The sequence below is a fragment of the Acinetobacter sp. 766875 genome (assembly GCF_000582055.1).
GTDB lineage: Bacteria > Pseudomonadota > Gammaproteobacteria > Pseudomonadales > Moraxellaceae > Acinetobacter > Acinetobacter nosocomialis.
Window position 1 is genome coordinate 1 of sequence record NZ_JEXX01000020.1, and the last position, 57,063, is coordinate 57,063.

61 protein-coding genes and 5 tRNA genes (1 of these 66 only partly in view) are annotated in these 57,063 nt (G+C 38.7%); 31 read left to right on the forward strand and 35 right to left on the reverse strand.

What is annotated here, in order from left to right:
- From J576_RS14895 to J576_RS14905, 4 genes are all read right to left on the reverse strand, one after another.
- Positions 1 to 308 (reverse strand): cation efflux protein, CzcI-like (locus J576_RS14895; RefSeq protein WP_068967805.1); only part of this gene is annotated, 308 nt, incomplete at its 3' end.
- A 197-nt stretch (positions 309 to 505) separates the two neighbouring features.
- A complete protein-coding gene (locus J576_RS19880) occupies positions 506 to 679 on the reverse strand; it encodes a hypothetical protein (protein WP_002050594.1) in 174 nt (57 codons plus the stop codon).
- A 137-nt stretch (positions 680 to 816) separates the two neighbouring features.
- Complete coding sequence (locus J576_RS14900; RefSeq protein WP_025467861.1) at positions 817 to 1,434, reverse strand: methyltransferase family protein; 618 nt, start codon at positions 1,432 to 1,434, stop codon at positions 817 to 819.
- A gap of 231 nt (positions 1,435 to 1,665) precedes the next feature.
- Entirely contained in the window at positions 1,666 to 2,061 is a 396-nt protein-coding gene (locus J576_RS14905) for a cation efflux protein, CzcI-like (RefSeq protein WP_002050593.1), read from the reverse strand.
- A gap of 152 nt (positions 2,062 to 2,213) precedes the next feature.
- Between J576_RS14905 and J576_RS14910 the strand changes: the two genes are divergently transcribed.
- Positions 2,214 to 2,906, forward strand: coding sequence for a YidX family protein (locus J576_RS14910; protein WP_002052218.1), 693 nt, complete (start codon positions 2,214 to 2,216; stop codon positions 2,904 to 2,906).
- 329 nt (positions 2,907 to 3,235) lie between these two features.
- Entirely contained in the window at positions 3,236 to 3,616 is a 381-nt protein-coding gene (locus J576_RS14915; protein ID WP_004711619.1) for a tetratricopeptide repeat protein, read from the forward strand.
- 43 nt (positions 3,617 to 3,659) lie between these two features.
- Here the strand turns inward: J576_RS14915 and ettA are convergent, their stop codons facing one another.
- Entirely contained in the window at positions 3,660 to 5,321 is a 1,662-nt protein-coding gene (ettA, locus tag J576_RS14920; RefSeq protein WP_002052196.1) for an energy-dependent translational throttle protein EttA, read from the reverse strand.
- Positions 5,322 to 5,541: 220 nt separating this feature from the next.
- Positions 5,542 to 7,263 carry a thiamine pyrophosphate-dependent enzyme gene (locus J576_RS14925; protein WP_002052193.1) on the reverse strand — a complete coding sequence of 574 codons (1,722 nt, stop codon included), beginning with the start codon at positions 7,261 to 7,263 and terminating at the stop codon, positions 5,542 to 5,544.
- 254 nt (positions 7,264 to 7,517) lie between these two features.
- On the opposite strand from J576_RS14925, the gene J576_RS14930 reads away from it, so the two are divergent.
- Complete coding sequence (locus J576_RS14930; RefSeq protein WP_002052213.1) at positions 7,518 to 8,801, forward strand: O-acetylhomoserine aminocarboxypropyltransferase/cysteine synthase family protein; 1,284 nt, start codon at positions 7,518 to 7,520, stop codon at positions 8,799 to 8,801.
- Positions 8,802 to 9,075: 274 nt separating this feature from the next.
- Positions 9,076 to 9,966: an SDR family NAD(P)-dependent oxidoreductase gene (locus J576_RS14935; protein WP_002052247.1), complete on the forward strand. Its 891-nt coding sequence runs from the start codon at positions 9,076 to 9,078 to the stop codon at positions 9,964 to 9,966.
- A 68-nt stretch (positions 9,967 to 10,034) separates the two neighbouring features.
- On the opposite strand, the gene J576_RS14940 is transcribed toward J576_RS14935, so the two are convergent.
- Entirely contained in the window at positions 10,035 to 12,224 is a 2,190-nt protein-coding gene (locus tag J576_RS14940; RefSeq protein WP_025467948.1) for a bifunctional SulP family inorganic anion transporter/carbonic anhydrase, read from the reverse strand.
- Between the two features lie 300 nt (positions 12,225 to 12,524).
- Entirely contained in the window at positions 12,525 to 14,876 is a 2,352-nt protein-coding gene (locus J576_RS14945) for a Tex family protein (RefSeq protein WP_002052244.1), read from the reverse strand.
- A 655-nt stretch (positions 14,877 to 15,531) separates the two neighbouring features.
- On the opposite strand from J576_RS14945, the gene ompR reads away from it, so the two are divergent.
- The 5 genes from ompR to J576_RS14965 all read left to right on the forward strand — a co-directional run bounded on the left by ompR (position 15,532) and on the right by J576_RS14965 (position 20,039).
- Entirely contained in the window at positions 15,532 to 16,296 is a 765-nt protein-coding gene (ompR, locus tag J576_RS14950; RefSeq protein ID WP_000060753.1) for an osmolarity response regulator transcription factor OmpR, read from the forward strand.
- Between the two features lie 17 nt (positions 16,297 to 16,313).
- Positions 16,314 to 17,771 carry an ATP-binding protein gene (locus tag J576_RS14955; RefSeq protein WP_002052250.1) on the forward strand — a complete coding sequence of 486 codons (1,458 nt, stop codon included), beginning with the start codon at positions 16,314 to 16,316 and terminating at the stop codon, positions 17,769 to 17,771.
- A gap of 51 nt (positions 17,772 to 17,822) precedes the next feature.
- Complete coding sequence (locus J576_RS19890) at positions 17,823 to 17,927, forward strand: hypothetical protein (protein WP_081400996.1); 105 nt, start codon at positions 17,823 to 17,825, stop codon at positions 17,925 to 17,927.
- A 35-nt stretch (positions 17,928 to 17,962) separates the two neighbouring features.
- Positions 17,963 to 19,477, forward strand: coding sequence for a succinyl-CoA:acetate CoA-transferase ScpC (gene scpC, locus J576_RS14960; protein ID WP_002052227.1), 1,515 nt, complete (start codon positions 17,963 to 17,965; stop codon positions 19,475 to 19,477).
- 130 nt (positions 19,478 to 19,607) lie between these two features.
- A complete protein-coding gene (locus tag J576_RS14965; protein WP_002052234.1) occupies positions 19,608 to 20,039 on the forward strand; it encodes a GNAT family acetyltransferase in 432 nt (143 codons plus the stop codon).
- A gap of 170 nt (positions 20,040 to 20,209) precedes the next feature.
- On the opposite strand, the gene J576_RS14970 is transcribed toward J576_RS14965, so the two are convergent.
- From J576_RS14970 to J576_RS14985, 4 genes are all read right to left on the reverse strand, one after another.
- Positions 20,210 to 20,285: transfer RNA gene (locus J576_RS14970), tRNA-Phe, on the reverse strand.
- Positions 20,286 to 20,411: 126 nt separating this feature from the next.
- A tRNA-Phe gene (locus J576_RS14975) sits at positions 20,412 to 20,487 on the reverse strand.
- A gap of 126 nt (positions 20,488 to 20,613) precedes the next feature.
- Positions 20,614 to 20,689, reverse strand: a tRNA-Phe gene (locus J576_RS14980).
- Positions 20,690 to 20,794: 105 nt separating this feature from the next.
- On the reverse strand, positions 20,795 to 21,178 hold the full coding sequence (locus tag J576_RS14985) for a GNAT family N-acetyltransferase (protein ID WP_002052206.1): 384 nt from the start codon (positions 21,176 to 21,178) through the stop codon (positions 20,795 to 20,797).
- Between the two features lie 102 nt (positions 21,179 to 21,280).
- Between J576_RS14985 and hisB the strand changes: the two genes are divergently transcribed.
- The 5 genes from hisB (at position 21,281) to hisA (ending at position 24,744) form a co-directional block, all read left to right on the forward strand.
- Positions 21,281 to 21,874 (forward strand): imidazoleglycerol-phosphate dehydratase HisB, encoded by a 594-nt coding sequence (gene hisB, locus J576_RS14990; RefSeq protein ID WP_000194096.1) that lies wholly within the window; start codon positions 21,281 to 21,283, stop codon positions 21,872 to 21,874.
- Complete coding sequence (gene hisH, locus J576_RS14995) at positions 21,874 to 22,491, forward strand: imidazole glycerol phosphate synthase subunit HisH (protein ID WP_002052198.1); 618 nt, start codon at positions 21,874 to 21,876, stop codon at positions 22,489 to 22,491. Before hisB ends, hisH begins: the two co-directional genes overlap by 1 nt.
- A 152-nt stretch (positions 22,492 to 22,643) precedes the next feature.
- Positions 22,644 to 23,192 (forward strand): DUF805 domain-containing protein, encoded by a 549-nt coding sequence (locus J576_RS15000; protein ID WP_002052254.1) that lies wholly within the window; start codon positions 22,644 to 22,646, stop codon positions 23,190 to 23,192.
- Between the two features lie 84 nt (positions 23,193 to 23,276).
- A complete protein-coding gene (locus tag J576_RS15005) occupies positions 23,277 to 23,918 on the forward strand; it encodes a 3'-5' exonuclease (protein ID WP_002052171.1) in 642 nt (213 codons plus the stop codon).
- 94 nt (positions 23,919 to 24,012) lie between these two features.
- Positions 24,013 to 24,744, forward strand: a complete 732-nt coding sequence (hisA, locus tag J576_RS15010) for a 1-(5-phosphoribosyl)-5-[(5-phosphoribosylamino)methylideneamino]imidazole-4-carboxamide isomerase (RefSeq protein ID WP_002052186.1) — start codon at positions 24,013 to 24,015, stop codon at positions 24,742 to 24,744.
- A gap of 48 nt (positions 24,745 to 24,792) precedes the next feature.
- Here the strand turns inward: hisA and J576_RS15015 are convergent, their stop codons facing one another.
- Both J576_RS15015 and J576_RS15020 read right to left on the reverse strand, forming a co-directional pair.
- Complete coding sequence (locus tag J576_RS15015; RefSeq protein ID WP_002052240.1) at positions 24,793 to 26,484, reverse strand: ATP-binding cassette domain-containing protein; 1,692 nt, start codon at positions 26,482 to 26,484, stop codon at positions 24,793 to 24,795.
- A 182-nt stretch (positions 26,485 to 26,666) separates the two neighbouring features.
- Entirely contained in the window at positions 26,667 to 27,218 is a 552-nt protein-coding gene (locus J576_RS15020; protein ID WP_002052151.1) for a helix-turn-helix domain-containing protein, read from the reverse strand.
- Positions 27,219 to 27,317: 99 nt separating this feature from the next.
- Here J576_RS15020 and J576_RS15025 point away from each other — a divergent pair, with 99 nt between their 5' ends.
- Positions 27,318 to 28,220 carry a DMT family transporter gene (locus J576_RS15025; protein WP_025467947.1) on the forward strand — a complete coding sequence of 301 codons (903 nt, stop codon included), beginning with the start codon at positions 27,318 to 27,320 and terminating at the stop codon, positions 28,218 to 28,220.
- Between the two features lie 32 nt (positions 28,221 to 28,252).
- Here the strand turns inward: J576_RS15025 and J576_RS15030 are convergent, their stop codons facing one another.
- The 3 genes from J576_RS15030 to J576_RS15040 are packed head-to-tail and all read right to left on the reverse strand — an operon-like array spanning position 28,253 to position 30,276.
- Positions 28,253 to 28,648: a DUF4870 family protein gene (locus J576_RS15030; protein ID WP_001088855.1), complete on the reverse strand. Its 396-nt coding sequence runs from the start codon at positions 28,646 to 28,648 to the stop codon at positions 28,253 to 28,255.
- A gap of 36 nt (positions 28,649 to 28,684) precedes the next feature.
- The gene (locus tag J576_RS15035; RefSeq protein WP_002052224.1) at positions 28,685 to 29,314 is read right to left on the reverse strand and encodes a DUF1294 domain-containing protein; all 630 of its coding nucleotides are present in this window, start codon (positions 29,312 to 29,314) and stop codon (positions 28,685 to 28,687) included.
- 11 nt (positions 29,315 to 29,325) lie between these two features.
- On the reverse strand, positions 29,326 to 30,276 hold the full coding sequence (locus J576_RS15040; protein ID WP_002052256.1) for a homoserine kinase: 951 nt from the start codon (positions 30,274 to 30,276) through the stop codon (positions 29,326 to 29,328).
- 112 nt (positions 30,277 to 30,388) lie between these two features.
- Between J576_RS15040 and hisF the strand changes: the two genes are divergently transcribed.
- The gene (hisF, locus tag J576_RS15045) at positions 30,389 to 31,147 is read left to right on the forward strand and encodes an imidazole glycerol phosphate synthase subunit HisF (protein ID WP_000880078.1); all 759 of its coding nucleotides are present in this window, start codon (positions 30,389 to 30,391) and stop codon (positions 31,145 to 31,147) included.
- Positions 31,148 to 31,188: 41 nt separating this feature from the next.
- Here hisF and J576_RS15050 read toward each other — a convergent pair whose 3' ends face one another.
- On the reverse strand, positions 31,189 to 31,827 hold the full coding sequence (locus tag J576_RS15050) for a hypothetical protein (RefSeq protein WP_002052252.1): 639 nt from the start codon (positions 31,825 to 31,827) through the stop codon (positions 31,189 to 31,191).
- Positions 31,828 to 31,936: 109 nt separating this feature from the next.
- On the opposite strand from J576_RS15050, the gene J576_RS15055 reads away from it, so the two are divergent.
- Entirely contained in the window at positions 31,937 to 32,941 is a 1,005-nt protein-coding gene (locus tag J576_RS15055) for an AraC family transcriptional regulator (RefSeq protein WP_002052245.1), read from the forward strand.
- Between the two features lie 132 nt (positions 32,942 to 33,073).
- Entirely contained in the window at positions 33,074 to 33,763 is a 690-nt protein-coding gene (gene aqpZ / locus J576_RS15060; protein WP_002052229.1) for an aquaporin Z, read from the forward strand.
- Positions 33,764 to 33,986: 223 nt separating this feature from the next.
- On the opposite strand, the gene J576_RS15065 is transcribed toward aqpZ, so the two are convergent.
- The 3 genes from J576_RS15065 to J576_RS15075 form a co-directional block, all read right to left on the reverse strand.
- Complete coding sequence (locus J576_RS15065; RefSeq protein ID WP_000476056.1) at positions 33,987 to 34,229, reverse strand: hypothetical protein; 243 nt, start codon at positions 34,227 to 34,229, stop codon at positions 33,987 to 33,989.
- A gap of 45 nt (positions 34,230 to 34,274) precedes the next feature.
- A complete protein-coding gene (locus tag J576_RS15070; protein WP_002052159.1) occupies positions 34,275 to 34,874 on the reverse strand; it encodes a LysE family translocator in 600 nt (199 codons plus the stop codon).
- 96 nt (positions 34,875 to 34,970) lie between these two features.
- Entirely contained in the window at positions 34,971 to 36,050 is a 1,080-nt protein-coding gene (locus J576_RS15075; protein WP_025467946.1) for a DNA/RNA non-specific endonuclease, read from the reverse strand.
- A gap of 255 nt (positions 36,051 to 36,305) precedes the next feature.
- Between J576_RS15075 and J576_RS15080 the strand changes: the two genes are divergently transcribed.
- The gene (locus tag J576_RS15080) at positions 36,306 to 36,725 is read left to right on the forward strand and encodes a hypothetical protein (protein WP_002052211.1); all 420 of its coding nucleotides are present in this window, start codon (positions 36,306 to 36,308) and stop codon (positions 36,723 to 36,725) included.
- A gap of 54 nt (positions 36,726 to 36,779) precedes the next feature.
- Here the strand turns inward: J576_RS15080 and J576_RS15085 are convergent, their stop codons facing one another.
- Positions 36,780 to 38,657 carry a potassium transporter Kup gene (locus J576_RS15085; RefSeq protein WP_002052156.1) on the reverse strand — a complete coding sequence of 626 codons (1,878 nt, stop codon included), beginning with the start codon at positions 38,655 to 38,657 and terminating at the stop codon, positions 36,780 to 36,782.
- Between the two features lie 118 nt (positions 38,658 to 38,775).
- On the opposite strand from J576_RS15085, the gene J576_RS15090 reads away from it, so the two are divergent.
- From J576_RS15090 to elbB, 3 genes are all read left to right on the forward strand, one after another.
- Positions 38,776 to 38,865: transfer RNA gene (locus J576_RS15090), tRNA-Ser, on the forward strand.
- A gap of 134 nt (positions 38,866 to 38,999) precedes the next feature.
- Positions 39,000 to 39,812, forward strand: a complete 813-nt coding sequence (locus tag J576_RS15095) for a helix-turn-helix transcriptional regulator (RefSeq protein WP_002052251.1) — start codon at positions 39,000 to 39,002, stop codon at positions 39,810 to 39,812.
- An 89-nt stretch (positions 39,813 to 39,901) separates the two neighbouring features.
- A complete protein-coding gene (gene elbB, locus J576_RS15100) occupies positions 39,902 to 40,564 on the forward strand; it encodes an isoprenoid biosynthesis glyoxalase ElbB (RefSeq protein WP_002052225.1) in 663 nt (220 codons plus the stop codon).
- Positions 40,565 to 40,624: 60 nt separating this feature from the next.
- On the opposite strand, the gene J576_RS15105 is transcribed toward elbB, so the two are convergent.
- From J576_RS15105 to J576_RS15115, 3 genes are all read right to left on the reverse strand, one after another.
- On the reverse strand, positions 40,625 to 40,966 hold the full coding sequence (locus tag J576_RS15105; RefSeq protein ID WP_001017478.1) for a DHCW motif cupin fold protein: 342 nt from the start codon (positions 40,964 to 40,966) through the stop codon (positions 40,625 to 40,627).
- Positions 40,967 to 41,099: 133 nt separating this feature from the next.
- Complete coding sequence (locus tag J576_RS15110; RefSeq protein WP_002052174.1) at positions 41,100 to 41,879, reverse strand: hypothetical protein; 780 nt, start codon at positions 41,877 to 41,879, stop codon at positions 41,100 to 41,102.
- A gap of 145 nt (positions 41,880 to 42,024) precedes the next feature.
- A complete protein-coding gene (locus J576_RS15115; RefSeq protein WP_002052217.1) occupies positions 42,025 to 42,582 on the reverse strand; it encodes an NAD(P)H-dependent oxidoreductase in 558 nt (185 codons plus the stop codon).
- 116 nt (positions 42,583 to 42,698) lie between these two features.
- Here J576_RS15115 and J576_RS15120 point away from each other — a divergent pair, with 116 nt between their 5' ends.
- Both J576_RS15120 and J576_RS15125 read left to right on the forward strand, forming a co-directional pair.
- Entirely contained in the window at positions 42,699 to 43,034 is a 336-nt protein-coding gene (locus tag J576_RS15120; protein ID WP_002052222.1) for a winged helix-turn-helix transcriptional regulator, read from the forward strand.
- A 27-nt stretch (positions 43,035 to 43,061) separates the two neighbouring features.
- A complete protein-coding gene (locus J576_RS15125; protein WP_002052187.1) occupies positions 43,062 to 43,280 on the forward strand; it encodes a DUF6500 family protein in 219 nt (72 codons plus the stop codon).
- A 67-nt stretch (positions 43,281 to 43,347) separates the two neighbouring features.
- Here J576_RS15125 and J576_RS15130 read toward each other — a convergent pair whose 3' ends face one another.
- From J576_RS15130 to J576_RS15140, 3 genes are read right to left on the reverse strand one after another with little or no spacing between them, the layout of a single operon-like run.
- Complete coding sequence (locus J576_RS15130) at positions 43,348 to 44,229, reverse strand: hypothetical protein (protein ID WP_025467945.1); 882 nt, start codon at positions 44,227 to 44,229, stop codon at positions 43,348 to 43,350.
- Positions 44,213 to 45,364 (reverse strand): DUF2515 family protein, encoded by a 1,152-nt coding sequence (locus J576_RS15135; RefSeq protein ID WP_002052179.1) that lies wholly within the window; start codon positions 45,362 to 45,364, stop codon positions 44,213 to 44,215. Before J576_RS15135 ends, J576_RS15130 begins: the two co-directional genes overlap by 17 nt.
- Positions 45,361 to 45,723, reverse strand: coding sequence for a hypothetical protein (locus J576_RS15140; RefSeq protein ID WP_002052154.1), 363 nt, complete (start codon positions 45,721 to 45,723; stop codon positions 45,361 to 45,363). Before J576_RS15140 ends, J576_RS15135 begins: the two co-directional genes overlap by 4 nt.
- 80 nt (positions 45,724 to 45,803) lie before the next feature.
- Here J576_RS15140 and J576_RS15145 point away from each other — a divergent pair, with 80 nt between their 5' ends.
- Positions 45,804 to 46,478, forward strand: coding sequence for an Ntn hydrolase family protein (locus J576_RS15145; RefSeq protein ID WP_002052236.1), 675 nt, complete (start codon positions 45,804 to 45,806; stop codon positions 46,476 to 46,478).
- A gap of 33 nt (positions 46,479 to 46,511) precedes the next feature.
- Here the strand turns inward: J576_RS15145 and J576_RS15150 are convergent, their stop codons facing one another.
- Positions 46,512 to 47,063, reverse strand: a complete 552-nt coding sequence (locus J576_RS15150; protein ID WP_033855679.1) for a TetR/AcrR family transcriptional regulator — start codon at positions 47,061 to 47,063, stop codon at positions 46,512 to 46,514.
- Between the two features lie 1,042 nt (positions 47,064 to 48,105).
- Between J576_RS15150 and J576_RS15155 the strand changes: the two genes are divergently transcribed.
- Together J576_RS15155 and J576_RS15160 are read left to right on the forward strand one after the other, a co-directional pair.
- Positions 48,106 to 49,008, forward strand: a complete 903-nt coding sequence (locus J576_RS15155; RefSeq protein ID WP_002052189.1) for a helix-turn-helix domain-containing protein — start codon at positions 48,106 to 48,108, stop codon at positions 49,006 to 49,008.
- A 111-nt stretch (positions 49,009 to 49,119) separates the two neighbouring features.
- Positions 49,120 to 50,121, forward strand: a complete 1,002-nt coding sequence (locus J576_RS15160) for an aldo/keto reductase (RefSeq protein WP_002052215.1) — start codon at positions 49,120 to 49,122, stop codon at positions 50,119 to 50,121.
- A 47-nt stretch (positions 50,122 to 50,168) separates the two neighbouring features.
- On the opposite strand, the gene J576_RS15165 is transcribed toward J576_RS15160, so the two are convergent.
- Together J576_RS15165 and J576_RS15170 are read right to left on the reverse strand one after the other, a co-directional pair.
- A complete protein-coding gene (locus J576_RS15165) occupies positions 50,169 to 50,564 on the reverse strand; it encodes a hypothetical protein (protein WP_002052180.1) in 396 nt (131 codons plus the stop codon).
- Positions 50,565 to 50,589: 25 nt separating this feature from the next.
- Positions 50,590 to 51,333 carry a hypothetical protein gene (locus J576_RS15170; RefSeq protein WP_002052223.1) on the reverse strand — a complete coding sequence of 248 codons (744 nt, stop codon included), beginning with the start codon at positions 51,331 to 51,333 and terminating at the stop codon, positions 50,590 to 50,592.
- A gap of 228 nt (positions 51,334 to 51,561) precedes the next feature.
- Between J576_RS15170 and J576_RS15175 the strand changes: the two genes are divergently transcribed.
- The gene (locus tag J576_RS15175) at positions 51,562 to 52,446 is read left to right on the forward strand and encodes a DMT family transporter (protein ID WP_033855681.1); all 885 of its coding nucleotides are present in this window, start codon (positions 51,562 to 51,564) and stop codon (positions 52,444 to 52,446) included.
- Between the two features lies 1 nt (position 52,447).
- Here J576_RS15175 and sxtR read toward each other — a convergent pair whose 3' ends face one another.
- Positions 52,448 to 53,368 (reverse strand): multidrug efflux pump transcriptional activator SxtR, encoded by a 921-nt coding sequence (sxtR, locus tag J576_RS15180; RefSeq protein ID WP_002052176.1) that lies wholly within the window; start codon positions 53,366 to 53,368, stop codon positions 52,448 to 52,450.
- A gap of 138 nt (positions 53,369 to 53,506) precedes the next feature.
- On the opposite strand from sxtR, the gene sxtP reads away from it, so the two are divergent.
- The 3 genes from sxtP (at position 53,507) to J576_RS15195 (ending at position 55,288) form a co-directional block, all read left to right on the forward strand.
- Positions 53,507 to 54,751, forward strand: coding sequence for a multidrug efflux MFS transporter SxtP (sxtP, locus tag J576_RS15185; protein ID WP_002052167.1), 1,245 nt, complete (start codon positions 53,507 to 53,509; stop codon positions 54,749 to 54,751).
- Positions 54,752 to 54,774: 23 nt separating this feature from the next.
- Positions 54,775 to 55,101: a gamma-glutamylcyclotransferase family protein gene (locus J576_RS15190; protein WP_002052161.1), complete on the forward strand. Its 327-nt coding sequence runs from the start codon at positions 54,775 to 54,777 to the stop codon at positions 55,099 to 55,101.
- 111 nt (positions 55,102 to 55,212) lie between these two features.
- A tRNA-Thr gene (locus tag J576_RS15195) sits at positions 55,213 to 55,288 on the forward strand.
- A 331-nt stretch (positions 55,289 to 55,619) separates the two neighbouring features.
- Here the strand turns inward: J576_RS15195 and J576_RS15200 are convergent.
- The 3 genes in view from J576_RS15200 to J576_RS15210 are tightly spaced (at most 8 nt apart) and all read right to left on the reverse strand, a layout consistent with a single transcriptional unit that may run on beyond the window.
- Positions 55,620 to 56,045 (reverse strand): GFA family protein, encoded by a 426-nt coding sequence (locus J576_RS15200; RefSeq protein WP_002052170.1) that lies wholly within the window; start codon positions 56,043 to 56,045, stop codon positions 55,620 to 55,622.
- Between the two features lie 8 nt (positions 56,046 to 56,053).
- A complete protein-coding gene (locus tag J576_RS15205) occupies positions 56,054 to 56,881 on the reverse strand; it encodes an SAM-dependent methyltransferase (RefSeq protein WP_002052192.1) in 828 nt (275 codons plus the stop codon).
- Between the two features lie 4 nt (positions 56,882 to 56,885).
- A protein-coding gene (locus J576_RS15210; RefSeq protein WP_033855684.1) for an FAD-dependent oxidoreductase crosses the window boundary here: on the reverse strand, positions 56,886 to 57,063 show its end. Its footprint extends 1,121 nt past the window's final position; the window shows 178 of its 1,299 coding nt (coding positions 1,122–1,299); the start codon falls outside the window, past its right edge — the gene reads right to left on this strand; it ends in the stop codon at positions 56,886 to 56,888.

Here is a 57,063-nt window from a genome sequence, read left to right on the forward strand (position 1 = left end):
TCAGATGACTGTATTAACGGTGAAACAATTTTTTCTTGTGCTTCTACAATCACAACATGAAAACATGAAGGTAAATGGTCATGATGATCGGACAAGCTTAGGGGAGATTTATGCGTAATCCCTTCAACCTCAGTCTTTTCAGTATGGCTATGCTGTGAAGATTCATAACTCAAAGCAGCATGATGTCCAAAATGATGTAATGCTTTTTCCTGATTTTCATGGGCGCAAAATGCCGCTGCCACATTCCATAAACTTTGGAATATAAGCAAACAGAATAAGACGGACATGAAAAGTGCAGAACGTGGCAACAGCACACCATTAAACTAAAAAGTTGAACAAAGCCACTATAGCAGGCTCATAGCATGTAATAAAATTACATCTCTGAATGCCAACATAGAAACAATACCGAATAACTTGGATTAAAGATAAATAAGCCATTAAAAATGTTTATCTTTATAGCTAGAAAGCTAATTATTAAATAATTAGCTTTCTGCAAAAATAAAAATTATTTACGTTTACATGTTAAATGAGGATTCTTACTTTTTTCTGTTTTAGCTTTTGTTTCTTGCTGAGACTTAATATTCTTTTCGAGGAATATTAATCCTCCATCAGCATGAGCCAAACTCGTTGAAAGAAATAGAACCATCAAAGCCGATTTTATATTTAATTTAATTAACATCATAATCACCTAATCTAAATATTCCGAATGTATTTAAGGAGTTAATCCTTAAATACATATAATTTTTTTCATGCCTCGATTCATCAATTCAGTACAATCTTCCGATTCTTTGAAAAGCATGCACATTTCACTTTTTACTAGAACCAACTAAATAATGAAGGAAGAACACCATGCGATCGCAGCTCATCAAAAAGTTGGACCAATGCAGCAATCCAGATAAACCAAACGACTTGAGTCAAAAAAAGACGAAAATGCTTTGGTGAGACTTGATAAAAATCTGGTTCTTTAAAATTCTGGAAACTGGGTAAAAAACGGGGAATTGTCTTTACATAATCTGTATATGCTGTTCCATATTTTTCACTTAAAAAAGCTTCTTCTTGACTAATGACATAATGGTAATAACAGAAGAAATAAAGCGTGAATAATATGGGAAAAATGAAAGTCTCAGTAATCAACATGATTCCGAGTCCTCCCAAATAGCTAAACAGATATAGAGGATTTCGACACAGAGAATATGGGCCGTCAGTCACTAACTTGGCATTTTTAAATCCGGAAATGTAAAGACTGCACCATATTCTTCCCATTACTCCGATACCAACAAATAGCCATCCAAAAACCCATAAGATATGTTCTACAAATGCCGCCTGAAAATGCCATTTGCTAAAACTTAAAGCGAGAATAATAGCCAAAACAAAACCAATAACTCTGGAACTCACAGTTCGAACACGGGGGGAAAATAAAATATTCATTTCCATAATCCCCCATTACTGTGAATACTCAGAGACAAGGTAACTGTTTTGTTTAGATGATATTTCTGTTCTTCAGAAAAATTTGATGGAAACTTATATTCTGCCTTTTGATTAGAATAAAGACGTGAATATCTAAATGAGTAATCCACATAAAGGACTACCGTGCCTTGTTTACACATACAATTAACCCTTTGAAATAAATAATATTTCTGGTGGGTTATTTTTCGGCTACCCCACCTATAGCAGGGTTAAAACAGGAGGCGGGTCTTGTTTAGAAATATGAGGAGACTTATAAGAATTAGACCAATAATATTGTTGTTTTGGTTCAGATGACTGTATTAACGGTGAAACAATTTTTTCTTGTGCTTCTACAATCACAACATGAAAACATGAAGGTAAATGGTCATGATGATCGGACAAGCTTAGGGGAGATTTATGCGTAATCCCTTCAACCTCAGTCTTTTCAGTATGGCTATGCTGTGAAGATTCATAACTCAAAGCAGCATGATGTCCAAAATGATGTAATGCTTTTTCCTGATTTTCATGGGCGCAAAATGCCGCTGCCACATTCCATAAACTTTGGAATATAAGCAAACAGAATAAGACGGACATGAAAAGTGCAGAACGTGGCAACAGCACACCATTAAACTAAAAAGTTGAACAAAGCCACTATAGCAGGCTCCCGCCATGTAATAAAATTACAAAACATTGAATTATAGGTTCACTTTTTTACTCAGAAATTTACCAAATTTTTCTGCATAAAAGAATTTTTTAGAGCAATATGTATGTATAAAACTTTAACTACTTTTATATTAGTAACTTGCCTCGGTTTAAGCGGTTGTGCAACTACAATGTTGTCCAATACCCTTCCTAGCGAAACAACCGAAGTTAAGACAAATATTTTAAAAACTGATCAGATTATTGCACTCGGGCAAGCCGTTAAAGATGATCAAAAACAAGGTATTGTCTTTGTTGGTCAAGACTATAATTACTTAATGACTGATGGTAGTTCTGAATTTTTAAAGATTATTAAAACTATACCTGCTAATGACAGAACACTTAATATCCCTTCCCCTCTTATACTCACTATGGAAGATGCAAATCATTTCAATGGTGTAATCCAAGTTCGCTATAACACCCAATTAGGAAATCTCAACGAAAAACAAAAAGATATGTTAAAAAAATTGGGGTTTAGAGAAAATTTTAATGCAGTACTTGAGCAACAAAAAAATCAGTACCCATATATTAATATTTTTTTCAAAGGCCAACTGTATGAAACTAAAAATCCAAAAGATATACAGCAAAAATTAGAAAAACCATATGCCGTTGAGCTACAAGAAAAAATTGAAACAACAACGAAGCACCCGTTTAAAAGCGCTACTCGCAAAGTACTCTATCCATTAGCGATGACTTTTGATGTGGTAACGATTTATCCGTTATTAATTTGGTCTGATTTAAGAGGCGATTTTAATAAATAAAAACTTTTTACTTAAATACAAAACCAGCTTTAAAGCTGGTTTTGTTTAAAAAAATTTCTTTTGTTTGATATTGATAACGCTTATTGAATTCTTCACATTCCAAAAAAATTATGTTCTAGTTTTAAATTTACTCAAGAGAGTCTTTGTTTACCTATAAATTTCGCTAAGCGTAAAAACATCTGTAACTTTTATGTAAGCTAAAACCTCATCATTTTTCATCCAAATGCGCTATATCACATTTACAAAATAAAACATAAGATTTCAATATAAGGGACTAGCTTAAAAGTGTGAGTCAATTCAATCAGATTGAGGAACAAGGGGAGACTATCATGGATATGAAAACAATCAAGCATGGGCTTAATCACTTGTTTGCCTTTGAAAACTTACCAGCCGATATGCATTCACAAGCTGAGGATGAAATTGAACAAGGCTTACGCTTTGAAGAGTTAGCCGTACAAGATCATGAACGTATGCAAAATTGGCTAGATATTACCCCAAACGACCGCAATGCGATGTGGTGTTACCTCCGTGCAGCTTTAAGAGGTAATGCTGACGCTTCTTTTAAACTTGGTATTGGCTATTTAAATGGTCAATTTGGTTTAGATAAAAACTACACTGAAGCTGAAAAGTGGTTAAACAAAGCAGCAAGTCAAGGTCATCCCGACGCTGAACGTTGCTTACAAGAAGCTTTCAGTAAACTTGCCTTCTAATAAAAAAACCAGCCCTTAGGCTGGTTTTTCAATTTAGGTGTAATTAGCCACCAATTTTTTTGTATTTCTTACGATGTGGTTGAGCATCATCACCAAGCTTAGCACGGCGATATGCTTCAAACTCGGTATAGTTACCTGTATAGAACTCTGGTTGCTCATCTTCAAATGACAAGATGTGAGTTGCAATACGGTCAAGGAACCAACGGTCATGCGATACAACCATTACCGTACCAGGGAATACCAAAATTGCATCTTCCAGTGCACGTAAAGTTTCTACGTCCAAGTCGTTTGATGGCTCATCCAGTAAGATAACGTTTGCACCTTGCTGTAAGATTTTTGCAAGTTGTAAACGGTTACGCTCACCACCTGACAATTCACCTACGCGTTTTTGCTGATCTTGGCCTTTAAAGTTAAAGCGACCAATATAAGCACGTGATGCAATTTCATAATCGCCCACTTTCAAGATATCTAAACCGCCAGAAACTTCTTCCCAAACTGTTTTATTATCATCTAAAGTGTCACGAATCTGACCAACATAAGCAACTTTAACCGAATCACCCAGTGTTACAGTACCAGTGTCAGGTTTTTGCTCGCCTGTCATCATGCGGAATAAAGTCGTTTTACCCGCACCGTTAGGACCTACAATACCGACAATCGCTGCTGGTGGTACCGTAAATGACAAGTTTTCGTAAAGTAAACGGTCACCAAATGATTTACTGATGTTCTCTACTTCAACAACCTTGTTACCTAAACGTGGACCAGGTGGAATATAGATTTCAGAGGTCTCGTTACGCTGTTGGAATTCACGTGAGTTAAGTTCTTCAAAACGCTCCATACGCGCTTTGTTTTTCTTTTGCTGACCTTTCGCATTTTGACGAACCCATTCAAGTTCTTTTTTCAATGCTTTAGCAAAAGATTCTTCTTGTTTCTGCTCTTGTTCTAAACGAGCATTTTTTTGCTCCAACCAAGAAGTATAGTTACCTTGGTAAGGAATACCATGCCCACGGTCAAGCTCTAAGATCCACTCTGCAACGTTATCAAGGAAATAACGGTCATGCGTAATCGCAACAATTGTACCAGGGAAGTCTTTTAAGAAACGCTCTAACCACGATACAGACTCTGCATCCAAATGGTTCGTCGGTTCGTCAAGAAGTAACATATCTGGTTTAGAGAGCAATAAACGGCAAAGTGCTACACGGCGGCGTTCACCACCTGAAAGCTTACTTACGTCTGCATCCCATGCTGGAAGATTCAAGGCATCTGCCGCGATTTCAAGCTGGTTATTTAAGTTGTGTGCATCCCAAGCATGGATAATTGATTCTAATTTTTCCTGCTCTTTTGCAAGCGCATCAAAATCTGCATCTGGGTCTGCATATTCTGCAAATACCTGATCAAGACGTTCTAAAGCATCTAGAGCTTCACGTACGCCATCTTCAACGTTACCACGAACGTCTTTAGTTGGATCAAGCGGCGGTTCTTGCTCTAAATAGCCGATTTTAATTCCAGGTTGTGCACGAGCTTCACCAGAGAAATCTTTATCTACGCCAGCCATAATACGAAGCAAGGTAGATTTACCCGCACCGTTCAAACCGAGCACACCAATTTTGGCACCCGGGAAAAATGATAAAGAGATGTCTTTTAAGATTTCGCGCTTTGGCGGAACCATCTTAGACACTCGGTTCATCGTATAAATATATTGGGCCACGCAGGACTCCTCAATTGAAAAACCAACAGATCGCAATGAGCGAAAAATAGTAGCTATTATATGCTGAACGCAGCAAAAAAATAAGGCGTGATTAAGTTTAATCGTTTTTTATAACTGATAAATGACGTCAAAATTGTTTCCTGATATAAAAAATGCATGATCTTGAATCATGCATTTTTCGCTTATTACACTGCTTGAAGATGAGTTCTTCTACATAGATTTATTTAATAAAATTATTGACTAACAAATTTTTAACATCATCTACCCGACCCGACATTAACGCTTTAATCGCATAGAGAGAGGTTGAAGAAACCTGATTCAGGTTAGGATCTGGCGGCATTACCAGCTCCATCGGATTGGTATGCACATCGAGTAAAGCAGGACCATCGTGTTTTAAAAAACTTTCCACTGCCTGTTCTAACCCGTTACCATGCGTTATCGTTTGTCCATGCAAACCAATTACGCGAGCAAGCTGACCGAAATCAGGATTGAGCAGGTCAGTATAATGGTCGAGCAAACCTTCCACTTTTTGTTCAAGCTCTACAAAATTGAGCGAACTATTATTAAATACCACAATCTTGATTGGCAGTTTTTCTTGAATTGTGGTGAGCAGATCTCCCAGTAACATGGCTAAGCCACCATCTCCACATAATGCAATGATCTGGCGGTTCGGGAATGCTTTTTGGGCTCCAAGTGCCTGCGGCATGGCATTGGCCATAGTGCCATGTAACAAACTGGTAAAGGTTCGACGTTTTCCATTTACGTCAATATGCCTTAATACCCATACCATCGGTGAGCCACCATCTCCGAAGAAAATTGCATCTTGATCTGCATAACGGTTGAGTAAAGACACCAGATATTGTGGATGAATCAGCCCATCTTTACCTACCCGCTCTTCTTTACGACGTATTTCATCGCTCTCATGTTTCAACGCAAGACAATGATCTAGAAAATCACGCTCATGACGTGTTTCAAGCAGTGGCAATAATGCATCGAGTGTAGATGAAATTTTACCCACGGCACCTAATGTAATCGGATGGCGACGCCCCAAATGGGTCGGATCAATATCAATTTGCAAGATTTTGGCATGGCTTGGATAATACTGTGCCCATGCGAAATCGGTACCTAGCAAGATCAGCAAATCGCAATCCATGAGGGTGTGATAACCCGCTTTATTACCAAAAATACCCGTCATGCCCATATTGTATGGATTGTCGTATTCGACAAAATCCTTAGCACGTGAAGTATGTGCTACAGGAGCTTTTAACTTCTCTGCAAAAGCCACTAGTTGGTCATGCGCATCCTCACACCCAGCACCTGCATAAATTCCAATTCTTTGATGCTGTGAAATCAACTGAACAATCTGGTTGAGTTCGGACTTATTCGGCAAAATATCGGGATTAGTTTGGCGCGGTGCAAAGGGTAGACCCGCCTCAGCCGACGCTGCACTGATATTGGCCGGAACAATAACCACCGCGACACCACGTTTGGTCAGCGCAGCCTGACACGCCATGCTCATAATATGTCTGGCTTGTGAAGGTTGAGTAATTTCTTCACAAAAAACCGAATTTTTTGCATAAACTGATTTAAAATCGACATATTGTGGAAAGTCGACAAATCCTGCCATCTCGGTAGAAATCTGGCTTGCAATCAAAATGACTGGCGCACGATTACGATGCGATTCATATAAACCATTAATGAAGTGTAGGCTTCCTGGCCCACACGATCCTGCACATGCCGTCAAGTGACCACTGAGTAAAGCATCTGTACCTGCTGCAAAACCACCAACCTCTTCGTGGCGCACATGAATCCATTCAATTTTACTCTTAGACATGGAGTCAGTGACATGGTTTAAGGTGTCACCCACAATACCGTAGCAACGTTGAACACCTGCTTGTTCCAGCACCTCAATGATAATATCAGATACTTTTTGAGTACTCATTAGTTCACTTCTCCAGCTTTTTTATCATGAATTGAATTACTTGTGCTTTTATAGTGTTCTTGCGGGCGACAGACCGCCAGTAAGTTTTTGTGGCGTTCTCTCAACTTCATGTAAATTTAATTGAGTGATTCGAAAAAAATAAAATAAGCTCTTTTATACTTAAAAATGCTGAACTTTACATAAAAATATCTAAATCATGAATAAAGAGTATGCTAAAAAATCTGGATTATTCTTTAACCACTTCGATGATAACAATGTCAAATACATACCGAGACGAAACCTTAGCCATTCACGCAGGCTATACTCCTGAAGCAACAACAAAAGCAGTAGCTGTTCCAATTTATCAAACAACTTCATATGCATTTGATAATACCCAACACGGTGCAGACCTTTTCGACTTAAAAGTTCAAGGCAATATTTATACCCGTATTATGAACCCGACCACTGCTGTGCTTGAGCAACGCCTTGCTGCTCTCGAAGGTGGCATTGGTGCTCTAGCTTTAGCATCCGGAATGGCAGCAATTACCTATGCCATCCAAACCATTACTGAGGCGGGAGACAATATTGCTTCAGTCTCAACTTTATATGGCGGTACATACAACTTATTTGCCCATACGCTGCCAAAACAGGGAATCGAAGTCCGCTTTTTCGATTATCAAAAACCCGAAAGCTTACGTAACTTAATAGATGATAAAACTAAGCTTGTTTTTGTCGAGTCAATTGGTAACCCGCTCGGCAATATCATCGATTTAGAAGCAATTTCAAAAATCGCCCATGAATATGGTGTACCTGTCGTTGTCGATAACACGGTTGCCACCCCTGCTTTATTAAAACCATTTCAATATGGGGCTGATATCGTTATCCATTCGCTTACTAAATATATTGGTGGTCATGGTAATAGTATTGGCGGTGCAATCGTCGATAGCGGTAAATTTCCTTGGGGTAAATATCCAGAACGTTTTAAAGTTTTGAATACACCCGACCCAAGCTATCATGGTGTGAACTATGTCGAAGCATTAGGTGAGGCAGCTTATATTGCACGAGCTCGCGTTGTGCCATTACGCAATACAGGCGCAGCTATTAGCCCGCTCAGTGTTTTCTTAATTTTACAGGGTCTCGAAACTCTAAACTTACGCATTGAACGTCATACTGAAAATGCTCAGAAAATTGCGGAATATTTGCAAAACCATCCGAAAGTAAAATGGGTCAATTACGCAGGTCTAAAAGATCATCCACAACACCAACTTGCGCAAAAATATGTAAAAGGCAAACCTTCTGCAATTTTATCTTTTGGCGTTCAGGATGGCCGTGAAGGCGGTACTCGCTTCATTGATGCATTACAGTTATTTACCCGTCTTGTGAACATTGGCGATGCGAAAAGTTTAGCTTGCCACCCCGCAACCACAACTCACCGCCAGCTCAATGAACAAGAACTCAAAGCTGCTGGTGTAAGTGAAGATATGGTTCGTCTTTCTATTGGTATTGAGCATGTTGATGACCTCATTGCCGATTTAGAACAAGCACTTTCATCTGTATAAATTTTAAACCAACACAGCAAGCCTCTGGAATATAGAGGCTTTTTTTATTTTCAAGTGATTTAACCCTCAATAATAATTAATGGATTAGGGTAATAATTTAGAGTTTTTACTCTAAATAAATTGTTAAATTTCATATATTTACACACTAGACAATTTTTAAACATCTATTAAGATAGGGCAATATTTAGGAGTTCATCAGGATGAACCAACGGTTGTAAAAATAAAAATTACATACCGGAATAAATAGCCCCTGCCCCTACTTAGGTAAAATGCTGTGAATAAAAAATTAGAAGCTCTGTTCCAGGAAAAGGTACAAGGTAAAGTCATTTTAGTGACAGGCGCCTCAAGTGGAATCGGTTTAACGATTTCGAACAAACTTGCTGACGCTGGTGCGCATGTTTTACTGGTTGCCCGTACTCAAGAAACATTAGAAGAAGTTAAAGCAGATATTGAAAACCGTGGCGGTCAGGCATCAATTTTCCCATGTGATCTGAACGACATGGAGATGATTGATCAGGTTTCTAAAGAGATTTTAGCTTCTGTCGATCATATTGATATTTTAATTAATAACGCTGGTCGTTCTATCCGTCGTGCTGTTCATGAGTCTTATGACCGTTTCCACGACTTTGAGCGTACCATGCAATTAAATTACTTTGGCGCTGTGCGTTTGGTTCTTAATATTTTACCGCACATGATTCAACGTAAAGACGGACAAATTATTAATATTAGTTCAATCGGCGTATTAGCCAATGCAACACGCTTCTCGGCTTATGTCGCTTCTAAAGCTGCACTTGATGCATTTAGCCGTTGTCTATCTGCCGAAGTTCATGCACATAAAATTGCAATCACCTCAATTTATATGCCTTTAGTGCGTACTCCTATGATTGCGCCAACTAAAATTTATAAATATGTACCGACTCTTTCACCTGAACAAGCAGCGGACTTAATTGCTTATGCGATTGTGAAACGTCCGAAACGTATTGCCACAAACTTAGGCCGTTTAGCTTCTATGACGTATTCGGTAGCACCTGGCATCAACAACATGTTTATGTCGATTGGTTTCCGTCTATTCCCAAGTTCAGATGCAGCAAAAGGTAAAAAGACTGAGAAACTAAATTGGGCACAAAAAGCTTATGCACGTCTTTTCCCTGGTGAGCATTGGTAATCCGGCATATTAAGGTTATTTAAAAATAAAAAAGCGCCTCTCATTAGACGCTTTTTTATTAATCCTATTTAAGTATCTAAAAATTCAACATGCCCTGTTTTAACATCATAAATCGCACCAATAATTGCAATCTCACCACGATCTAGCAGGTCTTTCAGTACTGTGCTGTTATTAATAATATATTGAATATTGTAGTGAACATTCATTGCTGTCACCTGATTAATAAAAGCTTTGTTTAACTCACGTGGCTGCATAATGTCATATACACTTTCTACCGAACGCATGAGTGGGCCAAGCACATATTGAATATGCGGCATTTCTTTGACATCAGAAACTTGCTTTTGCTGTAAACGTAGCTGACATGCACTGGTCACTGCACCACAGTCAGTATGGCCTAAAACTAAAATGACTTTTGAGCCTTTGGCCTGACAAGCAAACTCAAGTGAGCCTAATACCTTTTGACCTGCAATATTACCGGCAATCCTTAAACTAAATAGATCACCAATCCCCACGTCAAAAATCATTTCAGTTGGAGCCCGTGAATCCATACATCCTAAAACAGCCGCAATCGGATGTTGGCCTTCATCTGCGGTGACACGAATTTGACGGTAAATATCACGTTGTAAACGTTCATTTTTCACAAAGCGTTCATTACCTTCTTTAAGTAAGGTAACGACCTGCTGCGGACTTAATTTGCGCTGTAGATCTCTCGTACTAATGTAAATATCCAAAACTGCATCATCCACCTCTTCATAGTGCTGCTTAAATCCAATAAGCTTAAGATCGACTTGGCGTTTAACTGCCGTCTCATTTTGATAGTCTTGAATGACCTGATAGATATCGGGATCAATCGAATCACATTGAGTGGCATCAATAATCAACTGCTGATCTTTATGAACATGCTCTAATGCAGAAATGAGTGCTGAACGATTCAGAAAAGTGACCTGTGATGGAAGCTCAATACGCGTCACAATTCCATGTAAATGCTTTTCTTTATATACGCGAACTCCTTTATTAAAGTTGCCATACAAAATAAATGCACTACTGGTAAATAGACCTACCAAAATTCCGGTTAACAAGTCTGTCAGTAAAATTGCAACGAGGGTGATAATGAAAGGTAAAAACTGTTTCCAGCCTTTTTGATAAAGCTGTTTAAATAATTTTGGATGAGTCAGTTTAAAACCAGTCACAATTAAAATCGCTGCGAGTGCAGACAATGGAATCATGTTCATGAGTTGAACAAAGAATAAAACTGCTAGAAGCAATAATATGCCGTGAATAATCGTTGAATATTTACTCCGCGCACCTGTATTGGCATTTACAGAACTACGGACAATGACCGAAGTCACTGGCATTCCGCCGATTAAACCTGAAACAATATTCCCCGCACCTTGTGCCCACAGTTCACGGTTAGGTGGAGATGAGCGCTTTTGAGGATCAAGTTTATCTGCGGCTTCTAAGTTTAGTAATGTCTCTAAAGACGCCACAATCGCGAGTGTAATTGCTCCGGTATAAATCAATGGTTCAGCCAGATAGCTAAAGTCTGGAAAAACCAATACCTCTTCTGGTGCTTGTAATATATTTGGTAGTTGAATCAAATTATCGGTTTGGACTGCCCAAGATGAGCCAATATTCATTAAGACAAAATTTAAAACTGCAGCAATGACTACAGCAATTAAAGCTGAAGGTAGTGCTAATTTTTTAAGTGGGCTGCTGTCCCAAGCTAAAATTAAAAATAAGCTCAGCAGTCCAATCAACGCCGCGCCAGTGTCAAACTTTTGGATAACCGTATCTGGTGTAGCAGTCCAAACGTCTTTCCATGAAAAATCAGTCAACCCAAATAAATACGGTAGTTGCGTCACAATAAGAATGGCACCAATGGCAGCCAGTAATCCTAAAATGACATTGTTTGGAATAAAGTTGGCAAAGAAACCCAACTTAAATACACCAAACAGAATTTGTAAAATTCCTGCAAATACAATACACAATAAAAAGGCGGCATAATTGCCGCCTAATTGGTCGAGTTGTACAAGGATGACCGCAGTCAACCCTGCTGCTGGGCCAGAGACACTGATGTGAGAACCACTCAGCAGGCCAACAATAATTCCACCAACAATTCCGGCAATAATACCAGAAATGATTGGAGCGCCTGAGGCTAAGGCAATACCCAAACATAAGGGTAAGGCCACGAGAAATACGACCACTCCCGAAAGGAGATCGTTTAAATGAAATCTATTTTTCAGTTCTAAAGCCGGCATAAAAACAACCATTTATAATATAAAAAAACAATCAATTTTTAATATAACTGCCTGAAAGTGATGAACTTACCTCAAGGCTTTATCGATATTGTCTGACATCGGAAAAGGGTTAAAGTTGAGTTATGCTATAACGTTGTATAGTTGATTGTAGATTTCACACCGTTTTTGTTGATCTTAAGATTCACCTCATCTTTACCACTGCGATTTCTGAAAAACCGAATTTCACAATTTCTAAAGCAAACTTTAAAAATAATAAAAAACCTCCCGTTTGGGAGGTTTTTTTAGATGTTCTAAAGGCTCTTATTTAGAACCTTTAATTCCTGCTTGTAGTAACAATGCACCAAAACCACCAATTTTTTGTTCTTGTGGTTTTTCTTGTTTGCTACGTTGTGGACGTTCAACCTGATCTTTACGTGGTTGTTGAGGACGCTTACCTTGCGGCTTACGCTCAGAACGCTGTTCGTTATTTTGCTCACGACGCGGTGGACGCTGTGCCTTAACGGGAGCTGCACCTTCTGCACGCATACTCAAGTTCACACGATTACGCTCAGCATCAACTTGCATCACACGCACTTGTACGATTTGCCCTGGTTTTACCACTTTATGCGGGTCAGAAACGAATTCATTCGCTAATTCAGAAATATGAACTAAACCATCTTGGTGTACGCCAATATCAACAAAAGCACCAAAATTCGTCACATTCGTTACAACGCCTTCAAGTTGCATGCCTTCAGTCAACTGTGCAACTTCAGTAATATCTTCACGGAATTTAGCTGTGCGGAATTCTGGACGTGGGTCACGACCCGGTTTTTCAAGTTCTGCTAAAACGTCTTGAATGGTTGGCAAACCGAATTTGTCATCAACAAACTCTTCAGCTTTCACCTGACGAATAATTTCAGTATTACCAATGATGTCTTTAACAGTTGTCGCTTTTGCTGCAACAATTTTCTCGACAAGACCATAACTTTCAGGGTGAACAGCAGAAGCATCTAAAGGCTCTGAACCATTTTGAATACGTAAGAAACCAGCTGCTTGTTCAAAAGTACGCTCGCCTAAACGTGGTACGCTTTTCAATGCTTGACGGTTATCAAAACGGCCATGTTCTTTACGGTATTCAACGATTTGCTGAGCAATCGCTTTATTTAAACCTGCAATGTAAGCCAAGATTGCTGGTGAAGCAGTATTTACATCAACACCAACAGCGTTCACACAGTCTTCTACCACTGCATCAAGCGTTTTTGCTAAACCAGTTTGGTTTACGTCGTGTTGATACTGACCTACACCAATCGATTTCGGGTCAATCTTCACAAGTTCAGCAAGTGGGTCTTGTAAACGGCGCGCAATAGACACTGCGCCACGAATTGAAACATCAAGCTCTGGAAGTTCTGCTGCAGCAAGTTCACTTGCAGAGTAAACAGATGCACCTGCTTCGCTTACAGTCACACGTGTTAATTTAAGGTCTGTATTTGCAGCCATCATTTCTGCAACCACAGCTTCTGTTTCACGGCTCGCAGTACCGTTACCAATCGCAATAAGCTCGACATTATATTCACGGCATAGACGTGCAAGCTCAGCAATAGAGCCTTCTTTGTCTTCTTTAGGCGCAAATGGGTAAATCGTGCTGTGAGCAAGTACATCACCAGCATCACTTACAACAGCCAGTTTCACACCAGTACGAATACCAGGGTCAACACCCAAAGTCGTACGGCTACCCGCTGGTGCAGATAACAATAAATGACGAAGGTTTTCAGCAAATACCTGCATTGCTTCTGCTTCGGCAGCAAGACGTTTTTCTGTCAGTAATGAATGCTCGATTTGAGGACGAACTTTACCTAACCAGAATAATTTTGCAGTTTGCTTCAAGAAGTCTTGGCGAGCTTGTGGCTGAATTTGATCTAGGTTGTATTCAGTTTCAATACGTGCCAATGGTGCATCATCTTCACCATCTACTTTTAAACCAAGTACGTTTTCTTGACGGCCACGTAACATTGCCAATAAACGATGAGAAGGTAATTTGTTGAGGCCTTCAGAAAATTCAAAGTAATCGCGGAACTTTTTGCCCACTTCTTTCTTTTCTTCAGAAGCAACAGTACTTTTTAGCACTGCTGTTTTTGCAAAAGTCGCTTTTAATTCTGTAGTAAGCGCAATGTTTTGTGCCCAATCATCAATCAAAATATGCTGGATTGCGTCTAACTGACTTTCTACATCTGGGTAGTCTTCATGACTAAAACCAGCTAATGCTTCTGTCGGATCAATTTGTTCTGAAATAATTTTTTCGGCAATTGGCCCCAGACCCGCTTCTTTCGCCTTGAAAGACTTGCTCGTACGTTTAGGACGGTACGGCGCATAAATTTCTTCTAAAGCATTTTTTGTTTCGGCTGCATTCACCCGCGCCAACAAGTCATCATTCAATTTATTCTGTTCTTGCAATGACTGAATGACCTTTTCACGGCGCTCATATAAATCACGTAAATACGCTAAACGAGTATCTAATTGGCGTAACTGCGTATCATCTAAACCTTGTGTTACTTCTTTACGGTAACGGGCAATGAATGGAACACTGGCACCTTCATCAATTAAGCGGATGGCAGCTTCTACTTGGTTTGGACGTACGGCAAGCTCACTTGCCAACTGCTGAACTAAGTCAGTCATCGTGTTTGATCCCACAAGGATAAAGTTTAAAAGCACTGATTATAAAGACCAAGACTATAAAATCCACACTTGTTTGCGTATTCAAAACGTTTTTTTGTATTGACTGTGAATTTTTCACATTCTTTACTTCATAAAAAACGTTTTAGCTATTCATTTTGGTCTTCAAACCCATATTTTACTTTTTAAAAAATCTGAAATTTATAGGATATCCGTTAAGTAAAATGAAATTTTTAATATAAATTACGAGAAAATGAACATATTGATACAGTATCAGAATGAACAAAATTATAGTTTTTCTTATCTGTCTAAATAGATTATTAAGCTTTAATATTTGAATGAGTTCTCAACCTCTTAGAAAATAAGCTTTAAAAAGCAGCGTTTATTTTTAAAATAATCTATTTGAAACAAATATTTATTAAAATTTAATCGAATAGAATTTAATGAGGGACCGAATGCTTGGTTTTTTCTTTAAGGCTTTGCTAAATTATGGGCATAAGATGTTGTTTTTTGGTTTCAAGCCCCTACGAAAATTGTAATTTTGAGCAAATTGATACATAGTCTTAACAAGAACATCGGCATTATACTGAGGGCTTGTTGGCAATAAGCCTAACCGATCCAATAATATATAAATTATGACTTTAAAAGGGAGTACATCATGAGTTTAGTTGTACCTGCTGAACATCCTGAAACCGTACATAACGAAACGGATCGTGTCGAACGCATTTTAGTGGTCGATGACGATGTGCGTTTACGTACCCTCTTGCAACGTTTTTTGGAAGATAAAGGCTTTGTTGTAAAAACTGCCCACGATGCCTCACAAATGGATCGTTTATTACAACGTGAGTTATTTTCACTTATCGTACTCGACTTTATGTTGCCCGTTGAAGATGGTTTAAGTATCTGTCGTCGTTTACGTCAGTCAAACATTGATACACCTATTATTATGCTAACTGCACGTGGTAGCGACTCTGACCGTATTGCTGGTCTTGAAGCTGGTGCAGATGACTATTTACCGAAACCATTCAACCCAAATGAGCTTTTAGCACGTATTCGCGCAGTATTACGTCGTCAGGTTCGTGAAGTTCCGGGTGCTCCAAGTCAACAAGTTGAAGTGGTTAGCTTTGGTCCATGGTCTTTAGATTTATCTACACGTACGCTTACTCGTGAAGGACAAATCGTTACTTTGACCACGGGTGAATTTGCCGTATTGAAAGCATTGGTACAGCATCCACGTGAACCATTAACGCGCGACAAACTTATGAACTTGGCTCGTGGCCGTGAATGGGGTGCAATGGAGCGCTCAATTGATGTTCAAGTGTCTCGTCTACGTCGTTTAATTGAAGATAACCCAGCACGCGCACGTTATATTCAAACGGTATGGGGTGTAGGTTATGTATTTGTTCCAGATGGTGCTGAATAAGCTTGAGATAAATTAGAGTGAGTTTAGAGCCAATACCACCGCAAAACTTTACCGACTACGTTGCGTACTCAGAGCGTAAACGGACGAGATGGGAACGTTTTCTCGACAAAATTAAGCCACGTTCTGCTGCCATGCGTACCACTATTTTGGTATTGCTGGTGGTGTTCTTTAGCCTCTTTATGTCATTGTGGTTTTTTTGGCGAACCCTCTATTTACCCGAAATTCAACAGCATGCCCGTTATTTGGCTGTTGAACTCGAGCTAGTGAACAACCCTAATATACGTATTTTTCATCGTGATACAGAAGTTGATGTTGATACTTGGCTGCGTAATCGGGTTGGCATTGAATATATAACCGACCCTAAAGAGTATCCAAGCGTTCGCGATAAAGTCATTGCAGAGTTTTTTACCAACCAAGTTGAACAAAAACTTGCAAATGAAATCGGCGCAAAAGACGTTACAGTTTACTTCCAGTTTAAACCTAGCCCACGCATCTGGATTCAAACACCAGAAATGCATGGCAATTGGGTTCGTGAGCCTTTAAAAACCTATGCAAACTATAGTCCTGAGCTATTAATTGGTTGGGTTGTGGGTGTGCCATTAGTTTCGGCCATCATTATTTTAATTTTGATTCGTCAAATGAACCGCCCATTACGTCGTTTGCAAAATGCTGCCAACGAATATAGTAAGTCTGGAACAGCACCATATTTAGATACTAACCATGGCCCTTTAGAAATTCGCCAGGTAAACCAAGCATTTAACCGCATGGTGTATACACTTGAGCAGACCGAGCGTGAAAGACGGATTATGCTAGCGGGTATTTCACACGATTTAAGAACCCCGCTTACACGTATTCGTTTAACTGCAGAGATGCTACCTGATGAGTTTCTACGTGAAGGTCTGGTTTATGACGTAGATGATATGGATGCAATTTTGAATCAGTTCATCTCGTATATGCGGGATGGTTCAGATGAAGAATTAAAAGACACCAATATCAATATATTATTGCAAGAATTAATTGTTCAATTTAAACCGCTTGATATTCGTTTTGAGGTGCAAGATGTTCCGATTATTCCTGCACGTAGCCTTTCTTTAAAACGTCTGATTGCCAACCTCATTAATAACGCAAAACGTTATGGTGCGGAGCCAATCGAACTCAGTGCAAAAGTTGAAAATGAACATATTTTAATTACGGTTGCTGACCATGGTGAAGGCATTCCAGAAGATCAGATTGAAGAATTAATGCAACCATTTGTAAGAGGTAATTCTGCTAGGACCATTCAAGGCAGTGGTTTAGGCCTTGCAATTGTTAAGCGTATTGTCGACATTCATCAAGGTGAAATTCAAATTCATAACCGTGAACAAGGCGGTTTAGAAGTGATTATTTCATTACCTATTCCAAAACCAGCGGCCGAAGAAAACACAACGCCAAATCCTTTAGAAAAAATTAAACAAACTTTAAGTGAGCGCTTCTAATTTGATCAACTGATCATTTAAAGCGCTATTTTAAAATTTATTAAATACTAAATAAATCAATATTTTAAAAGTCATAAAATAAATTTATACCGCCATTTATTTAAAAAATTAGACCTTAGCCTAACACCTATGCACTTTTCATTTTTTCATAGCTAAAATCCGGTATGTTTTGACAATATTGAGGATGTCCAATGTCTTTAAGTCGTATTCGCCTAGCTTCTCTTCATGACAAGGTCATCAGTGCTGAACAAGCTGCGCAATTCATCGAAAATGGAATGACCGTTGGTATGAGTGGTTTTACTCGTGCTGGTGAAGCTAAAGCTGTTCCACAAGCACTTGTAGAGCACGCAAAGAAAAATCCGTTAAAAATCACGTTAATTACGGGTGCTAGCTTAGGTAATGACTTAGACAAACAACTCACGGAAGCAGGTGTTTTATCTCGTCGTATGCCATTTCAGGTAGACAACACTTTACGTCGTGCGATTAACAACGGCGAAGTTATGTTTATTGACCAACACTTGTCAGAAACTGTTGAGCAAATGCGTAACCAGCAACTTAAACGTCCAGATGTTGCGGTGATTGAAGCAATTGCGATTACTGAAGATGGCGGCATTATTCCAACAACTTCTGTGGGTAACTCTGCAAGCTTTGCTATTTTTGCCGAAAAAGTTATTGTTGAAATCAACACATCTTTAAGCGAAAGCTTTGAAGGTTTGCACGACATCTATATTCCGACTTACCGCCCAACACGTACTCCAATTCCATTAACAAAAGTGGATGAGCGCATTGGTACAATTGCAATTCAAATTGATCCTGCAAAAATTGTTGGTATTGTCTTTAACAACACACATGACTCACCATCAACAGTCACTCCTCCAGATGATGAGACTCAAGGCATTGCAAACCACCTCATTGCTTTCTTTAATAAAGAAGTTGCTGAAGGCCGTTTACCAAAGAACCTTGGTCCATTACAAGCAGGGATTGGTTCAATTGCCAATGCTGTATTAACAGGTTTAAAAGATTCTGATTTTGAAGACCTCATCATGTACTCAGAAGTTCTACAAGACTGTACTTTTGAACTCATTGATGCAGGCAAAATGAAGTTTGCTTCTGGTAGCTCAATTACCCTTTCAGCTAAATGTGGCGAAAAAGTTTTTGGCAATATCGAAGCTTACAAAGACAAATTAGTGCTTCGCCCACAAGAGATTTCTAACCATCCTGAACTGGTTCGTCGTTTAGGGATTATTGGCATTAACACTGCGCTTGAGTTTGATATTTACGGTAACGTGAACTCAACTCACGTATGTGGTACTAAAATGATGAACGGTATTGGTGGTTCAGGTGACTTCGCTCGTAATGCACACTTGGCAATCTTTGTAACCAAATCAATTGCTAAAGGCGGCGATATTTCTTCTATCGTGCCAATGGTAAGCCACGTTGACCACAGCGAACACGACGTTGATATTTTAGTGACAGAGCAAGGTTTAGCAGACTTACGTGGTTTAGCACCTCGTGAACGTGCTCGCGCTATTATTGATAACTGTGTACATCCGCTTTACCGTGATGCACTGAACGACTACTTTGATCGTGCATGTGCCAAAGGTGGTCATACTCCTCATTTACTTCGTGAAGCATTGTCTTGGCATGCAAACTTCGAAGAAACAGGTCAAATGCTTCAAGCGGCACCTGTTGCAAAATCAGCGTAAGCAATATTTTTAATTTAAGCACTCCTACGGGGGTGCTTTTTTATTTGTTTAAATTATTCACAAACTACTGCTCAATTGCGTATTTTTATTTTATCTTTTCAATACATCAAAACAAAAAGTAGAAATCCATATGTTTATTATTCGTCAATTTACAAATGCAGATCTGGATGATGTGGTCAATTTATGGGAAAGCTGCGACCTAACCCGTCCATGGAATAATCCTGAAACCGATATATTTAGAAAAGTCTCACAACAGGATGATTTGTTTTTGGTTGCTATTAAAGATGAGCAATTGATTGGCACGCTCATGGGCGGCTATGACGGTCATAGAGGCTGGATTAACTATTTAGCTGTTCATCCCCACCAACAACGCTTAGGAATCGCTACAGCGCTTGTTCAGCAGCTTGAAAAGCGCCTTATCGCTCGCGGCTGCCCAAAACTTCAATTATTGGTGCGTAAAGACAATCTAAATGTGCTGAACTTTTACGAACAGCTCGGTTATGACGAAGTAGAAGCCGTATGTTTAGGAAAACGACTCATTAATGATAGTCCTCACGACTAAAGACAAATTTCAGTTGAGCCATTTCTAGAAAGTTCAAACATTGTTGGGGATAACTGAGTTTGCTTGTGGATAAAATGAGATTTATACACAAGTGAAGTCTTAATATTTTTTATTAAATAAATAGGCATGAAAAAAGCCCCATACTTTAAAGTATGGGGCTTTTTCGAATATGGTGGCGAGACCCAGGATCGAACTGGGGACACACGGATTTTCAATCCGTTGCTCTACCTACTGAGCTATCACGCCGATGGCCTGTATTAAGCCGCATCTCAGAACAATAGTCAACAATTATCCTGAGTTTCTGATTTAAATGAGTATTTTTTATACTTAAAAAAAATCCCTGATGGGATCAGGGATTGAAAACACAAATAATGGTGGCGAGACCCAGGATCGAACTGGGGACACACGGATTTTCAATCCGTTGCTCTACCTACTGAGCTATCACGCCGATGGCCTGTATTAAGCCGCATCTCAGAACAATAGTCAACAATTATCCTGAGTTTCTGATTTAAATGAGTATTTTTTATACTTAAAAAAAATCCCTGATGGGATCAGGGATTGAAAACACAAATAATGGTGGCGAGACCCAGGATCGAACTGGGGACACACGGATTTTCAATCCGTTGCTCTACCTACTGAGCTATCACGCCGAAGTGGGCGTATTAAACAATGTTTATTAGTGAACGTCAAGCAACTTCCGTATTTTTTGTAACAAGTGTTTAATTTTAAATCACAAGTACAGTAAAAATAGAATTTTAACTGTGCAATTTACCAATATGCGCTAAGCAGCGATGAATGGCACCACAGCCTGGCTCAAAAATTTTAACGCCTTTTGATTCTTCTATACGACAGGCTTCTTCTACCAAGCGCTCAGCTACCCCACGACCACGGTTAGCAGGGTGTACAACAATATATTCAAGTACCTTGCTTTCGCCTTGTCCTGAGCACCAGATTGCACCTATAATTTTGGTGTTAAATTCGGCAGTGTATAGCGTGGTATACTGCTGTAAATCTTGTTCAAGTTGTTCAATCGCATCGTGCCCGTCACCAAACTCCGGACTTGTGTCATACAGTCGCTCAAGCTGATCGCGGATCTCTGAATTATCTAGAGAACTATAAGCATGTACGGTAATAGGCATTGATTAACCCTCCTGAGCAAACTATGATGCTGTCACGAATTCGTCACAGCGAAATTGTCGTTAACATCCAATCATTTTTGACGTTTTTTGAGGAACGTGTCCATGACGCAACGTATCAGTGAAGTGGTTAGAAATACCAATGAAACCAAAATTCGAGTTCGTTTAAATCTCGATGGTACTGGTCAAGGCACACTAAACACCGGAGTTCCATTTTTAGACCATATGATTGATCAAATCAAGCGACATGGCTTATTTGATATCGATATTCATTGTGATGGAGACTTGGAGATTGACGATCACCATACTGTAGAAGACTGCGGTATCACGCTTGGACAAGCTTTTGCACAAGCTTTAGGTGATAAAAAAGGTTTACGTCGTTATGGACATTTTTATGCCCCATTAGACGAAGCTTTATCTCGTGTGGTTGTAGATTTGTCTGGTCGTCCGGGTTTATTTATGGATATTCCATTTACCCGCGCACGCATCGGTACCTTTGACGTAGACTTATTTTCCGAGTTTTTCCAAGGTTTCGTAAACCATGCGCTTATGACCTTACATATTGATAACTTGAAAGGTAAAAATAGCCACCATCAAATCGAGAGTGTATTTAAAGCACTAGCTCGTGCTTTGCGTATGGCATGTGAAATTGATCCACGTGCTGAAAACACGATTGCATCGACAAAAGGTAGCCTCTAATGACACGTATCGCGTTACTTGATTATGGCATGGGCAATCTACACTCAGCTGCTAAAGCACTTGAGCATGTAGGCGCTACAGTCGATGTAACTAACGACCCAAAATTAATTGCACAAGCCGACAAAATTGTTTTTCCGGGTGTGGGAGCAATGCGTGACTGTATGCAAGGCATGCGTGAAGCAGGTATTGATGAAGTCGTACGCAACGCTGCTTTTAATAAGCCAGTTCTTGCAATTTGTGTAGGCATGCAAGCGCTTCTACAAAGCTCTGAAGAAAATGGCGGTGTAGATGCCTTAGGTATTTTTGAAGGTGTTGTCAAACACTTCCCTCAAATGGAGGGCTTAAAAGTCCCACACATGGGCTGGAACCAAGTTCACCAAATGGACCCAAGCCATCCAATGTGGAACAACATTGATCAAGATGCTCGCTTCTACTTTGTACACAGCTATTATGTTGAACCTAAAGATGAAAATCTTGTAGCTGCAACATGCGAATACGGAGTGAACTTCTGTACGGCAATTCACAAAGATAATTTATTTGCGACTCAATTCCACCCAGAGAAAAGTCACACTGCAGGTTTACAGTTACTTAAAAACTTTGTGGAATGGAATATTTAATTTCACAAAAGCTTTAAACAGATCAGGTCTAGATGGCCTGATCTGTTTTTTTATTTATAATAATAACCAATCATTTATAGAATGATATTTTATTCAACAAAATATTGAATATTCATACTTTTAAATAAAACCAAATGAACAGGATAAACACAATGAATTCACCTTTTGAAAATCAGCCACTTCAGCAAGACTCGCCCTTTAAGGCAAATGGACGTTTTGGACGACTCTCTTATGCTGCTTGGACCTTCCTATTTACGTTAACCCTCGCTGCTGCTGTTCTACTTATTATTTTTACTTTCGGTCTTACACAAAATGAGGGCACCCCAGGTTTTACTGCGCCGGGCATCATCGCTATTGCCATTCTCTATATCGTTGGTATTTATATTAGCTTCGTATTTACTATTCGCCGTTTGCATGACCGTAATAATACAGGTTGGTTATCTTTACTCATGCTCGTACCTGTCGTGAACATTGGCCTTGCCGTTTATTTATTTTGTGCAAAAGGAACTGAAGGCCCTAATGATTATGGACCGAAGCGTCCAACACCAACTTGGGAACGTGTTTTAGGCTGGATTTATATTGCACTTATTCCGCTTGCAGTCATTTTTGCTATTGTTGCCACAATCATGGCTCCTACCTATGAAGGCTATGTTGAAAAAAGCGAGAGCGTTATCATTGGGTCCCCATCTCAGTCTCAATAATTTTTAAAGTTTCCTAAAGCCTAGTTCTCTAGGCTTTATTCATATATAAAGGGAATAGCTCAATTTATTTGTACGCTGTGAAATATGTCCGAAGCCCCGTCTCTCCTTGATAAAGCCTCTATTCAGCAGCTTCCACTTTTTAAAAATCTTAACCACCAAAATATTGTGGTGATTGAAAATATTGAGCAATGCAAAACGATTGAAGAAGAATTAAAAGCAGCGATCTTTTTAGGATTTGATTCTGAATCTAAACCGACATTTCGAGTGGGCGAAGTCTCGACAGGTCCACACTTAATTCAACTTGCCACTGAACATAAAGCCTATTTATTTCATGTAAATTCATCGACTTTAAAATTTTTACAACCTATTTTGTCCAATCCAAAACAAATTAAAGTCGGCTTTGGTCTTAAAAATGATAAGCACATTTTTCATAAAAAAGGCATAGAGCTAGAAAGCAGTATTGACCTCGCCAAAAGTTTTAGTCACTTTGGTTTTAAACACCAAATGGGTGTACAAAAAGCTGTAGCACTATTGTTTGGACAGTATCTTCCAAAGTCAAAGAAAGTCGGAACATCAAATTGGGCGCAAAAACCACTTAACTCACAGCAGATTAGTTATGCAGCCGCTGATGCTTATGCAGCTCTACTGGTATTTTTAGAGCTGCGTAAACAAAACCTATTACCGGCTCACATTTCACAAACGATTCAAACCGCACTTCATGCGTAAAGTTATAAAAGTCTTTTCTAAGGCTTAGCGATTGATCAATACTTTGCTAAGATGTGCACAATTTCATAAACATGATGAAGCAAGGAGCGAAAGCATGCTAATCATTCCAGCAATTGACCTGAAAGATGGTAAATGTGTGCGTTTAAAACAAGGGCGTATGGAAGACGATACCGTTTTCTCTGACGATCCGGTTGCAACTGCCCAGCATTGGGTAAATGAAGGCGCACGTCGTTTGCATTTGGTCGATTTGAATGGTGCTTTCGCAGGTACGCCTATCCATAAACCTGTTGTTGAAGCGATTGCTAAAGCTCAGCCAGAATTACCAATTCAAATTGGTGGTGGTATTCGCTCATTAGAAACAATTGAACACTACTTAGAAGCTGGCGTGACTTTTGTCATTATCGGGACTAAAGCAGTTCAAGAGCCAGAATTTGTAGAAGAAGCTTGTAAACGCTTTGCAGGTCACATCATTGTTGGTATTGATGCCATGAATGGTATGGTTGCAACTGACGGTTGGGCTAATGTTACTGACGTAAAAGCAACTGACTTAGCAAAACGCTTTGCAGATGCTGGTGTGTCTAGCATTGTTTATACAGATATTGCACGTGACGGCATGATGCAAGGTGTAAACGTTGAGCAAACTGTCAACTTGGCTCAATACTCAGGTTTACCAGTGATTGCTTCAGGTGGGGTAACTAATCTTGATGATGTTCGTAACTTAAAAGGCAAGCCAGGCATTTTAGGTGCGATTACAGGCCGCGCAATTTATGAAGGTACTTTAAATCTTCGTGAAGCTCAGCTTTTATTAGATGAAAACCGTCTTTAATTTTTAAGATGTAAAAAAGAGCCGCTTTAGGCTCTTTTTTTACAATATTTAATTTAATAACTTTTCTAAATCAATCACCTCATCTGCAATCTCCATTGCATAAGGTGAATGCGTAATCATAACCACAGATGGAACGACTTGCTGAATATATGCAAGTATATCTTTTGCAGTATCTAGGTCTAAAGCTGCGGTCGGTTCATCTAATATAATGAGTTGTGGGCGTGCTAATAGACCTCGAAGGATACAAATCCTTTGCTTTTCTCCCCCTGAAAAATTCTTATAAATTTCAATGAGATCATCATCGAGTGTTAGCCCATGCTTTTTCAAAATATGTAACAGCTTAAACTGATCAAGCATCTGAAGTAAGTAAGAATCTTCATATATATGCTGAGAGTTATAAACCAAATTTTCTCTTAAAGAATAAGGGAAAATAACAGGTTGCTGGGCAACATAGACCACTTCATCAAAAATATGCTTAGAAAAATTATGACTAATATCGATATTTTTATAAAAAAGCTGCCCTGACTGAATTTGATATACCCCCATTAAATAATTCATCAGAGAAGTTTTACCTAGCCCTGTTTGGCCAATCACGACATACGTTTTATTAGCCAAGATTGTTAAATTAAAATGATCTACTGCCCTTTTTCCTAACAAAAATTTAGCATTTGTAAATTGGAATAAGACTTCAGAATGTTGAATGGTAGATGATGTATATTGCTCTTTCTTGAGATTAAAATACTGTCGGTATTTTGCTAAAGCCACAAAGTTGCCATTTAACCGCATCAAACTTTGGGAAACAGCCAAAAATGGATTGGTGAGTTGAATAATATAAGTACTTATCAATACGAAAGCCCCAGCTGTCAATTGCTTGTCAGTTGAAAGAAATACGGTAAATAACATAAAAATAAGTAAGAATAGAAAGATCATAAACAACTGAGAAATCATCAATAATCCTATTTTCTTATTCCTATCTTTTGCAGTTTTGATATATAAATTTAGAGTGTCATTAAATTTTGATAACTGAAACGGCACTGCATTTTTTACTTTAATTTCATAGGAGTTAGATATTTGATGTATTAAATGACTATTCACTAAATTGTCTTTTTCATACATGGCATCGAATAGTGAACTACTTCTTTTATTTATATGAAAAGAAACAATAAAAATAATAATAGCGACCAATAAAAAGCTAATACTGAAAAGTAAACTAATGGTTGTAAACAAAACCGCAAAAATCATCACCAATTGAAAAATAATTGGTCCTAAATAAAAAGTTAACGTTAAATTAATCTCACCAAAAGCAGTACTTCCTCTTTCAAGATCACTCATTACTGTTCCAGCCTCAATTTGATCTTGTGCATCTTTTTTAAGATTTAAATAATTTTTCAATCCTGCAGAAATTAATGATCCTTTGAAATCGACCATCAAATAAGCCCCAAAAATATTTTGTGTCCAATGGCATAACTCATTGACTAACCATGCGGTCGCGTAGGCAACTACAAGTAGATATAAAAAATTAAATGGGAGTTGAATATTGAGTAAAAAATTATATTCGTGTGCAGAATAATCGATAATAATTTTTAGCAAGTATGGCAATAAAGTCGTAAAAAATGCCGCAAATACCACTAATAAAAACATAAGAAACATACTACTTCTTTGTTTCTTATAGTTTTCTTTAGAAATATTCCATATAAATTTATAGTTCTGAATATCTTGCGAACTTAATAAAAACTTCATTTATCTATCTTTTTTCTATTAAAACGAGTTAAAAATAATTTCATTACATAAGAAATATCATAACTTGTCTTATTTATTGTTCTTCATGTTTTTTGTTTAAAATTAGATTTTCAAATTTTTAAATAAGATAAATTCACTATATAAAACCAAATTCTTCATATAATTTTGAAAAGACTTTAAAGTTAATACACCACATTACGAATAAATTTAAGCACTTGATTACCACTATTAATATAAGTGTAAGTTACTGAACTGGCATATATAATTGAAGAACCGGCAGCTATGGTTTTTGAGCTATCTGCAAATTGTATGCTTAGCTCACCTTCTAATACATAAATAAGCTCTTGCCACCCTTCTGGGTCTGCTTCAGCAATATAAGACTCCCCTACTGCCAATGACCACGTCCAAAGCTCAACTTGGCTGTGGGATGGAACTGAAGCCAGTAAAGTTGCTTTGCTTTCTTCTTTTTCGCCTTGCCAAGCAAGTACATTAACCAAGGCATGTTCTTTATGCTCTGGTGCACTTACAATCGTTCTAAAGTTTACGCCCAACACTATCGCAATCGCATCGAGCTTAGCTAGGCTGATATTGACTTGTCCTGTCTCTAAAGCAGCAATAGTACGTCTACTTACACCCGCCTGATCTGCCAATTCCTGTTGGCTTAAACCACGCTCATCTCTTAATGAACGAATATTTGTGCCTACGTGCTGTAAAACGGTACTCGACTGGCTCATAGAATAGGTTAGCAAAGAAAATTTGAGCAATATATTGCACAAAACAGAAGAATAGCGCAATATGTGCAGTATATTGCACAATTCATTCTAATTTTGAGTATGTCACCAATTTCTTTGAGTTCAAGCAAAGCCCCACAGTTAGCACTCGTTTTGATTACTATGATTTGGGGCGGAACATTTCTTACAGTGCAATATGCACTGAATTTTACATCGCCTATGTTTTTTGTAGGCTGCCGCTTTGCTGTAGCAGCACTAACGTTATTGCTTATTTCATTCAAAAGCATGAAAGGCGTTACGTTAAAAGACTTAGGTGCTGGTAGTGTGATTGGTCTAGTGATTGTGGGCGGCTATGGAACTCAAACAATTGGCCTGCAAACCATTCCGAGTAGTGAATCGGCTTTTTTAACGGCGCTTTATGTTCCGCTTGTTCCTATTTTAATGTGGCTCATCTTTAGAAAGACACCACATGTCATGACTTGGGTGGGAGCAGCTCTAGCTTTTACTGGTCTTGTTTTATTGACAGGGAATGGTTTTGAGCAAATTTCATTAAGTTTTGGGCAGCTTTTAACAGTACTTGGCTCAGTTGCGATTGCTTTAGAAATTATTTTTATTAGTTATTTTGCTGGAAAGGTAAATTTGCGCCGTGTGACCATTATTCAACTTGCTGTCGCGTCTCTACTTTCGTTTGCCGTTATGCCTGTGGTGGGCGAGCAGACGATTCCAGCATTTTCATGGCCGCTTGTACTCCTTGCTGTTACATTAGGTTTAGCAAGTGCACTGATTCAATTTGTGATGAACTGGGCTCAGCGTATGGTTGACCCTTCACGTGCCGCGATTATTTATGCAGGAGAACCTGTTTGGGCGGGGGTTATTGGCCGAATCGCAGGTGAGCGTTTACCACTGATTGCCCTTTTTGGCGGTGCTTTAGTGGTCTTAGGTGTTTTAGTCAGTGAGCTAAAACTTAAGCTACCGCTTAAGAAAAATAAAAGAGTTCGAGAATAAAAAAGAGAGCTTAACGCTCTCTTTTTTATTTATTAAGGTTGGTACATCGGGCGGTTATCATTTAACGCAATCAAGCCGCGAATGGCACGATATACAATCCAGATCCATGCCGCGGCAATGACACCTACACAGAATACGGTTGAAGAGATCGCAACGCCTGCAAATAGATCGGTATTTTCGCCTGTAAAGAACAAGAAAATAAACGGCAAAAAGGCAATAATATTCCAAGCCAAATACCACCAGAATGTTCTGATTTGCCATGTAAAGTGGCTCGCAAAAATTGAACCTTGTACATCAGAACGTTTTACGTAGTTAATAATTAAAGCAATAATCGCAAGTAAGCCGCCTGTAAAAATGGCAACAATATAAAGTACATACAAAATAAGTGTTAAAGTACGATTTGGATCTTGGTCGATAGAACTATTCATTTTTATACCTCTCAAGTGTAATAAAACAATTTACTTTTATGATCCCCGCAAAACGTTTAAAGGAGAAATTAGCCACAAAATCAAAAGTAAATGAAAGAATATGGTACAAAAATAAATCTTACGAAATGGTTGTTTTTGTGTTTTATGTCTCAGTTTTTGTTGTGCCCACCACGCAGCTGGCCAGCCTCCTAAAAAACTTACAATGTGCAAAGTCTGTTCAGGAACACGGCGATTGCCTAGTTGTGCAGCCTCTTTATCTTGTGAATATAGCCAATAACTTAAGACATTCATCATTAGGATAAACAATAAAGTATAAGCTGGCAGAACATGGATAAAGCTCATAATGCCCATTAAAACAAAATAAAATACGATCCCCATTTGCATAGCAGACCATGGTTTTGCTTGAAATGAAGATTCTGTTTTTGTTGACTTAGAAGCTTTACGAGTTTGAGATGCTTTTAAATAGGTGACTTGCTGGGCACGAAAACGGCCTCGTTCATCCAAAATGACCAAATATTCTAGTGCACAGCCAATAATTGGCCGAGGACCGGGGCGTGCAAAATCTTTGATATGCAAAAAGACTCGCTCTTTTTCAGCATCGTCCGGCTGAATAAAGCCATAACCTTTTTCGTCGAACCATTCGACTAAACGCCCCTGATCTCGCATCTTTATTCCTTTTATGCTTTTACATGACTTAAACGGTCTTGCATCATTGCTCGCATTTCTTGCGGATCTTTTTGCAAAATGTCGTCGCCTGTACGTCCTTCTTCTTTATTTTTTTGAGCAACTTGCAAACGCATTGACCAGAAACGGCATGCTGCCATTGCTAAGAATACATCTAAACACTCAATTTCATCTGAAGTAAGCACACGAATCTTTTGGTATGCCGCTAAGTAAGCTGCCACTTTGTCTGAGTTTAAATGCGCTGCTGGATATTCGGTACAAAAATCATTGATGGTAATCGCAATATCAAACAGCAATTCATCTTGATTTAACTCGTAAAAGTCTAAAATACCTTGTAATTGATCACCTTCAAACAATGTATTGTCGCGGAATAAATCTGAATGAATAAAACCTGTTGGTCGGTTTGAATACTGTGCTGTTTTTGCATTAAACGCTTGATAGACCTGCTCAAGCAAAGCTTGGTCATCTTGAGTCATATTTGGCTTAAGCTGCTCTGCAACGCCTGTCCAGTATTGATGATCGCGTCGATATTCACGCTCAAGCGGAAAATCTTGTAAAGCCACATGCAGTTTCGCTTGTGCATCTGCAATTGCCGCAACTTGGGCTACTGTGGTTTGCATGGGATGGTGACCCATAAGACGTGGTGCAATCTGTGCAGGCTTTTCTGCAATAACGTGAACCGCTTGGCCGCTATGTTTTAACGGCACGGCAACGGGTACATCATGAGTTCCTAATTGTTCAAGTACAGGAATAAGTTCACCTGCCCCTTTGGCATCTAACTCTTCAAACACGGTAAGTACATATTGTTTGCGGTTTACATCAACCAGAAAATAATTGGTGTTTTGAATACCTCCCTGAATTGGGTTCAGCTCCAACACCTCTAATCCATAAGGTGCAGCAAAGGTGCGAACTTCATCTAAACTCAACGGGGTATAAACCGACATGGAAAACCTGCAAAAAACATCTGTGAAGTTTGATAGAATACCTCTTCCCTCCATGAAGGTGTAGCGCCTGTGTAGGAACTTTCACCAACGGCGATTATTTTTGGAAAAAGCTATGCTTGCTAAACGTATTATTCCTTGCCTAGACGTTGATAACGGACGCGTAGTTAAAGGCGTTCAATTCCTCGATATTCGTGATGCGGGCGACCCTGTTGAAGTGGCACGTCGCTATAACGAACAAGGTGCAGACGAAATTACTTTCTTAGACATTACCGCTACACATCATGGACGCGATACCACTTACCGTACTGTTGAACGTATGGCCGAGACTGTATTTGTGCCATTAACTGTCGGTGGTGGTGTACGTAAGGTTGAAGATATTCGTGCGTTATTAAATGCAGGTGCAGATAAAGTGAGTATTAACTCGGCTGCCGTATTTAACCCTGAATTTGTTCAAGAAGCTTCTCAGCACTTTGGCGCACAATGTATTGTAGTTGCGATTGATGCCAAAAAAACTGGCGACAACAAATGGGAAATCTTTACTCATGGTGGCCGTAAACCAACTGGTATTGATGCCATTGAATGGGCTGTAAAAATGGCTGACTACGGTGCGGGTGAGTTGCTGATTACTAGTATGGACGCCGACGGTACTAAAGCAGGTTACGATATTGCTTTAATGCGTGCCATTAATGACCGCGTGACCATTCCAACGATTGCCTCAGGCGGTGTAGGTAACTTACAACACCTTGCAGACGGTATTTTACAAGGTGGTGCCGATGCAGTATTGGCAGCAAGTATTTTCCACTTTGGCCAATATACGATTCCAGAAGCTAAACAATATTTGGCTGAACAAGGTATCGAAATGCGCTTGTAAGTTTATTTATATTTAAAGGGGCAATATGCCCCTTTAATTTTTTATGCAGCACCCTCTATTGCATTTACATCACTAACGAGTTTAGGCTGTTCTTTTTTCTCGACCCATTTTGCTGGAAAGATTTTTTCTACAACTTGAGAGAGTGGCCTAGCAAGCGCAGTAGGTAACCTTATCCCCAAAGGATTTTGTTCTTTTAAATCTGCCGAAGACACCACACGTGTTCCCATCACATAGTCAAACCAAGGTTTGGTCACACACCAATTGGCATCTTGATTAGAGTTCATATGGTGGTCGTAATGCCACGGAATTTTACGCTTTGCCCAGTCAGGCTCTAAATGTGCACGGCGATGAATATAATAATAATTACCAGCACTGTACCAAGCTGCAAGTGCCATGCCTTTTGAAAACGGGTAGAAAATTGCACTTGAAACGGTTGCCACCACGGCAAGTGAAATTAACTCATTTTTGGTTCGCCAGTTTCCAACGCCCTCAACATAACAATCATCATGAAACTGTTGTTTACGGACTTCACGATGATGTGCCCAATGCGACTCCATACTTTTCGGCACTGGGCTATAGCGCGGTTGTCCAGCACGGTGCACACCATGCAAAATATATTTGTGTGCCACCCATTCAAATGCATTGGCAACTGCAATTCCGGCAATAAACCCTTTTAACATCGCTTTACTCCTTTTTCTTTTTATTCAGCATATAAAATTCGTTATGCTAGGTATTGACCAGAATTTATGGTTTCATTGACAAATCACGACAAGAAAGAGGTGGTTAGGGATGCCACAACTAAAAAATTATACAGGCTCGGTATATGGAGGACTGGGGCATCTTTTAAAGGCTTATTGCGAAGCCAATGAGTTAACTATTCCAGAACAATTAGAACAAATCCAAAATCTGGAACGCTTTGACTATGTGGTTTGGCGCGACCTATTAGAAGTTATTTATAAACTGGGCCCAAAGCCGGGTTTAGGGCTAGAAATTGCCAAATATGTACAACCCAAACATTTAGGCATTATTGCCTACCTTGCTCTTTCTTGCGATAACTTAGGTGAAGCCTTAATTCGTTACCATGACTTTCACCGTCTGATTTATGACGGGAGCCCATTAGTGGTTGAGCTACAAGGGCGGTATGGTTCTATTCGTTGGGAGGCACCAGAGTTACACCCTACCCAGCTTACCGATGAAATCGCAATTGCACTGGTGATTCAATTCTTACGTCTTTTTATGTCTCATGAAGATGTGCAGTTACATGAAGTGCGTTTCTTAAATGCGGCCCCTAAAAATATCAGAGTTTACGAGCAGTATTTTCAATGTCCCGTCCGTTTTAGCCAGCCCCGTACAGAGTTACTTATACCCATTACCGAAATTCATAAACCGCTTAGCAGCGCAGACCACACATTACAGCAACTATTGGTTCAGCAAGCCCAAGCACTTTTAGAACAGTTACCCAATTCGACCCAACTCGATCAGCGTTTACAGCATTCAATTTTGACTGGTCTGCAAAAGAATCAGTATCAAATTGAATATATTGCAGCTCAATTAGGCCTATCGGTTCGACAGCTCCAAAGACATTTACAACAACAAAACACCACCTTTCAAGAGCGCGTTCAACAAGTGCGTTTTATGCTAGCAACCGAATATTTAAAAGACCCGCATTTGAGCTTACAAGAGATTGCGCTTTTACTTTGTTATTCAGAACAAAGTGCCTTCCAAAGAGCATTTAAACATTGGACCAAACAAACACCACAACAGTGGAGAGATCAATTTTTAAACAAAGAATAACCAACCAAAACTTACAAATCTTTTCTTGATTAAAACAACACTGAAAACAAAAATTTCATATAGTCACATGCTTAATTTTTTGTGACATATTTCACATTAATTAAAAAATAGATCAATAGATGAGTAATCACAATGAATAAATATTTTGCTGAATTCCTAGGTACGTTTTGGCTAGTCTTTGGTGGTTGTGGTAGCGCAGTGTTAGCCGCAGCTTTCCCTGAACTTGGTATTGGCTTTGCAGGTGTAGCCCTTGCCTTTGGTTTAACCGTACTCACTGGTGCCTATGCTCTAGGGCATATCTCTGGTGGACATTTTAACCCCGCGGTCAGTGTCGGTCTTTGGGTCGGTGGCCGTTTCGATGTTAAAGATTTAATTCCATATATTGTTGCGCAAGTGGTTGGTGCGACTGCTGCTGCATTTGTTCTTTATATTATCGCTCAAGGTCAAGCTGGCTTTACTGGTGTGGGCGGTTTTGCAACCAATGGTTTTGGTGATTTATCGCCAAATAAATTTGGTTTAGGTTCTGCTTTTATTATTGAAGTGGTACTTACTGCGTTCTTCTTGATTGTTATTTTAGGATCAACACATGGTCGTGCGCCTGCTGGTTTTGCACCTATTGCGATTGGTCTTGCATTAACGCTTATTCACTTAATCAGTATTCCGGTTACAAACACTTCTGTGAACCCTGCACGTAGTACAGGTGTTGCATTCTTTGCTCAAACTGGTGCTTTAAGTCAGCTGTGGTTGTTCTGGGTAGCGCCGATTTTAGGTGCTGTGATTGGTGCAATTATTTATAAGGTAGTTGCTGGAGACAAGGATTAATTCTTCATATCTATAGCCTTAATATGCTATCGCGGTGGGGTGACATGGATGTCACCTGTTGAGCAGGGGTACACGGAAGTACCCTCTGATCAACAAAGACTTTTGCTTACTTTTGGTCTTTCAAAAGTAAGAAATGTCTATACAAACTCAATAAGACCTAACGTGGTACTAAAGACTGTATGGCAACATGACTATGCTAAACATCACACATAAAATGTATAAATTATAAAAACGGATTATTTACTTCTTGTTCAGCTGGACGTTCAATTTTCTCAGGCAATTCTTCTTTTTCCAAAGCTGCAACTACATCATTTAAAAAACTCTGCAATGCCTTTGCCTGCTCTAACCCGACTTTGTCTTTAGTGATTTGCAAATTGCCATAAATGCTCACGCAATCGACATCATTTTCTAATGTTAAATCTTCAATTGAAGAAGACTCAGTACCCTTTTCAAATGGCTTAAACATAGCTGTTGTCTCGTTGTTATATCTTCACAGTGTAATACGACCAATTTAAAAAAAATCAATCAAAATTAAAAGTGCCGACAAAATTAAGAAAGCGCCCATTAAGATATTAAAATATTTCAAACGGTTGCCCTGATTCAGTACTACTGAAAATTTATCACCACATAGTCCCCAAAAGAACAAGCATGCATAGCATGTGAAGAAATAAATAATAATAAAGATCGGCAACGCCTGCGGGTTTTCAATGCTAGTAAACATGGTAATACCCGACACACAAGCCAACCACGCTTTTGGGTTAAGCCACTGTAATAAGAAACCATCTTTAAAATTGGGAATAAGCATGTGCCCTACAGGTGCACTTGAAATTGAAATATTGGCAGCAGAAAGAATAATTTTTATGCCGATATAGCAAACAAAGAGCGTTCCACAAACTGCAAGAATTTTTAAGACAACTGGAAACTGAGTTAATACACTTTGAAGGCCAAAAGCCATAAAAATCAAAAGTAAGGTAAAGCCAATGGTGGCACCTGAAATATAGGGAAGTGATCTTTTTAAACCATGATTTAAGCTGGTCGATAAAATGACTGTATTGACGGGTCCGGGTGTAATCGACATTGCAAAAGAAAAAAGAAACATCGAGGCAAACATTGTTATTATCCTTATTCGAATAAACAGATGAACATACAGATCTGTCTGTTCATCTTATTGTATCGATTCAGGCTTCACAACAGTGCTAGAAGCGTCTTATTTCATTATCTGCAAGAAATAGTTCACCAAGGCTTCAACCAATTGTTTCACAATGGCATTTCTAGTTTCTTCATCAATACTTGGAACTTTTGCTTCCATCGGTTCAGAAGAGCCAGTTTTTTGCTTTTTAAATTGGTCTTGTAACGCTTGAATTTGTTCTGCGCTTAGGTCTTGTTCGCACTGACTTTCACCATCCCAATGCAAATAGTCGAGCTTTTGGTTAGGTTTAACTTGGCTAGCAGTTAACGGTAAGCGATAAACGTTACGTTTTTGCTGTTCTGTAAGCTGTGGAAATAAGTTAATACCAAGCTTTTCTTCTATATAACAAACACTCACTACCTTCACTTGCTGCGAGTTATTATTAGGTGCGTAGTAAGCCCCAATAGCGCCAGTTTTTGGCATATACACCGCTTTATAAACTGCGGTTGGTACAATCACACCCTGTCCAATCGTTTTGAGACGTTTACCCTCAAAAACAGGTCCTGTCACGACATATACATCTTGTTTTTGCTTGGTGACAATGGCACGGGTTGCTTCTTCAAGTTTACGCCAGACTTCTTGGTTATTTTTAGGCGCTTGCGGCACCATGTTGCTGAGCGAGAAACTATCAGACTGTGATTCTTTATTTGGCATATCGCCATTTGGTGCCATATGACCACGGTCATACCCTGAACCACGGTAGTCACTTAAAAGTGCCCGATGCTTTTGAGGAACACGTGTTTCTTCGTGGAAGTTATCTTCACGTTTAATTTTGACACTTAAACGTTCTGCATCTAAATGCTCGGCCGACCATAATGGTGTTTTAGAAATGCCAGAATAGAGGACATTAAAACCGTTAAAGCACAGTGGATAACTGTCTTTTTTTAAACTTTCTTTGTTTAAAGCAGGAGGAATTTCGCGATAAAACTGATTGAGACAAGTCGAGTTGGTACTTAAGGGCGAAAACCACTGTGAAATCTTTTCACTTCCAAAAGCAATTGCAAAACTTCCAGCAGCAACACAAGCAAGAATAATCTTGCCAAAATGCTGACTTAGAGAGAATGAATTTGTACCTGTACTACGTTTTTTACTTACCATGTTTCTATCAATACCACTGTCCATATGCAGCTTAACAATCCTGCTTTTTTAAGTATATCGCTTAACTTTCAAATGGTTAAAACATGGTCATCTTTTTTGTAACTCTATTTCTTGTTCGGTAACAGTTTGTTGGCCTTGTGAGGAACTTTCACTATTGAATTGGGTTAATTGCGTATCTTTCATTGAAAACGACCAATCGCTTATGACATGGTTAGCTCCACAAATTTGGATAAAAATATAAACGGAGTCCATTTAATGATCCATTCAAAGATTATTGGTATTGGCGTAATTGCTGGACTGTGCAGTATGGCAGCCTTAGCTGAACCTGCGGTCCAACCCGGTGAGACTTTAGAAAGTTTATCTAAAGTAAAAGTGACTACAACCGTCAATGGCCAACCTGGCTCTATTAGTGATTTAGTTAAAAGTGGTCAAGTACAACCTGTTTCTGCTGCCCCTACAGGTACTGCTCCTACAGGTGCTCCTATTCCAGCCGATGTACCGCCGGTCCCTCCTGCAGATGTACCACCAGCACCTCCTGCTGGCGCTGAAATGGCTGCTCCGGCACCACAAGACCCAAATACACCGCCACCACCGGCTAACCCGAACCAGTCAGCAGACCCAATGGCAAAAGATGGTGCATTGCCAGCAGATGCACCTATGCCACAAGCTCAATAATCAGAGCCATAAAAAACCAAGACTTATGTCTTGGTTTTTTATTACATCAAATTTCTATATTTCGATTTGACTACCTAACTCCACCACACGGTTGGTTGGAATTTGATAGAAGTCACTCACCGGACTGGTATTACGCTGCATCGAAATAAACAGTTTTTCTCTCCACGGCGACATACCATCACCCACCGAGTGAACAATACGATCGCGCGAAATAAAGAAGCTGATATGCATTAAGTCATATTCAAGACCTAACTGCTCATAAGCTTGCATAAGCGCTTTCGGTACATTCATTTCATCTTTAAAGCCGTAGAAAATTTTAATACGGTAGAAATGTTCAGCTAAAGCTTCTGTTGTAATACGCTCTTCTGGTACAACAAAAGGTACATCTTCAATCACCACAGTGACCAAGATATTACGCTGATGCAGCACTTTGTTGTGCTTAATGTTATGTAGCATGGCATGCGGTACAACGTTTGGCGTACCTGTCATAAACACGGCATCACCCGGTACCCAGTGCACGCTATTACCAATACTTTTTACAAACAAATCGAGCGACAAAGTATCGTGTTCAAGCTTAGCAAAAGTAAGCTCACGGCCACGTTTCCATGTCATTAAGATGGTGACTGCAATACCACCAATGAGTAATGGCACCCAACCGCCTGACAACACTTTAAGTGAAGTTGCTGCGACTAAAACCGACTCTAAAATAAAGAATGGAATAATCAGTAACACCACTTTTGGCCAGCTCCATTTCCACGCTGAGTAGATAAAGATGGAAACCAAAATCGTGTCACACAGCATGGTTAAGGTCACTGCTAAACCATAAGCACTTGCCAAGTTTGAGCTGGTTTTGAAAATCAGAATTAAGATAATAATTGCGATTAAAAGTAACCAGTTTAAGAACGGCACATAGATCTGACCTTCTTCAGACTCAGAAGTATGTTTAATACTTAAACGCGGTAAATAACCCAATTGAATCGCTTGGCGAGCAAGAGAGAACACCCCAGAAATTACAGCTTGAGAGGCAATCACTGTTGCCATGGTCGCCATAATAATCATTGGGTAAAGTGCCCACTGTGGCACCAGTAGATAGAACGGGTTTTCAATTGCCGCAGGGTCACGAAGTAATAATGCGCCTTGTCCTGCATAGTTTAAAACCAAGCATGGCAACACCACAAAAAACCACGCAAGACGAATCGGAACAGGTCCAAAATGCCCCATGTCGGCATAGAGTGCTTCACCACCTGTTACTGTTAACACCACAGCACCCATCACAAAAAACGTCATGACTGGATGATGGTAGATAAACTGAATTGCCCAATGTGGACTAAACATGCCGAGTACAATCGGTGTTTGAATGACGCTATGAAGGCCTAATGCACCTAAAGAGATAAACCACACAAGCGTAATTGGACCAAAGAACTTACCTACAAAGGCCGTACCATGTTTTTGAACTAAAAATAGCGTCACAATAATGGCAATCGCAATTGGCATAATGAACGGGTCAAAAACGTTGGTTGCAATAGACAACCCTTCGACCGCAGACAATACCGAAATGGCTGGGGTAATAATACCGTCACCAAAGAACAGTGATGCCCCAATAAAACCAATCGCAATCATGTAGATTTTTTTGTTGTCGGCAATTTTTGCTTTACGCAAATTCAATGCAAGTAAGGCCATAATACCGCCTTCCCCATTGTTATCTGCACGCATGACAATGGCGACATACTTGATGCTGATAATCAGCATTAAGCACCAAAAAATAATGGATAAAATTCCTAATACGTTTTCAGGCTGAATTCCCAAACCATGGGCAGCATGGAAGGACTCTTTCAAGGCATAGAGCGGACTTGTTCCGATGTCTCCAAAGACCACCCCAAGAGCTGCCAAAGCCGTGGCAGGCAAGGTCGCTTTTTTGGCCGTATTTTGCATTGTGTAATTAAACCAATATGATTTTTAGCGCAATCTTATCACCTCTATTATTTTTTTTCTGTAATGCTCGTCTTAAATCTTGGCAGAACCTAATTTTTTAGTTACTATCGCACGCCTTGGTGAGGTGTCCGAGTGGCTGAAGGAGCACGCCTGGAAAGTGTGTATACGTTTGCGCGTATCGAGGGTTCGAATCCCTCTCTCACCGCCAGAATTCAAATTTAAAGAAGCTTAAACTTAATTGGTTTAGGCTTTTTTATTGGCTCAAATATTAAAAATAGCCAAAAAATATTGATAATTTTATATCCATCACAACGCCTAAATTTAAGTAAATATTTAAATTCAATGCAGAATCTTATTTCTTTAGCTAAAAAAAGCCTGCTCGAGCATAGTCACTTAAACCTGCCTTTTGCGGTCTATTCAGCTTACCAAGAGCAAAAAATCACAAACGTTCCGATTTCTAAGCCTTTACTCATAATTGTATTAAGTGGATACAAAGAACTTGGAAAAACTGAAAATATTAACTGTGATGCAGGTTCTTTTATTTTTTTAGCCAACAGCTCCAGCATTGATATGCGTAATATTCCAGATCAAGAAGAATATTTCGCTCTTCTTATCGAGTTTGATTTTGAAGATTTTAATGACTTGCCTCAAAACGCGGGGACTTCTCAGAACTATGTTCAAGGCCAGCTTAATTCTCTTTTAGAAAGTGCCCTACATCAGTTTATAGACTTCTCTTTAGTTGCCCCTCCTTCTGCGTTTAAATTTAGAAAAAGAGAACTTCTAGAACTTATTTATTATTCGGGTTATACCGACATTGCTAAACTCAACATGAATACAAGCTTGAGCGAAAAAGTTCAGGCCTTTATTTCTGATCATTTGTCTACTGAACTCACCGCTGAATTTATCGCGGCTCAACTTTTTATGAGTTCATCGACGCTACGAAGAAAACTGAAAAGCGAAGGAAACAGCATTCAGGACATTCGTAATAGAGTACGACTAGGCCATGGACTGCATCTTATTCAAACCACCAATAACAGTATTGGCAATATTGCATTTGAATGTGGCTATCAATCTCAATCTCGATTTACTGAACAATTTAAAAATTTGTTTGGAATTACCCCACGTGAGTTACGCAAAACAAAAATGCTCACTTAGGGCGAATTTATGGCAAATCTGCGTATAAAAAATTTTTAGAAGAAAAATTAAGATCTTTTAGACACTTAAAAAGGTTCTTAAGCAAGCAAATGAAAAAAGTAGCAGTAATTTTATCGGGTTGTGGTTATTTAGATGGTTCTGAAATTAGAGAGTCTGTTTTAACCCTGTTAGCCTTAGATACAGCAAATATTGAATATCAAATTTTTGCACCCGATGAGCCTTTGTTCCATGTTATTGACCATGTAAGCGGTGAAATAAACCTGACTGAGCGAAGAAATGTTTTACAAGAAGCGGCAAGAATTGCCCGAGGTGAAATTTCACTACTGCATAAGCTTGATAAAAATGAATTTGATGGGCTGATTTTGCCGGGTGGCTTTGGCGTCGCAAAAAATTTATCAACTTTTGCCTTTAAAGGCGCAGAGGCACGTGTACATGGTACGGTAGCTTCAATTTTAAAAGCGTTTCATCAGAGCAAAAAACCGATTGGCGCAATTTGTATTTCGCCTGCACTCTTGGCGCTTACATTTGGAGAGTTACACCCAACTATTACGCTAGGGTCTGACCTTAACATGGCTAAGGAAATTGAAAAAACGGGTTCAATTCACCATGTTTGTCAAACCTCAGACTGTGTGGTTGATAAACAAAATTTATTTGTTACGACCCCTGCCTATATGGATGATCAAGCTAACTTAAAAGATATCTATGCAGGTATTACAAGCTTGGTGAATGCCATGACAGCTTTGGCAAATTAAGATGTTTGATAAGGGATAGAAATTACTATCCCTTTATTTGGTTACGTTCTTTGTATAAATCTAATCAACGATAAGTAACTTCGCACCATTTAGGCTAAAAGACTGGTGGGGCTCTGAATTGTCTCCGACTTGATAACTCATGCCTGACGTTAAAGTAAATGTTCGCCCGTCTTTCAATCTACTTTCTAGCTCACCTTCTAGGCAAAATAATATGTGTCCTTTTTCACACCAGTGGTCTGCTAAATAGTTTGCTGAGTACTCGACAAGCCTTACTCTTATTTTATTTCCTTCTTCACCAAAAAATTGGGTTTTCCAATAAGCTTTTCCTGTTTCACCGCTATATTCAGTAACTTCTATTTCTTCCCAATTTGTAATTTGAAATGGAAAAGGCGCGATATTCATAGTTTTTCCAGAGACGTATCATTGTATTTTCAACTTATAGACAAAATTGGTTTTTGCAAACGATTTAAAAATCTATTTCTTAAGGTCCACTGCCTAACTCAGAAAGAAGTCCGTTAGATTTCCCTAATCAACCTTAATCCAAATCGAACACTTCTAATGACTCTACATAAGGCAAAATAAGATATTCATGATGAGATAAATGTTGTTCTAGCTGGTGATGCGTTGTTTGATTGAATTGATAAAAGCTGCTCAACTCATTAAGTAATTGAGGCGTTTTATTTGCATCAAATTTTGGTGTTTTCATAAAGAATAATAAGCTTGCCCCTAAACCCACATACTCTAAGCCATAGTTTTGATCTAAATGCTCAATCAAGCTAAAAGACTCAAACGGGTTCAAATCACAACTAAAATATCCATTGAGGCATGCTGCAAATTTTTGAGTTTCAGTTTGACTATTGACTAACTTTACTTGAATAACATCATCTAAAATTTTTTCGGGTTCAGCATTGATCTGTAGCAGAGTTACTTGATCTTCATCGCTATACTTAAGTTTTTTAGGCAAGTCATTAAAGCCTATATAATTTTCTGGCTTTAATAATTGTTCTATATGATATTGAAGCTCTAAAGATCGAGTATTTTCCCAACTTGCTTCACTGTCATCTTCAACGAGTTCTGTGGTAACAAAATAAAGCCCATCTCCCATTGAAGCATGCATGGACGTGTATTGGCACTGTCCTATATCTTCTAAAAGTAATAATACTTTTTTAGGTAAATTCTTCTGCTTAAGTTCTGAATATAAGTTAATAACATCCTTCCATGAGCTTATTTCACTGATTGTTGCGTAGCATATTAATTCATGAGCATCGTCAGTTATAAGGGAATTTTCTTTTTCTTTAATATCAAGAATAGTCATAAATTTTTAAATTTAATCTATATTTAGCGGACATTTATATCATAAATAAACTGTATATTTAACTTAAAAACTTAATGTAACTTTTTAAAAATCTTCTATATAAGAAGCCCAAACTCTCACGTTTAGGCCTCTCTACCTTAAAACCTTACTCAGACAACGCGAATAACTTCTGAACATACTCAATCGCATTATTTGCTACGTCTTGATGAGTCGGAACGTCGTCATCTTCTGAAGGGTTAGTGTCTAAACCATAAAATGCATGAAGTGGTTGATAGTCCGCTCCAACATATAAAGCAGTGAGCTGAAAAGAACTAAAAACTTGGTCCAACGTAAGTTTATATTCACCCTGCTCTGAATAAATATGTTCTTGGCCACCCGCAGACACAGCCAGCATAAACTTCTTATTTTTAACTTTGTCACCTGTTGAACCATAAGCCCATCCATATGTTAAAACTTCATCAAGCCATTGTTTCAAAAGCGGTGGGCAGTTAAACCAATACACTGGAAATTGAAAAACTAAATTTTCGTGTTCTTCTACAAGCGCTTGTTCTTTGGCAACGTCAATTACGCCATCTGGGTAGGCTTGATAAATTTGGTGGACTGTAAATTGGTCTGGGTATTTTTCTAATTCCTCTACCCATCTTTTATTTACGACTGATTGGTCTATGTGAGGATGGGTAACTATGACTAATGTCTTTTTCATTATAAAAACACTCTTATCGGAAAGTTGATAAATCGATTATAGAAGTGTGCTTTCCTAAATATAAGTACGGTAATTTATGTTATATACTATACTAAAAGATAGTGTAGATTTTTAAAATGACCGAGTGTGTTCCATCAAATACGCCATTAGAAGATACGGGTTTTGGCTACACCCTTTCTTTGATTAATGGCAAATATAAAATGATTATTATGTATTGGCTGTATGAAAAAAATGTCATGCGTTTTAATGAGATGCAACGCTGCATTGGCAATATTTCATTTAGAACACTCAGCAATACACTCAAAGAGTTAGAAAGAGACGAACTTATTATTCGTAAAGAATATCCTCAAATTCCGCCAAAAGTTGAATATCGGCTTTCTGAGAGAGGACAATCTTTAATTCCTTTGTTAGATATGATGTGCCAATGGGGCGAGCAGAATAAGCCGTCTTAGTTTTATAGACTTGAAGTGATACTCAATATGAGAAATGAATTAAGAGAAATTTTTATTAAGGGATGCGACGATAAAATTGAAAAGAAGGGAGACAATGTCGGTCTATCTTTTTATGCGTTTTTTAAAAATAAAAATGACAACCCTGAGTTACTGATGGAAGCAGCGCATTGGTGGATTATGGAGCATAAACTAGATCATTTTGAAAAGGCCGTTAAGATTAAACAGATGGTTTTAAGTGGGCAGTAAAAGTTAGGGCTAGTTGAAAAAGGCTTAAATTTAAATAATTTAAGCCTTTTTATTATTTCAAAAACATTTACTTAACATATGGCCAAATATCAGGATCTGTATATTCTTCATCGATATGATAGCCCTCAGCCTTAGCTTTTCTCTCTTCCTTTTCTCGATATTTTTTATTTTCACTTAATCTCTTTTTAAACGCTTGCTCCAACTCACTAGGTGTCATTTTATCAGAGTCAGGAATTGAGTCTCTTTCATTGTAACGAGCACTTTGAAAGCTAAATCTAAGCATATATTGTTCTTCATTCCGCTCATTCTTAGCTGTTCTTTTTAAACTGATATCTAAAATAATTCCATTAGCGTACAACCTATAACCTAATGATTTTGTTGGGCTGTTGTTTATTATATTTTTCCACTCCTCAAAGCTAAAAATATAACTCGGGTCAATGACATCACGACTTTTCGATAGATGTTTAATATTATCTTCTTTAGCGATACGCGGAGCATCTGTGAAGAAATAGTTTTTCCAACCAGCCTGATTAATACGTTTCATTAAAGCCACATAGCTTTGATAAGCCTGCTCTGGAGTAGCAAACTCTTCTTTTGTGAGACCCGCATCGATATCTAAAACTTGAATACCTTCATTTTTGTCATATTGAGTACCTAATACAGAAAAAACATGCTCAATTAGCAAACTGTTAGGACCATTATCTATAGTTAATTTTCCTAAGTTAGGAGGAGAAAATTGAAGTTCTCTAAAGCTAACGCCAGCTGGGTGATTATCGACATTTCCATCACTATGCTTTGAAAAATCTTGAATACCTTGTTCACCCATATGCAAAGTGTAGGTCTGCTGATTCATAGTCAAATTCTCATTATGTTCTGATGTTGGCTGACAAGCGGAAAGTAATAATCCAAAAATAAAGATTAGGAAATATTGTTTAAATTTTGCCATCATTACTATCTTTCCCTACTTTAAACTCTGCTTTGCTATTTCCCCATCCTGCAATAGTTTCTAATTCTTTTTCTAAAAAGTCTCTTCCTTTATCACTTTGCATTAATCGATGATACTTAGCAGCCGCAACTTTAATCCATTTCATACGACTATCATAAACTTCAACTTGTGTACCCTCTAATGGTTCGCTGTAAACCGTTTCAGGTAATTGGGATAAAACCCCCGCATGACGTCCTTTATACTGTCCTTGTTTATTAGGTTTAACTGCATCGGCCCCATAATCACTAGATAAAACAAGAGTACTATCGGGTAAACCTGTAATACGTTGTAAAGAAGCCTGTTTCTGAACTTTCCACTCTTTCCACACAAGTTCTTGTAAAATATTAAATTGTTCTTGAACAGCAATCGCCATCAGATGGTCAAAAAGATTTTTAGAAGCCGTTTTAAAATTATCGTTTCGAGTTTTTCCTGCTCGCTTAAAAGTATTTTCAATATCAGGTAAATACCCAAAACCCTCTTCTATCTGATCAGTCCATCCTAATTGTTTAATAGCGGATAAGGAGTTGGACCAAGGCAAATTCTCAACTTCTTTTTTAATATGTTTAAAACCAGATACATTTCGGGCTTTCATACAACTTTTAAAGGAGGCTGATGAAGCACTCCACGCATAATGCCATGGTGCAATATCCATAAATAACCATAAATTGCCCTTAGCAAAAGAATGTACAGGATCTCGAATCATAGAACTAATAACAGGGGCTGTTAAAACGCCGCCTACAGCACCAGAAATTACAGGTGCCCACTTATATCCCCATGCAGTCAACCCATGTTTAAAAATAGCAGCTACGGTTTTAGATGCAAATGCCCCAAGCCCCATCCAATAGTAACGACCTCTAAATAATTTAGTTCCTGAAATTTCTTGTTCTAAATAAATTCGTGCATAGACAGAAGCAATACGTCTTGCTCTAGCTTCATAACCAGGTTCAAGTTTGTAATGATTCGCACTTTTAAGATTAGAAACTCTTTTTATAGCTTCTTGTTGATAAATTTCCCAAAAAGTTAAACAATCACATTTAACGGTTTTACAGCTATTTTCCGTAGTATTGGTATTACTGTCCCAATCAAGACTTCCACTCATTTAGCATCACCATCATTATCAGCAGAATCAGCCTCGAAACTTATCCAATTTAAATCCAACTTCAAATTTTCTTGCTTAGAAGAATGAATACGCTTAGACCTCCCTTTGTCATCTGCTTGAGAGATATACTCGTGCTCATCGGTAGAAATTTTATAGTCTACTTTTTTCATAGGCTCGCCAGAGGGTAATAGCATTTGAAACTTCTCGTTATAAGCCTCATAAGCAGGTAATCCTTGTATATTTACTCCGACTTCAGCCCCACCTTTAAATAGATGTTGCCCAGCTTTTACTTCAAACTTTGCTGGAGTAATTAATGTAATACCATTTTTATTAATAATAATCTGAGAACCGCCAGCCATATACAAAACCTTATCTGGTAAAATTTTATTTGTCTTCCTAAAATAGATTCCATGAAGATTAACTTAAAACGCTTAATATTATGACCTTTATTCTTGCTATTCAACTTGAGGATAGTATTGTGATTGCAGCAGATACTCGCAGTACTATACCGCATCAGAATAATGGCTCATATTTATATCAAGATGGTATTCAAAAGCTTTTCCCATGGGAAAACGGTATTATTACAGGAACTGGTGAATTAAACCTTATCCAAAATGTTATATATTCTTTCAATAAAGTTAATAAAAATAGTATTGATGAACTGCCAGACCTATTGAAAGCATCCAAACTAAGACGTGAACAAGAAATCACACACTCACAGTTAGAAATCACAAAATTACTATATTCAACTTATAGAAAAAATGGAGCACAAATTTACTCAATTCAACCTAATAAACTAGAAGAATATGAAGTAATTAGATGCGAGAAAAATGAAATTTTACTATGGACATTTAATCCTAATATTCATCCTATCATTAATGCATTAACAGAACTATATTCCAGCTTAAAACCATTAAAAGTATTTAATAATATGGCTGACTGTATTTATTATTATTTAAACCAAATATCTCCTATTTTTCGTAAACAAGCTCAACATGACTCTATGATGAGCAAAGAATTTAACTTCTTTTTTCAAACCAAAGATGAATATTTTTTTGGAGAATATTTAAATAATGACTCTGGTATACTAAACAATAAAATAAATACTCTTTAAAAATAGGCCCAACTTCCGTCGGGCCTTCCCCCATCACACCCGACTTAGAAAATAATCAATCAGATATTCCCTTTCATCAGTTTGATTTGAGCTTAAAAGCTGAACCATCGCGCCATCGACCACAAATAAAAACATATGCGCATCTTCAACTGTAGCGGCAGGGTTTACAGTTAAAAGTAGTTTATGAATTTCCTGAATAAGCCAATTTCGATAATCAACCACCACTTTATAAGCCGACGGATAATGCTTTTCTATTTCAAAAATTGCTTTAAAGGGCAAACGATAAAACCCTTCTGAGTCAGCATGTAAAAAGAAAATTTTCTTGAGTTTATCGAATACCATCAGTTCGCTGTACGAATAAATCGTGGAAAATACCTCTTCTTTTAAAGCGTCTGTTTGAAAAGTTAAACTCATTTGAATGAGTCGTTCTTTGGAGCGAAAGTAGTTGTAAAAGGTGCCTTTATTGATTTGGGATTCGGCAATAATTCGGTCTACCCCGACTTTGTGAAACCCATATTGGTTAAATAAATCTTTTGCCGTGTGGAGCACTCGCAATGCTCTAAATGAAGCTTCTAAATTTTTCATGTATATCGCTTAAAATAATTTTTTGTTGTAAATAAATGAGATAGAAATGCCGTCACTCTTAAATTGAGCGCTAAAAACAGGCATGCAGAAGCCGCACAAAATGGTGTGCTCGCCTATCTCGGATTTTATTGTTGCTATGATTTTTTAGTCGTAATGACCTATGGCTTAAGACCTAGAGTCGGTTAAACCGTTTTAAAGAAAAATTCGGTATAGAGGTAAAGATTTTGGCAAAGGTTGCCAATGAGAGAGATGAAATAGTACGCATGAGCGAACTCCTTGGGTAATTAAGAAGCTTCGCCACATCACTGCTAAATGATTATGGTGGCGAAACGAAAAGGGGTTAGCAGACTGATTTACCCAAAAATCAGCACATCCGAAGATGTCCCCCTCCCGTTCCGCCGCAGAGAGGGACACGTAGGGATGCCCACAAAAAAGAGAGACTTTTTCGTGTGCTTTGGGTAAATACGGCCTGCTAAAACCGACTGGCAATGTGGCCAGCAGGCAAAGGATAATCCGCGTGTTTTTAAGTGTCAATGTAAGGTTGAATAGAAATTGGTTAAATAATTATTGTTGTTTATTCAATTAGATATTTAAGCTAAAAAGACCTTCAATTTAAATTTAACGATGTAATGATAATAATAAAAATGGTGACAGAGCGAAAAGGGATTAGCAGACTGGACACACAGAACCAGCACACCCGAAGGTGTCCTCTTACCGTTCTACCGTAAAATGGTGGCAAAACGATAAGGGGTTAGCAGACTGGGTACAGCACCAGCACACTCGAAAGTGTCCCCTTTTCGTTCTACCGCAAAATCGTTTGCAAACAAAGAATAGTTATCAAGTTTTTAAGTGTCAATATTCATATATTATTAATTTATAAAATATTTTTATTTCTACTGGTTCATTCTTTCATTATTAATTTACCGTTCATTTTCAAACCTGTTTAAATGAACAGATTGATCGCGCTATAAATAAAAGCTACAGTAAATAAAGTTTGAATTTTATAACTTTAAATAAATTGATAACGCACGCAGGCAAAGACATGGAAACCATACATGATTTTTATCGCCGCTTTTCTTTAACCAGAGATAGCGATTACTCGGTTCCATCAACCTCGTTTGGACATTTTAACGTGTTCCAACGTGATGCCTGCTCGTTTCTCACGCCTTATAGCCGCCGCGATTATTATAAAATTTCACTGGTTTTAGGCACAGGTGAACTTCACTACGCCAACCGCTGGATACGAGTCGACCGTCCTGCTTTACTGTTTTCAAACCCGATGGTTCCCTACGCATGGGAAATTAATTCGCCCGAACAAGCAGGCTGGTTTTGCCTATTTACCGAAGAGTTTGTAAACCAAGAATCGCGACAAAGCTTTTTAAAAGATTCGCCACTATTTAAGGTCGACGGCGACCCGCTGTATTTTTTAAATGACCAACAAGTTGAAGAAATCTCATTTATTTTCAAAAAGATGATGACTGAAATAAATTCAGACTACATTCATAAATACAACGTTTTAAGAAACTATTTGCACCTGATTGTGCATGAAGCTATGAAAATGCAACCAACCCAACAGTTTGAAAAACATAGTAATGCTGCAGTTCGGATTTGCCATTTGTTCTTTGAATTATTAGAGCGCCAGTTCCCCATCGACTCGCCCCATTTTCAGCTTAAACTCAAAACGGCAAATGACTATGCTTATGGCCTGTCGGTGCATGTGAACCATTTAAACCGAGCTGTAAAAGAAGCTACAGGTAAAACCACATCCGAGCATATTAGTTCGCGCATTACGCAAGAAGCCAAAGCGCTGCTACAACACACCAGTTGGAATATTTCCGAAATTGCCTATAGCTTAGGCTTTGAATATTCAGCATATTTCACCAACTTCTTTAAGAAAAATACGGGCTTTTCGCCTAAAAAATTCCGCGAAGACTGTGTAGCCTAAAAACAGATTGTTTGAATTTTATAATTATTGGTTTGAATGTTATACGTCAGTTTGAGCCAAAGCATTTTATAGTTTTTCTACTCAAGTGATTTTGCAAAAAGAGTGTGAAAAATGAAATATAGAACTTTAGGACAAACAGGCGAAAAAGTATCAGCACTTGGTTTAGGTTGCATGGGAATGAGCTTTGCCTATGGTGCCTCAGACGACACACAAAGCATTGCCACTCTAGAAAAAGCATTAGACCTCGGCATTAACTTTTGGGACACCGCCGACATGTACGGCAACGGCGCAAACGAAGTTTTGCTCTCAAAAGTTTTAGAAAAACATCGCGACAAAGTGTTCCTAGCGACCAAATTTGGCTTTCGCTATAAAGAAGACAACCTTAACCCACAAAACTCTTTAGAGTCTTATATCGACGGCTCTCCAGAGTGGATTAAAGTTGCGGTCGAAAACAGCTTAAGACGCTTAAATACAGACGTGATCGATTTGTATTATGCGCACCGCATAGACCCAAATATTCCGGTTGAAGACACCATTGGTGCAATGGCGGACTTGGTCAAACAAGGTAAAGTTCGTTATTTAGGACTCAGTGAAGCGTCGGCTGAAACTATTCGTAAAGCGCATGCGATTCATCCGATTGCAGCGGTTCAACATGAATATTCGCTACTTACCCGTGAGTTTGAGCAAACCCATTTGCAAACCATTCGTGAGTTAGGCATTAGCCTTGTGCCATATTCACCGCTTTCGCGTGGTTTAATTACCAATACGCTTGATGTGGGCAACCTAGACGAAAACGATTTCCGTCGTCAGTTACCACGTTATCAAGGTGATAACTGGAAAAATAACCAAAGCTTGGCGCAAGCATTTAGCGAGTTTGCCCAAAGCAAAAACGCGACAGCGGCTCAACTGGCTTTGGCTTGGATTTTGGCGCAAGGTGACGACATTATTCCAATTCCGGGTACGCGTAAAATCGAGCGACTTGTAGAAAATGCGGGTGCTTTAGACCTTCATTTAACAGCAGCAGATTTGGCAGAAATTGAAGCGATTATTGCGAGATACCCAAATATGGGTGCACGCTATAACGCTCAGCAACTCGCTGCGGTCAATCACTAAAATATAAGTCATAAAAAAAGTCCGACTCAGTGTCGGACTTTTTTAGTTTAGTCTTTGCTATATGTGCCTTGCTGGCGTCCACCGTCCCAGATCGCGTCTAAAGATTTATCTGAAATCGTTAGGCTTTCAGGGAAAATACTTAAATCTTTTTTAAATTTGGCTTCTGGTTTTAAGCCAATACAGTCACCGTTTTTCCACCATGTGCCTTCTGCATATTGGTCTAAAGCACCCACAGCAAGCATCCATTTAAACTTGCCGTCTGGTTGAAGTAAAAGTTCCGAACCGACTTCCATCACACCATGTAAATAATAGTGCCCACTCCAAGCCTGATCAGCCTTTTGGAATTTCACTTCTTTACATGATGTATTTGCTACATCTGCATACACCTGCACAGAAAAAATAAACGTAGAAACAAGCAGTAAACGTACAAATATGTTTTTCATTATTTAGTTCCTATAATTTTTAAGATTATTTCCCAGACTCAACTTTTAAATACGTTCCATCTGCATAAACGTTATGTCCAAAGCCACAGCCTGAGTTGCCCTCGTTTTGTTTTACCTGAATATAATTGCCTAACTTCGCGTTAGATTTAAAATCAAGCTGAATACGGCAGTCTTCGTCTTTATAAATAGTTTGCTTGGCATTGGTCGGCATTTTGGTGTCAAACTCACCCATATTTGGGCCATAAATTAAACTTCTTATGCCCATATAGACACCCGAATAGCCAATGGCATATTGGCCCTGCTTACGACTTACCGTAATGTGATCCCACTCACCAAAACCTGAGTAACGAACATACTCACCCGACAGGTCATTTGAGGTTTTAGGGGCTGGTAGCTGTTGAAGGTTAAACTGGCTAGATTTTGATTTTTCATCGAGCATAAACCATGCTCTTGCCCAAAGTGGCTGACCCAATTTGGCATAGGCCAAGCCTACATTATTATTGGCAACTTCAATATCACGGTCGGTAAATTTAACTGTGGTTCCATCTTCATTGGCTTTACAAAAAGCAGTCCAAGAAGCTTGGTTATGAAAGTTTTCGAGCGCTTTTTTATATTGTTTTTGGTCGTAGTTTTTCTTACCTAAGCTTGCGTATTGCTTCACTTTATTACAGCCTTGTTGTAATTCTTGTTCATAAGAAAACTCAGCATGAGTTACCGTTAAAGCTGAAAGTGTAAGAACCGCGCAACCTGTAATAATCGATTTAATCATTTTTAAAATTCTTTAATAATTAACTAATTATATAATATGAGTTAGCGCTATAAATCACAATTATTTGAAACAAAAGTCTATGAGAAGTGTTTAGTTTTTTATAAAACTGGTTAAATCCATACAGAATAAACTACTGTAAATATTCAACCTTAACTGGTTATTTTAATTGAATATTCATCCAAAAAATCATGTAGACTGCATGTGTAAAATTTAGGAAGAATTATAAGAGTGAATAATTTAATTATTGGAACCCTATTTGCACTGTGTGCAGCGGCTTTAAATGCGTCGATTGGTGTAATTAGTAAATTACTCATGCATAGTGGTTTAAACCCACAAGACATTGCCTTTTTAAAAACCATTATCGCCTTTTTCTTTTTAAGTGTTTTTTTATTTAAAGTACCTGTCAGCCAAAAGATTGCGTACATTAGCAGCACTCCAAGTAAGCTCAGCGTTTTTACTCAAATTGCTATATGCGCTTTTTTAGGAATTTTCTCGCTATTCTTTTTTGAGACTATTGCCTATAACCACGGTGCTGCGGCCAATGTCGTGGTGGTCCTCATGGCTTCGGCTGCCATCTCTGCCCTATTTTTTGGTCGATTCATTTTAAAAGAAAGCATCTACATTCATTCGCTTATTGGAACATTATTGGCAGTTGCGGGTATTAGCATTATTTCGTGGAAAGGTGAAAATAGCCTTTTAATGCTGATTAATGCTTCTATTGCCGGTACGGGTTATGGCCTATTTTCAGTTTTAGTGAAAAAATTCAAATTAAACGGCGGGCTGTTTCTAACTAAGTATTTATTGCTATTTGGTAGTGTTTATCTTGCAGTGCCGTTTTTAATAAACTTGCATAGCATTACTTTTAATAGTGACATTGTTTTAGGCTTGATTGGTTTAGCTGTTCTGCCAACCATACTCGGCTTTTTATGCACCACCAAAGCGTTGTCTTATATGAGTGCCGCAAAGGTACAAGTGACCGAGCTTTCCGAACCTATTTTTGCAGCGCTTATGGCTTGGGGTTTCATTCATGAACAACCGACTTTGTCGTTTTTATATGGTGCGATTTTTATTATTTCAGGCATCTTTTTAATGAATAAAGCGCCTAAATCATAATTTAGCCAATTTCATTTATTTCGTCTGCGTGGTGGCAAGCCACTTGCACCACACTGGCAAAGTTAATCGCCATTTGTGAAGGGGCATGTTTTTTATAAGCAAGCCCTAAACCCACCGTAGGGATAGGTGCTTTCAAAGAGCGATAAGCCACACCCTGAATTTGCAATTGTTTGGTCGACTCAGGAACCAAAGACACTCCTAAGTTTGCAGACACCAACGATAAAATTGACACAATTTGCGGAGCGTTTTGTCCAATTTTCGGTTCAAAGCCACGCTCATGGCAGGCCTGTTTAATCGCATCAAAAAGCCCTGCACTTACTGACGGTGGCGAGACAATAAAGTCAAGCTCTCGCAGTGCGGTTAAATCAATTTCTTGTGATGAATCATCGAGACTCAAAGACTCGGAAGGTAAAGCAGCAATGAGCGGCTCAGCCAATAATTCTTGAAGAATGAGGCTATCTGGAATATTGCGTGGTGAGCGAATAATTGCGACATCTAAACGGTCTTCAAGTAATAAATCGATGAGCAGTAAGGTATTGGCTTCTTCAAGCTTTAAATTTACTTTCGGGTATTGCTGCTGAAAATAGCGAACGCATTTAGGAATTAAAGGATTCAACATTGAAGTGCCTGTAAAACCTAATCGTAATTGGCCGACTTCGCCATTTGCCACTTGTTTAACAAGGTTTGCTGCATCTTCTACACGCTGCTGTACTGGCTGAATTGCATTTAAAAAGGCAAGCCCAGCTTCGGTCAGCTCCACCCCATGAGGCGAACGAATAAATAAATCTGCACCTAGTTCTTCTTCTAAGTCCCGTATTTGCATGCTTAAAGGCGGCTGGCTCATGTTTAAGCGCTGCGCAGCTTTGGTAAAGTTTTTTTCTTCTGCTACCGCTAAAAAGTAGCGTATATGCCTAAGTTCCATTGTTATATATAAAACATATCATGACCTATTGTTAAATATATTAGAAAAATACCCTCTAAATTGCTAATTTTAATTCATCGAATTTTCTCGATGCAGCATGCCTTTAGGCACTGCTCTTTTTTCTGTCATGGTCATGCTATGAACTCTTCATCTACATCCAGTACTTTAAACACTGAGGCAACGTCCGTTCTTTCCCGAGAGTGGATTCACAAAGGGACTAAAGCTTATAAACATGCAGGATTTGCTTTATTCCTCGTAGGTTTTGCCAGCTTCTCTCTCATTTATTGTGTACAGCCACTGTTACCTGCATTTAGCCAAAGCTTCCAGATTAGCCCTGCGAGTAGCTCTTTAGCACTGTCATTAACGACGGCCTTTTTAGCCATTTCGATTGTGTTATCGAGTGCCTTTTCACAAGCGATTGGCCGTCGCGGTGTAATCTTTACGTCCATGCTGTGTGCAGCAATTTTAAATATCGTCTCAATGTTTACACCGAACTGGCACAGTTTACTGATGGCGCGTGCGTTAGAAGGTTTATTGCTTGGTGGTGTACCCGCAGTGACGATGGCTTGGATTGCCGAAGAAATTGCACCTGAGCACCTCGGTAAAACTATGGGTCTATATATTGCAGGGACAGCCTTTGGTGGCATGATGGGCCGTGTCGGCATGGGTATTTTGGTTGAATATTTTTCATGGCGCACAGCTTTAGGTTTACTTGGCGCAATCTGTTTTATTTGCTCAATTGCCTTTTTAAACTTACTGCCTGCTTCGCGTAATTTTGTGCAGAAAAAAGGGCTCAATTTAGGTTTTCACATGCAAATGTGGCGCGCTCATTTAAGCAATACTAAATTATTACGCCTGTTTGCGATTGGTTTCTTGCTCACCAGTGTGTTTGTGACTCTGTTTAACTACGCTACTTTCCGCTTAAGTGGCGCGCCTTATTCACTGAGTCAGACACAAATTAGCCTTATTTTCTTGTCGTATAGCTTCGGTATGGTGTCTTCATCGTTGGCAGGTAGCTTAGCCGATCGCTTTGGTAAAAAAACCATGATGATGAGCGGTTTTGTGCTCATGATTATAGGTAGCCTCATGACCCTGCTCAGCTCGCTTTTTGGCATTATTATTGGGATTGCCTTTATTACCACAGGCTTCTTTATTACCCACTCACTCACCAGTAGTTCAGTTGGTGCCGAAAGTAAACAAGCCAAAGCCCATGCCAGTTCACTCTACTTGCTGTTTTACTATATGGGTTCAAGTATTGTCGGCTCGGCGGGCGGTTGGTTCTGGTTACACGGTGGCTGGAGTGCGATTGTAGCTTTGACTGTTGTACTGTCATTATTGGGAATATTTTTAGTGGTTTATACCGCACATACAAAAGCACATTAATTGATACATGAAAGGAAAATTACATGTCGAGTTTATTTGTTTATGGCACTTTAGGCCCTGGTCGCCCTAATGCGCATATACTTGAAAATATTGGCGGCCAGTGGGCAGAAGGTTGGGTAAACGGAACCCTACGTCATGAAGGTTGGGGAGCAGATTTAGGCTATCCGGGAATTGTACTCGATGATAGTGCTAACCAAGTGCAAGGTTTTGTTTTTAGCTCGGAACATCTAGATGCAAACTGGAAATTACTGGATGACTTTGAAGGCGAAGAGTACGAAAGAGTACCTGTTCGCGTCACTTTAAATAGTGGTGAACATGTTGATTCTTTTATTTATATGTTGAAGCCTTAGGCCATTTTTAAAGCTCAAACGCATAAGCGCTTAAAAATTGATAGAAAAAATCCAAATGCTCATTTTTTGGCTTGTATTTTTTTTAAGAAACTGTAAAATTCACTCCACATCGCCGGCATAGCTCAGTTGGTAGAGCAACTGACTTGTAATCAGTAGGTCCACAGTTCGAATCCGTGTGCCGGCACCATCATTAAACCTCATGAATATTTGATTTATGGGGTTTTTTGTTGTTTGTAGGTTTTGAAATATAGCTTTTAGCTATGTTGCCTTAGACGAAAAAGAGATTCGTTAATAAGAAATGAAAAAAGCCCAACTTCCTGTTGGGCTTTTTTCGTATTTCGTTACTAGGTATACATCCTGTAATACCTCACGTCCTGATGCTTAAACTTATTATTGTTGTTTTACGTTTTGGAACTTCCTGTTCCTGATGAGTTCATCATAGGTAATTCGCGAGGTCATAGAAAGACGTCAATTTCCTGAATAGATGTAGGAAAAAGCGTACGAGCTTGTCAGAACAGCTACCCTTCTTTCTTCTTCTCTATCATTTTTTCAAAATGTTTAAGGTTTGGGTTCAACATGTCCCAAGCATAGGCCTGACTCACAAAAACCTCCGCTTTAGGGTGATAGAGACTTGGGTCATCCAAAGTACCTGCGCGTATCGAGATCATTTCAGGAACAAGTTCAGGTAAACCAAAAAGCTGAGAACCACAAGTCGGGCAAAAAGCTCTTTTAATAGGACGGCCAGAAGAACCGACGGTCTCAAAATATTTAAGTTCGCCAGTTATTTTCAATTCAGATTGGTGAAAAAAAGCGATGGGCGCATAGGCTGAACCTGTGGCTTTTTGGCAATCTCGACAATGGCAATTAAAACTATAACGTGGCTCTGCATCGCTTTGATAGCTTACAGCTCCACATAAACATGATCCTTGATATTTAACTGACATGGCACATCCTATTTTTTTATTGCTGTTATTTGAATATAACGGACATATCCATATTGATAGAGTTGTTGGCACAACTTTGCAGTCATTTGAATTTTAAACTTTGCCAACCCTCGACTATGGCTTTGTCCTTGTTGATTTCGAATATATTGTGAAAAACCTAATAATACCTGTTCTGACAAATCTTCGATTTTAATATCTGTAAAACCTTGTTGTTCCAAGGTAGTTTTCAGTATGCCTTCGGTTGGCACAGCATCCCAAGTGACATCGGCTGCCTTAAGTAAATAACGGTGCTTTTGTTCTTGAAAGGCTGTCATGTTCTGACATGAGTCGGCACGCATCAAGTAATGAAAACCTAATCGTCCTTTTGAATTTAAAATTGGCGTAACCGAATCGAGAAATGAATTTAAATGACTGTGATAAGCTGCATCGATACATAAAATGACATCGAAGCATTGTTTAAATTCAAATTGTTTTAAATTTAAAAATGAACCGCAGAAAACCTGACTTATTTCAGGAATAAGTTTTTGAATTTTATTAACACACGAGGCTTGTAGTTCAACTGCACTGAGGCTTTTGGGATGATAGTGCTGTAACCAGTGCAGCAAACTTGCGCCCTGCCCACAGCCTAAATCAAGTAAATGATCTTTTGAATTTAAATTGACAGCTTGTGCCAAATGGTCAGCCAATTGGCGACAAGCTTCACGGTAGCTTTGGGTATTTTGCCAAAAACCCAAATTTGTCCAAGCAAGCTCTTCACTATCCCCCAAACTTGATGCATCAATTGCATATTTATGGGGAACGAGTCGAGAAAGAGCTGCTCGAACTTTTGCTTTCACAATTTTAGTAACCGAGTTCAGGGGCAACTTCGACCTTAGGCTTTAATCCTACAAATGGTAAAGGTGCACCTAAAATTTCCGCAATATGCATTGCTGAAGTCACGGCTGATTCTAAAATTGGCAAACCATCACATGACCATGAACCACAGTAGAATACTTTACGGTTTGGTTCTAAGTGACGT

Bases quoted from the DNA above. Each gene is read 5' to 3' on its own strand.
- J576_RS15015 (WP_002052240.1), bottom strand. From the start codon at position 26,484: ATGAAGTTTTTATTAAGTTCGCAAGATATTCAGAACTATAAATTTATA.
- J576_RS14930 (WP_002052213.1), top strand. From the start codon at position 7,518: ATGTCAAATACATACCGAGACGAAACCTTAGCCATTCACGCAGGCTAT.
- J576_RS15140 (WP_002052154.1), bottom strand. From the start codon at position 45,723: ATGGCTGGCGGTTCTCAGATTATTATTAATAAAAATGGTATTACATTA.
- J576_RS15155 (WP_002052189.1), top strand. From the start codon at position 48,106: ATGGAAACCATACATGATTTTTATCGCCGCTTTTCTTTAACCAGAGAT.
- J576_RS15130 (WP_025467945.1), bottom strand. From the start codon at position 44,229: ATGATGGCAAAATTTAAACAATATTTCCTAATCTTTATTTTTGGATTA.
- J576_RS14985 (WP_002052206.1), bottom strand. From the start codon at position 21,178: ATGCCTATTACCGTACATGCTTATAGTTCTCTAGATAATTCAGAGATC.
- sxtP (WP_002052167.1), top strand. From the start codon at position 53,507: ATGAACTCTTCATCTACATCCAGTACTTTAAACACTGAGGCAACGTCC.
- J576_RS15025 (WP_025467947.1), top strand. From the start codon at position 27,318: ATGTCACCAATTTCTTTGAGTTCAAGCAAAGCCCCACAGTTAGCACTC.
- J576_RS15000 (WP_002052254.1), top strand. From the start codon at position 22,644: ATGAATTCACCTTTTGAAAATCAGCCACTTCAGCAAGACTCGCCCTTT.
- J576_RS15170 (WP_002052223.1), bottom strand. From the start codon at position 51,333: ATGATTAAATCGATTATTACAGGTTGCGCGGTTCTTACACTTTCAGCT.
- J576_RS15145 (WP_002052236.1), top strand. From the start codon at position 45,804: ATGACCTTTATTCTTGCTATTCAACTTGAGGATAGTATTGTGATTGCA.
- J576_RS15065 (WP_000476056.1), bottom strand. From the start codon at position 34,229: ATGTTTAAGCCATTTGAAAAGGGTACTGAGTCTTCTTCAATTGAAGAT.
- J576_RS14940 (WP_025467948.1), bottom strand. From the start codon at position 12,224: ATGCCGGCTTTAGAACTGAAAAATAGATTTCATTTAAACGATCTCCTT.
- J576_RS15040 (WP_002052256.1), bottom strand. From the start codon at position 30,276: ATGTCGGTTTATACCCCGTTGAGTTTAGATGAAGTTCGCACCTTTGCT.
- J576_RS15035 (WP_002052224.1), bottom strand. From the start codon at position 29,314: ATGCGAGATCAGGGGCGTTTAGTCGAATGGTTCGACGAAAAAGGTTAT.
- J576_RS15070 (WP_002052159.1), bottom strand. From the start codon at position 34,874: ATGTTTGCCTCGATGTTTCTTTTTTCTTTTGCAATGTCGATTACACCC.
- J576_RS19880 (WP_002050594.1), bottom strand. From the start codon at position 679: ATGTTAATTAAATTAAATATAAAATCGGCTTTGATGGTTCTATTTCTT.
- J576_RS14925 (WP_002052193.1), bottom strand. From the start codon at position 7,263: ATGAGTACTCAAAAAGTATCTGATATTATCATTGAGGTGCTGGAACAA.
- J576_RS15095 (WP_002052251.1), top strand. From the start codon at position 39,000: ATGCAGAATCTTATTTCTTTAGCTAAAAAAAGCCTGCTCGAGCATAGT.
- J576_RS14965 (WP_002052234.1), top strand. From the start codon at position 19,608: ATGTTTATTATTCGTCAATTTACAAATGCAGATCTGGATGATGTGGTC.
- J576_RS15050 (WP_002052252.1), bottom strand. From the start codon at position 31,827: ATGTTAAAAGGGTTTATTGCCGGAATTGCAGTTGCCAATGCATTTGAA.
- J576_RS14910 (WP_002052218.1), top strand. From the start codon at position 2,214: ATGTATAAAACTTTAACTACTTTTATATTAGTAACTTGCCTCGGTTTA.
- aqpZ (WP_002052229.1), top strand. From the start codon at position 33,074: ATGAATAAATATTTTGCTGAATTCCTAGGTACGTTTTGGCTAGTCTTT.
- ompR (WP_000060753.1), top strand. From the start codon at position 15,532: ATGAGTTTAGTTGTACCTGCTGAACATCCTGAAACCGTACATAACGAA.
- J576_RS15115 (WP_002052217.1), bottom strand. From the start codon at position 42,582: ATGAAAAAGACATTAGTCATAGTTACCCATCCTCACATAGACCAATCA.
- J576_RS15190 (WP_002052161.1), top strand. From the start codon at position 54,775: ATGTCGAGTTTATTTGTTTATGGCACTTTAGGCCCTGGTCGCCCTAAT.
- J576_RS14900 (WP_025467861.1), bottom strand. From the start codon at position 1,434: ATGGAAATGAATATTTTATTTTCCCCCCGTGTTCGAACTGTGAGTTCC.
- J576_RS15160 (WP_002052215.1), top strand. From the start codon at position 49,120: ATGAAATATAGAACTTTAGGACAAACAGGCGAAAAAGTATCAGCACTT.
- elbB (WP_002052225.1), top strand. From the start codon at position 39,902: ATGAAAAAAGTAGCAGTAATTTTATCGGGTTGTGGTTATTTAGATGGT.
- hisB (WP_000194096.1), top strand. From the start codon at position 21,281: ATGACGCAACGTATCAGTGAAGTGGTTAGAAATACCAATGAAACCAAA.
- sxtR (WP_002052176.1), bottom strand. From the start codon at position 53,368: ATGGAACTTAGGCATATACGCTACTTTTTAGCGGTAGCAGAAGAAAAA.
- hisA (WP_002052186.1), top strand. From the start codon at position 24,013: ATGCTAATCATTCCAGCAATTGACCTGAAAGATGGTAAATGTGTGCGT.
- J576_RS15055 (WP_002052245.1), top strand. From the start codon at position 31,937: ATGCCACAACTAAAAAATTATACAGGCTCGGTATATGGAGGACTGGGG.
- J576_RS15085 (WP_002052156.1), bottom strand. From the start codon at position 38,657: ATGCAAAATACGGCCAAAAAAGCGACCTTGCCTGCCACGGCTTTGGCA.
- J576_RS15125 (WP_002052187.1), top strand. From the start codon at position 43,062: ATGAGAAATGAATTAAGAGAAATTTTTATTAAGGGATGCGACGATAAA.
- J576_RS15030 (WP_001088855.1), bottom strand. From the start codon at position 28,648: ATGAATAGTTCTATCGACCAAGATCCAAATCGTACTTTAACACTTATT.
- J576_RS15135 (WP_002052179.1), bottom strand. From the start codon at position 45,364: ATGAGTGGAAGTCTTGATTGGGACAGTAATACCAATACTACGGAAAAT.
- J576_RS15120 (WP_002052222.1), top strand. From the start codon at position 42,699: ATGACCGAGTGTGTTCCATCAAATACGCCATTAGAAGATACGGGTTTT.
- J576_RS15165 (WP_002052180.1), bottom strand. From the start codon at position 50,564: ATGAAAAACATATTTGTACGTTTACTGCTTGTTTCTACGTTTATTTTT.
- J576_RS15110 (WP_002052174.1), bottom strand. From the start codon at position 41,879: ATGACTATTCTTGATATTAAAGAAAAAGAAAATTCCCTTATAACTGAC.
- J576_RS15020 (WP_002052151.1), bottom strand. From the start codon at position 27,218: ATGAGCCAGTCGAGTACCGTTTTACAGCACGTAGGCACAAATATTCGT.
- hisF (WP_000880078.1), top strand. From the start codon at position 30,389: ATGCTTGCTAAACGTATTATTCCTTGCCTAGACGTTGATAACGGACGC.
- J576_RS15005 (WP_002052171.1), top strand. From the start codon at position 23,277: ATGTCCGAAGCCCCGTCTCTCCTTGATAAAGCCTCTATTCAGCAGCTT.
- J576_RS14915 (WP_004711619.1), top strand. From the start codon at position 3,236: ATGGATATGAAAACAATCAAGCATGGGCTTAATCACTTGTTTGCCTTT.
- J576_RS15150 (WP_033855679.1), bottom strand. From the start codon at position 47,063: ATGAAAAATTTAGAAGCTTCATTTAGAGCATTGCGAGTGCTCCACACG.
- J576_RS15080 (WP_002052211.1), top strand. From the start codon at position 36,306: ATGATCCATTCAAAGATTATTGGTATTGGCGTAATTGCTGGACTGTGC.
- J576_RS15200 (WP_002052170.1), bottom strand. From the start codon at position 56,045: ATGTCAGTTAAATATCAAGGATCATGTTTATGTGGAGCTGTAAGCTAT.
- hisH (WP_002052198.1), top strand. From the start codon at position 21,874: ATGACACGTATCGCGTTACTTGATTATGGCATGGGCAATCTACACTCA.
- scpC (WP_002052227.1), top strand. From the start codon at position 17,963: ATGTCTTTAAGTCGTATTCGCCTAGCTTCTCTTCATGACAAGGTCATC.
- J576_RS14945 (WP_002052244.1), bottom strand. From the start codon at position 14,876: ATGACTGACTTAGTTCAGCAGTTGGCAAGTGAGCTTGCCGTACGTCCA.
- J576_RS15105 (WP_001017478.1), bottom strand. From the start codon at position 40,966: ATGAATATCGCGCCTTTTCCATTTCAAATTACAAATTGGGAAGAAATA.
- J576_RS15075 (WP_025467946.1), bottom strand. From the start codon at position 36,050: ATGGTAAGTAAAAAACGTAGTACAGGTACAAATTCATTCTCTCTAAGT.